Origin of the sequence: Nonomuraea sp. NPDC049309 (assembly GCF_043196965.1) — a bacterium.
GTDB lineage: Bacteria > Actinomycetota > Actinomycetes > Streptosporangiales > Streptosporangiaceae > Nonomuraea > Nonomuraea fastidiosa.
The window spans coordinates 628365-686035 of sequence record NZ_JBICSH010000002.1; the positions used below are offsets into that span (position 1 = coordinate 628365).

Annotated in this window: 43 protein-coding genes and 1 pseudogene (2 of these 44 cut by a window edge); 25 read left to right on the forward strand and 19 right to left on the reverse strand. The window is 69.0% G+C overall.

All coding sequences use genetic code 11. The features are described 5' to 3' along the window. Nucleotides 1-768 carry the 3' portion of a hypothetical protein gene (locus tag ACGFIM_RS16910; protein WP_393200976.1) on the forward strand. Its footprint begins 651 nt before the window's first position, so 768 of the gene's 1419 nt are visible here — the last part of the coding sequence; the start codon falls outside the window, past its left edge; the stop codon is at nt 766-768. A 70-nt stretch (nt 769-838) separates the two neighbouring features. On the opposite strand, the gene ACGFIM_RS16915 is transcribed toward ACGFIM_RS16910, so the two are convergent. From ACGFIM_RS16915 to ACGFIM_RS16935, 5 genes and pseudogenes are all read right to left on the reverse strand, one after another. Beyond that, nucleotides 839-1393 carry a PolC-type DNA polymerase III gene (locus ACGFIM_RS16915; protein WP_393200978.1) on the reverse strand — a complete coding sequence of 185 codons (555 nt, stop codon included), beginning with the start codon at nt 1391-1393 and terminating at the stop codon, nt 839-841. Then, nucleotides 1293-2278: pseudogene (locus ACGFIM_RS16920) on the reverse strand (IS5 family transposase). The gene ACGFIM_RS16915 and the pseudogene ACGFIM_RS16920 overlap by 101 nt, the downstream one beginning before the upstream one ends. Nucleotides 2279-2329: 51 nt before the next feature. Continuing rightward, nucleotides 2330-4843 carry a DEAD/DEAH box helicase gene (locus tag ACGFIM_RS16925; protein WP_393200980.1) on the reverse strand — a complete coding sequence of 838 codons (2514 nt, stop codon included), beginning with the start codon at nt 4841-4843 and terminating at the stop codon, nt 2330-2332. Beyond that, entirely contained in the window at nt 4815-6134 is a 1320-nt protein-coding gene (locus ACGFIM_RS16930; RefSeq protein WP_393200982.1) for an ATP-binding protein, read from the reverse strand. The genes ACGFIM_RS16925 and ACGFIM_RS16930 overlap by 29 nt, the downstream gene beginning before the upstream one ends. After that, nucleotides 6131-8197, reverse strand: a complete 2067-nt coding sequence (locus ACGFIM_RS16935) for a TerB N-terminal domain-containing protein (protein WP_393200984.1) — start codon at nt 8195-8197, stop codon at nt 6131-6133. Before ACGFIM_RS16935 ends, ACGFIM_RS16930 begins: the two co-directional genes overlap by 4 nt. A gap of 468 nt (nt 8198-8665) precedes the next feature. On the opposite strand from ACGFIM_RS16935, the gene ACGFIM_RS16940 reads away from it, so the two are divergent. The 3 genes from ACGFIM_RS16940 to ACGFIM_RS16950 all read left to right on the forward strand — a co-directional run bounded on the left by ACGFIM_RS16940 (nt 8666) and on the right by ACGFIM_RS16950 (nt 14703). Next, nucleotides 8666-10879: a DUF262 domain-containing protein gene (locus tag ACGFIM_RS16940; protein ID WP_393200986.1), complete on the forward strand. Its 2214-nt coding sequence runs from the start codon at nt 8666-8668 to the stop codon at nt 10877-10879. Nucleotides 10880-11623: 744 nt separating this feature from the next. After that, the gene (locus ACGFIM_RS16945; RefSeq protein ID WP_393200988.1) at nt 11624-13345 is read left to right on the forward strand and encodes a hypothetical protein; all 1722 of its coding nucleotides are present in this window, start codon (nt 11624-11626) and stop codon (nt 13343-13345) included. Nucleotides 13346-13419: 74 nt separating this feature from the next. Next, the gene (locus ACGFIM_RS16950) at nt 13420-14703 is read left to right on the forward strand and encodes a hypothetical protein (protein ID WP_393200990.1); all 1284 of its coding nucleotides are present in this window, start codon (nt 13420-13422) and stop codon (nt 14701-14703) included. A gap of 526 nt (nt 14704-15229) precedes the next feature. Here ACGFIM_RS16950 and ACGFIM_RS16955 read toward each other — a convergent pair. After that, nucleotides 15230-15910 (reverse strand): DUF2637 domain-containing protein, encoded by a 681-nt coding sequence (locus ACGFIM_RS16955; protein WP_393200992.1) that lies wholly within the window; start codon nt 15908-15910, stop codon nt 15230-15232. 43 nt (nt 15911-15953) lie between these two features. Continuing rightward, on the reverse strand, nt 15954-17297 hold the full coding sequence (locus tag ACGFIM_RS16960; protein WP_393200994.1) for a tyrosine-type recombinase/integrase: 1344 nt from the start codon (nt 17295-17297) through the stop codon (nt 15954-15956). Between the two features lie 1259 nt (nt 17298-18556). On the opposite strand from ACGFIM_RS16960, the gene ACGFIM_RS16965 reads away from it, so the two are divergent. Beyond that, the gene (locus ACGFIM_RS16965; RefSeq protein WP_393200996.1) at nt 18557-19684 is read left to right on the forward strand and encodes a hypothetical protein; all 1128 of its coding nucleotides are present in this window, start codon (nt 18557-18559) and stop codon (nt 19682-19684) included. A 345-nt stretch (nt 19685-20029) separates the two neighbouring features. On the opposite strand, the gene ACGFIM_RS16970 is transcribed toward ACGFIM_RS16965, so the two are convergent. Then, nucleotides 20030-20299, reverse strand: a complete 270-nt coding sequence (locus ACGFIM_RS16970; protein ID WP_393200998.1) for a hypothetical protein — start codon at nt 20297-20299, stop codon at nt 20030-20032. A gap of 418 nt (nt 20300-20717) precedes the next feature. On the opposite strand from ACGFIM_RS16970, the gene ACGFIM_RS16975 reads away from it, so the two are divergent. Next, on the forward strand, nt 20718-21131 hold the full coding sequence (locus tag ACGFIM_RS16975; RefSeq protein WP_393201000.1) for a hypothetical protein: 414 nt from the start codon (nt 20718-20720) through the stop codon (nt 21129-21131). Nucleotides 21132-21453: 322 nt separating this feature from the next. Continuing rightward, the gene (locus ACGFIM_RS16980) at nt 21454-21924 is read left to right on the forward strand and encodes a lamin tail domain-containing protein (RefSeq protein ID WP_393201002.1); all 471 of its coding nucleotides are present in this window, start codon (nt 21454-21456) and stop codon (nt 21922-21924) included. A gap of 69 nt (nt 21925-21993) precedes the next feature. On the opposite strand, the gene ACGFIM_RS16985 is transcribed toward ACGFIM_RS16980, so the two are convergent. From ACGFIM_RS16985 to ACGFIM_RS17000, 4 genes are all read right to left on the reverse strand, one after another. Next, a complete protein-coding gene (locus ACGFIM_RS16985; RefSeq protein ID WP_393201004.1) occupies nt 21994-22686 on the reverse strand; it encodes a hypothetical protein in 693 nt (230 codons plus the stop codon). A 93-nt stretch (nt 22687-22779) separates the two neighbouring features. Then, nucleotides 22780-23436, reverse strand: coding sequence for a response regulator (locus ACGFIM_RS16990; protein WP_393201006.1), 657 nt, complete (start codon nt 23434-23436; stop codon nt 22780-22782). Further along, nucleotides 23433-24680: a sensor histidine kinase gene (locus tag ACGFIM_RS16995; RefSeq protein ID WP_393201008.1), complete on the reverse strand. Its 1248-nt coding sequence runs from the start codon at nt 24678-24680 to the stop codon at nt 23433-23435. The genes ACGFIM_RS16990 and ACGFIM_RS16995 overlap by 4 nt, the downstream gene beginning before the upstream one ends. Before the next feature lie 16 nt (nt 24681-24696). Further along, on the reverse strand, nt 24697-28221 hold the full coding sequence (locus ACGFIM_RS17000; protein WP_393201010.1) for a protein kinase: 3525 nt from the start codon (nt 28219-28221) through the stop codon (nt 24697-24699). A 230-nt stretch (nt 28222-28451) separates the two neighbouring features. On the opposite strand from ACGFIM_RS17000, the gene ACGFIM_RS17005 reads away from it, so the two are divergent. Continuing rightward, nucleotides 28452-28997 carry a hypothetical protein gene (locus ACGFIM_RS17005; RefSeq protein ID WP_393201012.1) on the forward strand — a complete coding sequence of 182 codons (546 nt, stop codon included), beginning with the start codon at nt 28452-28454 and terminating at the stop codon, nt 28995-28997. Further along, a complete protein-coding gene (locus ACGFIM_RS17010; protein ID WP_393201014.1) occupies nt 28979-30496 on the forward strand; it encodes a protein kinase family protein in 1518 nt (505 codons plus the stop codon). Before ACGFIM_RS17005 ends, ACGFIM_RS17010 begins: the two co-directional genes overlap by 19 nt. Here ACGFIM_RS17010 and ACGFIM_RS17015 read toward each other — a convergent pair. Together ACGFIM_RS17015 and ACGFIM_RS17020 are read right to left on the reverse strand one after the other, a co-directional pair. Continuing rightward, nucleotides 30477-31076 (reverse strand): dihydrofolate reductase family protein, encoded by a 600-nt coding sequence (locus tag ACGFIM_RS17015; RefSeq protein ID WP_393201016.1) that lies wholly within the window; start codon nt 31074-31076, stop codon nt 30477-30479. The two genes, ACGFIM_RS17010 and ACGFIM_RS17015, sit on opposite strands and share 20 nt — an antisense overlap. Nucleotides 31077-31286: 210 nt before the next feature. Next, complete coding sequence (locus ACGFIM_RS17020; protein ID WP_393201018.1) at nt 31287-31649, reverse strand: hypothetical protein; 363 nt, start codon at nt 31647-31649, stop codon at nt 31287-31289. 161 nt (nt 31650-31810) lie between these two features. On the opposite strand from ACGFIM_RS17020, the gene ACGFIM_RS17025 reads away from it, so the two are divergent. Further along, on the forward strand, nt 31811-34813 hold the full coding sequence (locus ACGFIM_RS17025) for a GH92 family glycosyl hydrolase (RefSeq protein WP_393201020.1): 3003 nt from the start codon (nt 31811-31813) through the stop codon (nt 34811-34813). A gap of 19 nt (nt 34814-34832) precedes the next feature. Here the strand turns inward: ACGFIM_RS17025 and ACGFIM_RS17030 are convergent, their stop codons facing one another. Then, on the reverse strand, nt 34833-35921 hold the full coding sequence (locus ACGFIM_RS17030; RefSeq protein ID WP_393201022.1) for an ROK family protein: 1089 nt from the start codon (nt 35919-35921) through the stop codon (nt 34833-34835). Between the two features lie 112 nt (nt 35922-36033). On the opposite strand from ACGFIM_RS17030, the gene xylA reads away from it, so the two are divergent. From xylA to ACGFIM_RS17075, 9 genes are all read left to right on the forward strand, one after another. Beyond that, nucleotides 36034-37188 (forward strand): xylose isomerase, encoded by a 1155-nt coding sequence (gene xylA / locus ACGFIM_RS17035; protein ID WP_393201024.1) that lies wholly within the window; start codon nt 36034-36036, stop codon nt 37186-37188. Further along, nucleotides 37185-37928: a sugar phosphate isomerase/epimerase family protein gene (locus ACGFIM_RS17040; protein WP_393201026.1), complete on the forward strand. Its 744-nt coding sequence runs from the start codon at nt 37185-37187 to the stop codon at nt 37926-37928. The genes xylA and ACGFIM_RS17040 overlap by 4 nt, the downstream gene beginning before the upstream one ends. After that, the gene (locus ACGFIM_RS17045) at nt 37925-39025 is read left to right on the forward strand and encodes a Gfo/Idh/MocA family protein (RefSeq protein ID WP_393201028.1); all 1101 of its coding nucleotides are present in this window, start codon (nt 37925-37927) and stop codon (nt 39023-39025) included. The genes ACGFIM_RS17040 and ACGFIM_RS17045 overlap by 4 nt, the downstream gene beginning before the upstream one ends. A 102-nt stretch (nt 39026-39127) precedes the next feature. After that, a complete protein-coding gene (locus tag ACGFIM_RS17050) occupies nt 39128-40465 on the forward strand; it encodes a S8 family serine peptidase (protein ID WP_393201030.1) in 1338 nt (445 codons plus the stop codon). 1 nt (nt 40466) lies between these two features. Beyond that, nucleotides 40467-40688, forward strand: a complete 222-nt coding sequence (locus ACGFIM_RS17055) for a hypothetical protein (protein ID WP_393201032.1) — start codon at nt 40467-40469, stop codon at nt 40686-40688. Between the two features lie 47 nt (nt 40689-40735). Continuing rightward, complete coding sequence (lysS, locus tag ACGFIM_RS17060; protein WP_393201034.1) at nt 40736-42355, forward strand: lysine--tRNA ligase; 1620 nt, start codon at nt 40736-40738, stop codon at nt 42353-42355. Further along, nucleotides 42352-42573, forward strand: a complete 222-nt coding sequence (locus tag ACGFIM_RS17065; protein ID WP_393201036.1) for an AAA family ATPase — start codon at nt 42352-42354, stop codon at nt 42571-42573. The genes lysS and ACGFIM_RS17065 overlap by 4 nt, the downstream gene beginning before the upstream one ends. Before the next feature lie 359 nt (nt 42574-42932). After that, on the forward strand, nt 42933-43661 hold the full coding sequence (locus ACGFIM_RS17070) for a glycosyltransferase family 2 protein (RefSeq protein ID WP_393201038.1): 729 nt from the start codon (nt 42933-42935) through the stop codon (nt 43659-43661). Nucleotides 43662-43680: 19 nt separating this feature from the next. Continuing rightward, nucleotides 43681-44643, forward strand: coding sequence for a ketopantoate reductase family protein (locus ACGFIM_RS17075; RefSeq protein WP_393201040.1), 963 nt, complete (start codon nt 43681-43683; stop codon nt 44641-44643). Here the strand turns inward: ACGFIM_RS17075 and ACGFIM_RS17080 are convergent. Further along, the gene (locus ACGFIM_RS17080) at nt 44618-45019 is read right to left on the reverse strand and encodes a DUF6886 family protein (RefSeq protein ID WP_393201042.1); all 402 of its coding nucleotides are present in this window, start codon (nt 45017-45019) and stop codon (nt 44618-44620) included. The genes ACGFIM_RS17075 and ACGFIM_RS17080 overlap by 26 nt on opposite strands. 63 nt (nt 45020-45082) lie before the next feature. Here ACGFIM_RS17080 and ACGFIM_RS17085 point away from each other — a divergent pair, with 63 nt between their 5' ends. Both ACGFIM_RS17085 and ACGFIM_RS17090 read left to right on the forward strand, forming a co-directional pair. Then, the gene (locus ACGFIM_RS17085) at nt 45083-45439 is read left to right on the forward strand and encodes a hypothetical protein (protein WP_393201044.1); all 357 of its coding nucleotides are present in this window, start codon (nt 45083-45085) and stop codon (nt 45437-45439) included. 133 nt (nt 45440-45572) lie between these two features. Then, nucleotides 45573-47477 (forward strand): nitrate- and nitrite sensing domain-containing protein, encoded by a 1905-nt coding sequence (locus tag ACGFIM_RS17090; RefSeq protein ID WP_393201046.1) that lies wholly within the window; start codon nt 45573-45575, stop codon nt 47475-47477. A gap of 27 nt (nt 47478-47504) precedes the next feature. On the opposite strand, the gene ACGFIM_RS17095 is transcribed toward ACGFIM_RS17090, so the two are convergent. Further along, entirely contained in the window at nt 47505-48248 is a 744-nt protein-coding gene (locus ACGFIM_RS17095; RefSeq protein ID WP_393201048.1) for an MBL fold metallo-hydrolase, read from the reverse strand. A 9-nt stretch (nt 48249-48257) separates the two neighbouring features. Next, the gene (locus ACGFIM_RS17100; protein ID WP_393201050.1) at nt 48258-48401 is read right to left on the reverse strand and encodes a hypothetical protein; all 144 of its coding nucleotides are present in this window, start codon (nt 48399-48401) and stop codon (nt 48258-48260) included. 466 nt (nt 48402-48867) lie between these two features. Here ACGFIM_RS17100 and rho point away from each other — a divergent pair, with 466 nt between their 5' ends. From rho to ACGFIM_RS17115, 3 genes are all read left to right on the forward strand, one after another. After that, nucleotides 48868-49992, forward strand: coding sequence for a transcription termination factor Rho (rho, locus tag ACGFIM_RS17105; protein WP_393201052.1), 1125 nt, complete (start codon nt 48868-48870; stop codon nt 49990-49992). Between the two features lie 37 nt (nt 49993-50029). After that, complete coding sequence (locus ACGFIM_RS17110; protein ID WP_393201054.1) at nt 50030-51067, forward strand: putative RNA methyltransferase; 1038 nt, start codon at nt 50030-50032, stop codon at nt 51065-51067. A gap of 144 nt (nt 51068-51211) precedes the next feature. Further along, nucleotides 51212-52978 (forward strand): S9 family peptidase, encoded by a 1767-nt coding sequence (locus ACGFIM_RS17115; protein ID WP_393201056.1) that lies wholly within the window; start codon nt 51212-51214, stop codon nt 52976-52978. A 127-nt stretch (nt 52979-53105) separates the two neighbouring features. Here the strand turns inward: ACGFIM_RS17115 and ACGFIM_RS17120 are convergent, their stop codons facing one another. Beyond that, complete coding sequence (locus tag ACGFIM_RS17120) at nt 53106-54653, reverse strand: PP2C family protein-serine/threonine phosphatase (RefSeq protein WP_393201058.1); 1548 nt, start codon at nt 54651-54653, stop codon at nt 53106-53108. Between the two features lie 120 nt (nt 54654-54773). Between ACGFIM_RS17120 and ACGFIM_RS17125 the strand changes: the two genes are divergently transcribed. Further along, a protein-coding gene (locus ACGFIM_RS17125; protein WP_393201060.1) for a HAMP domain-containing protein crosses the window boundary here: on the forward strand, nt 54774-57671 show its 5' portion. Its footprint extends 1308 nt past the window's final position; the window shows 2898 of its 4206 coding nt (coding positions 1-2898); the start codon lies at nt 54774-54776; its stop codon lies off the right edge, out of view.

The window sequence follows — 57671 nt, forward strand, 5'->3', positions numbered from 1 at the left end:
GGGCGAAGAGACCTCTCCGGACGCCTGACGGACGAGGACGTGGCATTCCTCATCGACAATCTGACCGCCGACGATCCGCAGTTCTGGCGACGAATCGGACGCACGATCAACCTTGATCAGCTTTCCCGCTTGGCACTGAGCGATCCGTCGGCCAACCTACAACGACTGGTGGCGGCCAATGCCGACAGGCTCACTGGCAAAGCCATGCGCCTATTGCACGAACCTCCCAGAGTCGATGAGGCCGACATCACCCAGGTACCACGATGGTTGATCTCCCGCGGTTGCCTCATCCTCCGTGGCGAGGACTGGAGCCTGTACATCGCCGCCAACACCGTTGACCAGCTACCGAGAGCCGAACAGCGGCAGGGCATAGCCGTGTCCCGCCTCCGCGAGCGCAGCCTCCACCAGCCGGTCCACATCGGGCAGCTCGAGCTGAGTTCTGGAGACCGCGTCATCACCTATGCCTCGCGAGGCATGGAGAACGTCATCAACGACGAGCGGCTCATAGAGCTTGCCGAGAGCCCTGACGTCCTCATCCATCGGGCTACGCTGGTGCTCCCCAGCGGGAGGCGAATCATCTGTGATTTCTCGAGCCTGACCGCCTTCGGCCAGACCAGCGCAACATTCCCCATCGAAGAATTGGTCGGCTCCGCGCTTCCGGTCCTCAAAGACATCGACGACGCCGAGACGCAAACCGCCATCCGCGCGCTTGCCTCCGCTCCTGCCCCTCCTGACACAGAGCAGCTAACCTTCGACTTCGATGTCTGATCATCTCAATGGCCTGGCAGCGGTTAAGGGGAGATCCAAGCTGGAAGCCGTTTGGCCGAGCGGGCTGAGGTCACCCTGGCATTGCGCGACGTCGGACACTGCCTGAGGCAGGTGCAGGGCACCACGGTTGGGCTGGAAGCTGTCCAGAGACGCCGACTTCGTCTAACCACTGCAGCCCTTGTGCCGTGGCGCGGGCCAGATAGATCTGTAGCAGCTTGGCGCAGGTACGGGCGTCGCTTTCGGCTCGGTGCGCCGTGCCGTTGTCGATTCCTTCGGCAGCGGCACAGTCGGCGAGGCGATGGGAGGGCAGCGACGGCCCGAAGCTGCGCGACAGGTCCAGGGTGCACAGGGTCATCAGGTTGTCGGGGGCGAACCCCGCACGGGCGAATTCGGCGCTGAGCACTTCGCTGTCATAGCGGATGTTGTGGGCAACGATCACCGCGTCGGCGAGCATGGCTGCCACATCTCCGACGATCTGCGGGAAGTGTGGTGCCGCTGCTAGGGCCTGTACGGACTTCGGATCTTCAGATCGGTTGAAGACTCCGGATCCACAAGACGGCTCCGCGTAAATGAAGGCCGGCCAGGTAGCTTCTGGGCGTCTTGTCGAAACGGAAGGCCAGCCCACGCCACTCCTTGATCCGATTGATGCAGCGTTCCGCCGTGTTGCGCTCCTTGTAGAGATCGGGATCATGACTGACCGGGCGGCCTCCACGAGAGCCGCGCTTCTTGCGGTTAGCCGCCTGGTCAGCTTTCTCTGGGATGACCGCCTTGATGCCGCGCCGGCGCAGGTAGACGCGGTTGCCGCGAGAGGAGTACGCCTTGTCGGCGGCCACCGCACCCGGGCGGGTGCGCGGGCGGCCGACGGCCAGGCGGACCTTGATGCGCTCCAGGACGGCGCGAAACTGCGGGCTGTCTCCCGCCTGGCCTGGTGTCAAGACGAAGGACAGGGGACGGCATCGCCGCTCGGCGGACAGGTGCACCTTGCTGGTCAGCCCGCCCCGCGAGCGGCCCAGCGCGGCGGCCTTCAGCCGGATCCTGCGCCGCAGCCGTACCCGTCGGCGTCCGGCGTGGTTCAGGTCTTCGCCAGAGTCGCCGTCGAGGGTGTTTTGCCCCTTTGGCGCAGCCCCTTTTCCTGCTCGACGGCCTCTTCCAGCGCCTGAGCAAGCTCACCGTCCAGGACCATCCCCGCGGCGTGATGGTGGGCGCGAGCCGTGGTGGAGTCCACGCTGACCAGGTCGAGGTCGACCTGCCCCCGGGCCGCGGCCTCGGCGATCATCGCCTGCATCAGCTGCTCGAAGACTCCCATCATCGCCCACGACCGGAATCGGTCGTAGACCGTGGACCAGGGCCCGTACTCGGCGGGCAGATCCCGCCACGGACTGCCGGTGCGAAACCGCCACATCACCGCGTTGAACTGCTTCCGCAGGTCCGGGATCGGGCCTCGCTCACCCAGCGGCAGGTGAGGCTCGATCAACGACCACTCCTCGTCGGTGAGGTCTCCACGCGCCATGGCGATGGCCTACCAGGAACAGAGGCCAAGCGCAGGCGAATCCCTCTGATCTCAACTCCGTACAGGCCCTAGATCGCCTTCGGTCAGGCCGTGGATATGTGTGGGGCCCGGCCCAGTTCCAGGGTTCACCATGGTGGAGTAGGCGAGATCTTCGCTGCCGTCGGGGTGCAGGCGGATGATCGCGATTTCGGCGATGCGAGCCTTGCGCGCGTCGAGGGAGGTGGTCTCGATGTCCAGGACGGCGAAGGGCAACGTGCCCAGGCGGTGTCGATGGGGCGGTGTTGCGACGTTCGTCGGCGTGTCCACGCTGGCGGGTCTTGCGCAACCGGTCACGGCTGCGAGAGCGGTGATGGATTGCTGAGTCTCCGTGACGTCGAGCCGGCGGGCGTAGGAGCGGGTGAGCAATTCCTCGCCGATGACGTCGTCGTACTTGTCGATTCGCTTGTCGCTGACCAGCGCCGCCAGGTCCTTGGCGTCAGGGATGCCATCCGAGGCGAGTTTCGTCAGCAGGCCGGCGGCTACTTGTGGTGAGGTGTCACTGATCAGCAGCGCGAGTCCGTAGCGGACAACGTCGACGCCATGGGTGTGCAGGGCCAGGGCGAGGGTGGTCATGATGACGTCGCCGCGGAAGGGGAAGAGCAGGGTGTCGTTGCCGTAACCGACGAGCGGGTTGTCATGCAGACCTAGCCGACGGTAGGCGGCGCGGCCCTCAGCGAGCAGGACCTGTCCGGTTGCGTCGAGGTAGGGCGGGATCGTGATCTCTTCGTAGATGCGGCGCATGGTGGTGCGGATGCGGTCGTGGACAAGTGGTCCGGTGCCGGTGAAGCGGGGCGGCCGGCCTCCAGAGGCGCGGGCGACCTCGATGAGCTTGGCGTGGGTATCGATGGTCAGGATGCGCCAGCGGCGGCCGGCGAAGATGAGCAGGCTGCCCTCGGGGAGCGGCTGTTCGATGGGCAGGCTGCCGAGTGTCCGGCCCTCAGTGACGATCCGATATTCGGTGGGGGCGGCGAAGGCGGTGTAGAAGGTGTAGTGGTTGACCAACCGCTCCCCCACCTCGGCGTGCAGCAGCAGGCCGTCGCTTTCCTGCCGAATGAGCTGCGCGGTCCCGAGGTCGCGGAGCAGCATGGCGAAAGTCGGGGCGTCCACGGCACGGAAGGGGCCTTGCGCGCACAGCGTTCGGTAGGCGTCGGCCGGGGTGATGCCGCCGTGCTGGGCGATGAGAGACAGGAGCTGCTGGACCAGGGTGGACAGGTGCATGGCCTCAGCCGCCGGGGGCTCGTACCAGCGTCGCAGGAGCAGTTCGATGGTGGCGATGGCCTGTACCAGCTGGGCGCGCAGTTCGTCGGCCGGATGGATGGTCGGGGTGGCTTCGGGCTCGCTGACGTACAGGCGCAGGATGGCCGGCCCGCCGCGCCGCCCAGAGCGACCAAGACGTTGTCGTAATGCCGCGACGCTGGGTGGTGCGCCGATCTGCGCGATGGAGTGGACAGCGCCGATGTCGATGCCCATCTCCAGGGTGGAGGTGCAAATGGCGGTGGTCGGCCGGGTGCGGTCTTTGAGCCGGGTCTCGGTGTGTTCGCGGATATCTTTCGACAGGTTGCCGTGGTGGGGGACGAACTCGTTCGGTACGTGGGCGCTTTCGCAGCGTCGGTTGAGCAGGTCGGTGTAGTCCTCAACGGCGGCGCGAGAGTTGGCGAAGACGAGGTTGTGGGAGCCGCGCAGCGTGGCGAACAGATGGTCGGCGATCGCGAGCCGGTCTCCGGTGGCGACGTCTTCTGCGCTGACCTCCTCGCCCAGGGCTTCGTGGGCGGCGCGGGCGCGGGGGTCGAGCGTTGGAGCGGTCTGGACGTAGCCGCGTATCTGCAGGCGAAGCTCTTGCGCATCGCTATTGGAGATGATCACGGTGACGTCGTCGCGGGCTCCTGGGCGCAGAAAGTCGGCGGCTTTGCCCATGTCTCCGAGTGTCGCTGACAGGCCGATGCGGGGGACACGGCGGCGGGCCGCGAGGTCGAGGCGGTGCATCAGTGACTGCAGTTGGGCTCCGCGTTCGGTGCCGATGAAGGAGTGCAGCTCGTCGATGACGAGGTAGCGGGCGGATGACATGAGGTCGCGGACCTTCCAGCCGCGCAGGACGAACATGGCCTCCAGCGACTCCGGGGTGATCAGCAGGATGCCTCGGGGATGGTCCAGCAACTTACTCTTGGACGAGGTGGCGACGTCGCCGTGCCAACGGGAGACCGTGATGCCCAGGTGGTCGCACAGCTGATCGAGCCGGCTGTACTGGTCGTTGATGAGGGCCTTGAGCGGGCTGATGTAGATGGCAGCGAACCCGGCGGTCTCCGGCTGCTCGGTCAGTGACGAGCAGATCGGCAGGAAGGCGGCTTCGGTCTTGCCCGACGCTGTGGCTGCCGCGATGAGCACGTCGCGGTCGCCGGACAGGATCGGCGCGACGGCGACCTCCTGAGCCTCGCGCAGTTCCCGCCAGTTCTGCTGCCAGATCCACTGCTGGACCTTGGGATGGAGCCGTTCGAAAGCATCAGAGCCGGAAGGAGGCGAGGTTGTCATCGCCGGGTCCTTCCGCCGAGTCCTCATCGAGCGGCGACAGGTCGGGATTGTGCTCCGGCGTCAGCTCCACCGAGGGCAGGATTTGGCGCCAGTCCACGCCGGGGTTCTGTTCGAGCACGGCCAGCAGGTCGCAGAACGCCTTGATGGTAGTGCGCGGTGTGCGGAAGTATGCCTCGCCGACACGGTTCGCGCAGTGGTGCATGAACGCCGCCAGCGCGTCGTCAGCCAGCAGGTAGCGGGAGGTGTCGCCACCAGCCTGGACGTGGCGCAGCTTGGCCAGCAGGACGTACAGGTCTTCCTGGGTGAGGGCGGCCAGGCGCAGGACAGGGCCGGAGTAGTCGACGAGGCCGCCGGTGGCAAAAGTGTTCTCGGACAGACGTGATTGCAGGGCCGGGTAACTGAACAGCCCACGGCGGGTGTCGGCGAGGAATTCCGGGGTGCCGCCGAAGACGAAGCCGAGATGGGCGGCAGTGCCTTGAAGGGTGTCGTTCAGGATGCGCAGGATCTGCTCGTAGTTGGAGTTGCGCGCCTGAGTGGAGGCGAGCTTGTAGAGGTTGACCATCTCGTCCAAGCACACCAAGAGCCCGTCGTAGCCGGCCAGCCGGACGAAGCTGCTCATCAGTTTCAGGTGGTCGTGGACGGTGGCGTCGTCGATGATCGTGCGCACTCCGAGCGCCGAACGGGCCTCGGTCTTGGTGGAGTACTCTGCGCGGAGCCAGCGTACGGCTGCGGATTTGAGCTGTTCGTCCCCAGAGTCGTGGCCACGCCAGTAGGCGGCTACGACTTCGGCGAAGTCGTAGCCGCCGGTCATCTCGCTCAGGTATGCCAGCCTGTTCCGGATGACCTGCGACGGATCGACTCCGGTCTGTTGGGCTTCGGCCAGGGCCGTTGAGACGAAACGCTCCACGACGCTGCTGAGTGCTCCCCCGTCCGGCTTCGCCCGAGTGGCCAGATTGCGCATGAGCTCGGCGTAGAGGCCGCGAGCCTGGCCACCGCTCGAGTGCAGGCGCCGGTCCGGGTTGAGGTCCGCGTGCACCGTGACCAGTTTCTTCTCCATCGCGATCGAACGCACCAGATGCAGGAAGAAGGTCTTGCCCGCGCCGAAGTCGCCGATGACGAACCGCACGGCAGATCCGCCGTCGGCGATGCGGTCGATGTCGCTCACCAGCGCCTTCACCTCTGGCTCACGTCCTACCTGGATGTGGCGCTGCCCGATGCGCGGCACCACACCGGCGCGCAGGGACTGCAGGAGGGCGTCACGCTCTCGGGGGCGGATCGCGGTCGGTATCACGTCAGTATCTCTCCCAGCAGGTTCCGGTCGATTCGGATGGGGTCGTCCCCATCCAGCAGCGGCTCGCCCACCAGCTCGTAGGCGGTCTCGTTGATCCGATCCAGTGCGCCGTCAGGCAGGAGCTTCCAGCGCGCCGCCACCTGCTCGAACTGTGCACGCGAGATCTGCTCTGCGGTGGCCAGCTCGCGAACCAGCCCGGAGTGCTGCCCGTCCAGCCCAGCGACAGGCGCGGCGGCGGGTAACGGTGTGGCCGCGGGCGGGGTCTCCTCCTCGGCGAAGATCGAGCCCAACAGCGCACCGACGCGCGCGGTCTCGGCCAGCTTGGCTGCGATCGCCGCCTCATCCAGTTGGATGATCGGTGCGGCGGTCCGCCGTGGGATGGCGTATCCCGGCTCTGGCTGGGCCGGGCGGACGACGATCGGTTCGGTCGCCGGCGCAGGCATGTTCGTGGTTGGTATGAGTGTGGGATCGAGCTCCAGCAATCGATAGATCTTGGTGAGGGTCTTCACCTCTGCCGGCGAGATGCGGCCGTCGGCTGCGGCCACGGCAGTGAGGAACTCCGCCACATAGGAGCGTTGGGCCGCGTCGATGCCCCCGATGCGCCTGGTGAGTCCGGCGAGCTTGACCGGGGTGACAGTGAGCCAGCGCAGATGCGCGTGCAGGCGCCGCCGTTCCTCGGCGGTCAGGTGCAGCGCCCGCTCCAGATGATCGCTCAGGTGGCGCTGCTCGGTCTCGTCGAAGTTTCCGTCGGCGGTGCTGACCGCTGCTGCGAGGTGGAGTAGCAACGTGGCGGCCTGGTAGGCGTCGGAGGCCGCCGCCGTGGGGCCTTCCGGCGCCGCGAACAACACCATGGATCCCGAGGTGAGCACCGCGCCGCCCAAGCGCGGGTCGGGCTCGATGCCGACACCCGCTCTGCCCAGCACCTGAGCCAGGGCGATGACGTCCTTCTTGGTTGGCTTGGCGTCCTGGGGCGAGGAGATGAAAGCGGAGAACTCACCCACTGGGACGACGGCAACATCGTGCGCGCCCAGCCGATGGCGCGCCCATGCGATGGCCTGTCCAGCGCTGCCGCTGGACAGGTTCACCAGTTCGGCCGGCAGCAACGCCTGAGCCTGGACGGAGGCCTGCCCGTCCGGAACGCGACCGAGGTAGCGGCTGTATGCCTCCAGATCCGAGGTGCACTCGTCGGCCAGCGCGATCAGTTTTCGAGTCGGCGCGGCGAGCCCCAGCACGTCGGGGATGCCGGGCAGAGTCAGCTCGGCAACCCCGCGGAAGCCGGCGCTGGCAGGCCGGTAATCCAGCGTGACCTCCTTACGCCCAGGCCGTACGCCAAGTCCGTGGCCGTGACGCGCGGCGTACCTTTGCAGGAAGAGCGCGTCGAATTCGGCCGCGCAGCGTGTGGCAGGGGTACGCGGGTGGTAGTCCGGATGTGAGCGGATCCAGGTCAGCGCCCACTGACCAGGGATAGGTGCTCCTTGTGCCGCGAAGGCGCCAAGGCCGGCTCGCAAGCGCAGCGGGGGCGGGTAGTCGCGCGTGGGGACAGGGGCCGGGCCTGATCCGGGCGCGCCGGTGGTGAGGAGGTCCAACACTTGCTCGAACTGTCCGGCATAGCGCCTGAAAGCCTTGTGACCTCCGTAGATGTCCAGCAGACGGCGTACCTCGTGGTGGATGATCGGCAGCTCGAACGCTGCGGTGGAACGGTCCCGCTGCAGGTCGTGCAGCACTCGGCGTTCCAGCCCGTAGAAGTAGAGGAACACGTAACCGATCGGCGCCTGCGGGAAGCGCCGCCCATCCGCGAGCCATGCCAGATAGGCGGCCCTGGACTGCGGCGGAATGTCGCCGTATGACGGCCAATAGTCCAGCCCTTGCCCGCCCCAGTCCGGTTGACGCAGGTCAACAGGCAGTGCGGGGTTGATAAGCGCCGGATCTGCCATGTATCCCGACGCGGCGGCTAATTCGGGGCCTACATAGAGCAGGCCGCCGACGATGTTGTAGCCCGCGATGGTGATGCTCGTCCTTGGGGGTAGCCACGGATCCGCGGGAGCGTAAGAACGTGCCTGCAACGCAGGAGCGGCAGGAGCGTGCATCGCGTGGCGGCCGCGCCGAACAGGAGACGAGTCATGAGCATGTGCCGCTGGCGGAGCCGTCACGGGCGGTGGGCTGGGGTCGCGTCTGAAACGGTCCAAGAAACTCACTGATCACCCCTGCTCCATCCTGCCGGTGCAGCACTCATGCCACCCGACACGCCCACCGCAATCCCACCTCGAAGGCACTTTAGCCCCTTCCATTTCCTTACATAGCGCGGCCGGGACGGCCCGTTATCGATCCGACGTCCCAAACGCAGCACATATATAGGTTTTGGCCTGTCCGATATCACGGAGGATGACAGTGCGCTCCACCCAACCCACTCGGCGACCGCCCCCACCGTCCAGTAACCGCGACGAATCTCGGCACCCCGTCGCCAAGGGCGCTCTGCGATTGTTGAATGGAATTTCCGCGAGCGCTTACACATCAGAGCGAGGGTGACGACGTTGACGTCCACGGACATCTCGGTCAGCAATCTGTCACTGAAGCAACTATTCGAGGAGTCCTTCTACACGATCGACTACTACCAGCGCGAATACGCCTGGAGCGAGGAGGAGGTACGGACACTCCTCACCGATCTACGTGAGGCTTTCTTCGAGTGGGCCGATGCTCGCGAGTTCCGCAGGAAGCCCCACCTGGCACCTCAGTACTTCCTCGGTCCCTTCGTCTACTACGAACAGGGACACGATCTACGCTCCCTGGTTGACGGGCAGCAGCGCTTCACGACCTTGCACTTGATCTTCTTACAGCTGCACACCATCGGCAGACAGCAACACGAACGAGCCATCACGGAGATGCTCGGACCAGTCATCCGACGCTATGACAGCTACCGACCGCGCTACCGCATCGACATCGAGGAACGTGCCAGGGTGCTCGACGCGCTCTTCGAGGAGCGGCCTTACGAGCCCTCCCAGGCTGACTCCCTCTCCGTACGCAACCTCTGGCGACGTAGCCAGGACGTCGAGATCCTGCTCCAAGAGATTCCTTCGGAGTACTACACCCGTTTTGTGAACTGGTTGCTCAACCGCGTCATGCTTGCCGGCATCCGCGCGCCCGACAGCGGCAACGCCTTCCGCATCTTCGAATCGATGAACGACCGAGGCGCGCGGCTTACCCCCATCGATCTCGTCAAGAGCTATCTGCTGGCCAACGTCGGTGAAGACGAGACCAAGCTCAACGAGGGCTGGCGCCGGATGCTGGCTGAGCTGACGACAACACGAGACGATCCCATCGCTCCAGCCCGTTTCGTCAAGGCCGCATTGCAGGGCAGGTACGCACGCCTGGATGACGGGATCGACGACATGGGCGAGATCGACAGGGCGCTCAATCTCTGGGTACGCAGAAACGAGGCCCACCTAGGCCTCACCGAGCCAGAACGATTCCACGCCTTCGTCGACACGCTTCTCGGACTGGCCACGCTCCACCGAACCTTCCTGCACGCCAGCCGTACCCTTCAACCGGATCTGCAGGAAATCTTCTTCAACGACAAAAACGGCCTCCACGCGCAGATGATCGCTATTCTTGCCGCAATTCGTCCTGGTGAGCCTCTGGTGGTGGCCAAGGACAAAGCCCGCCGCATCGCGGCCTACATCGACCGCTGGTACGTTCTGCGCATCCTGAACGACCTCCCCGTACAGGCGCCTGACGTCATGGGTTGCGTGCGCGACCTCCTCCCCGGGTTGCGAAAATGCCAGACCGCCAGCGATGTCAGCCAGGTCCTGGCCGAGCAAATCGCGAGAGAAGAATACGAAGCTATCGTTCTGGATGGGTTCGGGCTCCGTGGAACGAACCGTCACCAGATCAAATACCTGCTGGCTCGGCTTACCGCCTACGCACAGGAGGGTTGCGGTCGCCGCGGCGACGTCGCCGAATATCTGAGCGACAACCGGCCTTACCAGATCGAGCACCTCTTCGCCAACAAACCCGACCGGCACAGCGCGGAGGTGTCCGACCCTGTCCGCTTCCGCTCGCTGCGTAACCAGTTCGGCGGGCTCGTGCTGTTGCCCGACCGAGACAATGCGAGCTTGGGCGCCATGCCCTTTGATGACAAGGTCAAGAGATACGGGAGACAGGACGTGCTTGTCGGCGTACTCGATCGCGACTACCACTCCAACTTCCCCCGCCTGCACGAATTCGCCAAATCCCACGACCTCGCCCAACTCCTGCGACCGTTCAAGCCCGGGGCGTCCATGGAAGAGGTGATCAAGGTCAGGCAAGAGCTGTATCTACGGCTCTGCTCACACATCTGGTCACTAGAGAAGCTCGGCATCGAGCAGAAGTATCTTCCCGACTATAAGGACCCCTTCAATACGTCATCCGCTATCCAAGCGCCACGTCCACAACGGCCGCGTAGGCGACTGAACACCCATCTTGCCGGCATGGTCGCCGCAGGAATCATCCGGCCTGGTACCCCCATAGTTCTCACCCACAAGGGCGTCGATTATGAGGCTGAAATCGACTCGGCGGGATATGTGACGCTGAAAAGCACCGGCGTCACCTACACCAAGGTGGACGACGCAGCTAATATCATCCGTAACACCAAGAGCAGCAACGGCATGCGGCTCTGGAAGGTGACTGACCTTGAGGGAAACACGGTCTCTTTGCGGGAACTGCGCGAGCGATCGATCGCGTCCGGCGCATTAAGCAGCCGCCGCAATTGAAGAGGAGGAGTGGTTGCCCCCGTTGTTCTATCCCACCAGCGTGACGCGCTTGCGTGCTGCACAGGGCCGAGGCGTCGTTGCCGAACCAGGCCGCGATCTCATGCGAGGTCTCGAATAGCAACGGGCCGGCCAGCCGGTTGAGCTGCAAGGCATAGGCCATGGGCACCATCGCCTCGCGGATGCCGCCGGTGAAAGCGACCCGGTCCAGCGGGTGGCCGGTGTCGCCCGCGCGACGCGGGCGACACAACGGCGGCCTGCATGACGGCTCCTTCGGCACCCAAGGGTGAGTGTGCGTCGTCGCGATCCCCCGCTGACCACCTGACGCTGTCGAGTCCGTCCGCGCCGTAGGGCCGGAGGGGAGCTCGCGGACTTGGAGTTCGGCGTCATCGTCTGGTACTGCGTCACTTCCGCGCCCGAGCTCACCCGACCCGTTGGCTGAGGCGCCACCGATCATACTGGTGATGTACCTCACGGGAGAGCTGGCCACTTACCGAGCTCCCGGCATCAATGCCACGTCATCGTCACCCATCTCATTTCGAGGTGCCCCTAATTGTCGGGGGCCGGGCGTAACATGGCCCGTCTGGTGGCGGTATCCGACTCGCAGCTCTGTTGAGATCAGCGGGCATGCGAACGGCGACGCGGCTGAGGTGTCGGCTGCAGTAGAGAGCCGACACCTGGGACCCTTCGGGATGCAGATCTCTCCCGTGTTTGGAACTGTTCCGAACGACCTCAGGGAAGGCGGCTATGGCGATCGAGTGGAAGTTCCTGGAGCAGAAGCGATTCGACCGGATAGTGGAATCCATTGTCCACCGCATGTACTCCGACACTGCCACGGTTGAGGTCGTGGATGGACGGGGCGGCGATGGGGGCCGCGACATCGTGGTCACTCAGGGATCCCGCGTCCGGATCTTCCAACTCAAGTTCTTCCCCGAAGGCTTCCCTAAGGAGAACCGCACCAGGCGACGCCAGATCAAAGACTCCTTCGCGCGCGCAATGGAGCACAGCCCCTACGAGTGGACGCTGGTCGTTCCATGCAATCTCACGCCCAACGAGAAGGAGTTCATCGACGAGCTGAAGATCGGTCATGACGTTCGAGTCTCCGTGATGGGCCGCGTGGAGCTCGACGCAAAGATGATCGACCTTCCGGATCTCGAGGCCCACTACCAGCGCGATCCCCTCATCGAGAATGTCAAGATCCTGAACCAGGAGAGGGCTTTCCTACTTGGCGGCCCCAGCGACTTGGACCACCGTGTCCTTGATCTCGGCAAGGTCGTGGACCAGTGCGATGAGGATTGGACGTTCGACTTCTCTAGGCAGGGTGACCAAGTCTTTCGCACCCTTCGTGCCAAGCATCCGCGCGCACATGAGAGAAGCCCCATCCAGCTCACTGTGGAGCACTCCCTGGGGGAGGACTCGGCGCTCAGCCAACAGATACGACGGACCTTCGGGTATGGGACCGATGAGAAGGTCGTGTTGCCAGCGGAGATTGTTGAGCGGCTGACCATCACGGGTCCCGAATGGCTGAGTGAGACGGTGGAACACGTTCACGTAGAGCTGCTCCCGAGTTCGCTGGCAAGCGACCAAGACGTTCGTCTGGAGCTGAGGGTCCTCGACGACACCGGCCGCCGGTTGGCCTCACACCACGCGAAGGTTCAACACGGCAACGCTGGCTATGAGGGGCGCTGTCTCAAGGCCACCTTCTACAACGTGGCCGAATTGATCTTCATGTTTCCCTATGACAAGGAGCGGCCAGCCACTCTCTCGTACGCATACAAGGTGGATGAAGCCAACCCGGCGGACCTGCTCCGCGCGATGCGGCTCATCAAACAGCTACACAAGACGTGCACGGGAGAGATCTACCTGAATGGTCAGCGCCTGGGGGTGGCAAGTTTCACCGCGAAGGATCACTCCTCGGATGTTCGCGCCCACCTGGATGAGGTTCGTCGGTGCGAGCAACTGGCTGAGGATCTGGATATCGTCCAACGCCACTGCGACAGCTTCTTTCCGGTGCCTGTCCAATTGTCCGGCGTCGAGCGGGCCGTTCTACGCATGGTGAGACTGCTGGTCGAAGGCAAGTGCGCCGTTCATCCGATGGCACGGTGCTTGACGGCCACTCTCACGGGTTCGGAGAGCAATGAACTCCGCCTCATCCTTTCGGGGAACCCTCAGAGCATCCGGTTGGATCTATCCGAGTGCACCATGGAGATTGCTGGTCACGAACTCGAGATCGGCGATGTGATGTTGTTCCACACACGTGTGATCGCCGTCAATGCCGACCAAGTAACGCAGGCGCTCGACGCCGGGTCGGCCAAGGGTTGCGTCGTCAAGCTTCAGCCGGAGGGCGAAGAGCACTTCCACGCTTTCATGCCAGCCAGATGGCCTAGTGACTCGATGCCGGTCGTCCCCACGCCATGGGGTCTCCCTGAACTTGCCGAACCCACAGCCCGAAGAGTCTCGGCTGCTTGAGCCGACGATCCAGCTCCCGTCCGCAGCCTCTGCCGGCCCACTGCCATGATCGACGAAAGGAGAGGCGGTTCAGGATGATCACTCCCGCAATGCCGTCCGAGGACAGCGACCAGCCGAGGATCACAGCGGTTACACGACGCGATCTCTTCGATCATCTTCGTGGCGCGACTGAGCCGTGGTATGGACGCCTGGACGAGATCGCCTTCCTGGATGGCCTCTACGATCTGGACACGTTGCCTTCCAGCGATCCTCGGTACACCTCAGCTCGAGGCGACATCATCCAGCACCGGTTCAACAACTTCGACTGGGAGGATGATTGGATCTTCGAGGATCCCCGGCTGCAGCTCCTCAATGGTCCGGACGAGGTTCTCCTGGCGTTTCTGGCACGTCTAGTCCATCCCGAGGTGCAGTCCGATGTCGATCGAGCCGCACGCCAGGTCGATGAGTTGAATCGACTCCTGGCGCCGGATGGATGGGCTCTGCGGGCTCGCCAATTCTTGTCCGGCCGGCCTATCTATGAGCCGATCGCGACTGGCAAGGCTGCAGGCCCAGTCATTCCCCTGCCACTTCGGGACGACGACGCCAGCAAGCTGGACTTCGTACTCGGTCGGATCCACTACCTTCTCGGTGAAGACGGCCACGGGCTTGCTCGCGATCTTTTGCGAGAGGCGACCCTCACCCTTCGCCGAGATGGCGGTATCTACCACCCGACCCCTGGCGACAACTGGACATCCGATACATACGAGGCGGTTCTTACCGTAGCTCCCTCGCTTGCCACCGAATTCACCCCCGCAGTGATTGAGCCGATATGGCAGCACCTGGGTGCAGTACTCAAGCAGCTAGAGCGTGAAGACGTCATGTCGCTGGTAATCGAGGCGGCTCCTCTCCCGCTCCCACCCGTTGCGCAGAACTGGCGGCAACTGGCCACCACCCCAGCTCCCAGCAATCAGGCACGACGCGAGAGAGGAATCAACGAGGGCTACCCCACCATGGACGGGATGGTCTTCGCCAGCAGGGCCGAGCTCGTTGTCTATCAGGTCCTGACTGAAATCCAGCGTGACAGCCAGCCAAGGCAGTCCATCGCTATCCTGCCGCTCCCTTCCGCCAAGCTTCGGGATACGAGAGTCCGTAGCCCCGACTTCGTGGTCATCGGCAACAGCCGTGCGGTCATCATCGAAGTCGACGGGCCACATCACTACGGCGTCACTCGCAAAGCCGACGACGAAGATCGCGATCGGCATTGGATGCGCTGTGGCACCCCCACGATCCGTATCGCACACCACCACACTGACGACCCGATCACCTTGAAGGAACGCCTCAGGGAGGACCTCCACCGGACTCTGATCCCATCGCGCTGAACCGTCCCCGTAACGGGACGGTTCTCCAGTGAAGCGTCGCAGCCATGCCATGGGGCACTTGGGCAGCGAAGGCCTCAGGATGTTGTGCCGCTCCGACGGTCCGCAGCCGAACTCATTGCCCTCCCTGCACAAGGTGTCGGCGTATGGCGGAAGGAGACGACCGCCGCGACCACGGCCAGGAACGAGACACCGGCGATCATCGTGCGCGGGATGCCGCGCACCGCACAAATCTCCACCTCCGCCACTCACCCCTGCCCAACTGGGAGAACCAGGGTGGTGGAGGCTGTGAAGGGTATGTACGTATCGAGTGTGTCCCCTCTCGGACACAACTCGCATGCACATGAGGCCCTGCTACTGGAAGCAGTAAGTAAGGCGTTCGCGATGAGGAGGGATAGGTACCCCGGAAGTCACGTGCACCAACGCTGCCCTTCCACGATCGACGCACCAGTCGACTGGGTTAGCACCGTCGTCGCTCCCCAAGCAGCGCCTGTTCTGGTCCTGGTGCCTCGTGATATGGACGCAACCTTCATGCAGTAGTGGAGTGATCGTACTCGCCGAACTTCCCCTCAAGGCCTATTCGTTTGACCCAGCGGCCCCACCGGGCACTCCGCGCGAACTGCTCAGCGATGACCTTGCCCGATGGGAGTTCTCCGTCGGGCAGGCGATTTGCCAAGGCCCAGTGCCAGGCGGTTTGACGGAGATCACCCGTCTGCCGACCGTGAGACCCCGTCTCTTCGAAGGCCTCCGGGGCATCAGTGCCGAAAGGTTCCCGAGTCTCGGTCGCGTCGTCCCGCACGACGGCGACTTCTCCGGCAGGTGCTTGGCGGATCTGGGCCATCAAGAGCTCGTAGCTGCCGATCAACGCAGCGCTCGGCCAGGCCGCGATGAGGCGGCCGATCAGGCTGGGCTCGGCAACGGCGATGTTCGCCCCCAGGCTCGCCAGACTGCCGATCAACAGCATGATCCATGCCAGAAACCCGCCGCGGGAGCCGTACCGGTTGGCCAGGAGGATGGACATCGAGGCGACAACGATGGTGCCGTCGACCGCGAGCGGGATGAGCACCGCCGCCAGCTGATCCTCACCGTGGCGGAGGCAGAGTTCATGCATGTGGCGGAAGGAGACCACGGCCGCTATCAGCGCCAGGGACCCGACGCCAGCGACTGTTGTGCGTTGGATGCGAAGCACTGCCCGGTTACTGTGCGTCATGCCGCTCACCCCCTTCGGATCCGGATTTATTGAGCTGCTCCATTCACCTCGCCGACCGGTTCCGGATCTTCGAGAACGCGTCCAGCGCGGTCTCGTCCGCGTCGTCCAACGTATGCAGGTACTTCTCCGTAGTGGCAATGGATGCATGGCCAAGCCGCTCCTTGACCACTTGGAGGTCTGCGCCGCCGGCCAGCAGCCATGACGCATGGGCATGACGAAGGTCGTGGATACGGACGTGGATGCCGAGTTCCGCTTCCTTCAGCGCCGGCTTCCATACCTGTCGACGGAACCAGTCGCTCGGGATATGGCCGTCGGTGTCGCGCTGTCGAGGTTGGCGGGGGTCGTCCTTGCCCTCCTCGACTCGGCGTTTCGCTCTGTACAGGGCGAATGCGGCGCGGCAATGCTCACACCGGCACTTGCCGGCGTTGTAGGCGGACAACGTCCCGTGCTTGTACGTCTTGCCTTTCTCGTTCGGCTTGGTCCTGCCCAGAGTGTCCACGTCGGGAAGTGCCTTGGTGCGCGAACGGGTCTGCGGAACTTGCTTCCAGGTGAAGAACAGGTCATCGCGCTCCAGTTCGGCGTTCCTGACGTGCTCCTCAAGTTTGTCGACCATTTGCCGACTCAGCTTGAACCGACGGAACTCCTTGTCCTTCGGGTACTCCTTGACGATGAAGCGACCGCCGGTCGGGTGGAACTTCGGGTTGACCTCCACCACGGCGCGGCTCACGGTCAGGATCCGGGTTCTCGTGTTCAGGTCCTTCACTCGGAGCTCGGACAACTCTCCCCACCGGAGCCCGGTCTCGATCGCGGTCTCGACGAGCAACTGGGTGTCGTTGTCGGGCAGAGCTTGATAGAGCACATCGAACTGCTCAGGCGTGATCACGGTCCGGGGCTTCACGGCGACGGTCGGCGTTCTCACACCCCGGCACGGGTGGATGTACGTCACCTGGTCGTTGAGCGCGGTCGTGAAAATGACGCTGAGCAGAACCTTGGCGTATTTGATGGTCGGTGCCTTGACGCCGTCGTCCTTCAACTTGGCGACCCACGCTCTGACGTGCTCCGGAAGGATGTCGACCATTCGCATCGGTCCGAAGGTCGCCAGGATGTGCCTGTTCAGCGTGTACGTGTAGCTCTGCATGGTCGAGGGCTCCACCTGGTGGTTGGGGAGCCAGGTGTTCCTCACGTACTCGTCGAAGGTCTGTTTGCCCCGGCTGGGGTGGCCGATCTTCCCCTGGTCCATCCGGGCTTCGGCCTGCTGCCAGGCCTTGTCCGCCGCCCGCTTGGAGGAGTACGTGCCTGCGGAGACGACGTTCCCCCGTATGTCCTTGTAGCAGGCGGTGTAGCGAACTCGACCGCGCGAGTCGATCCGCTTGAACGAGTAGCCCAAGTTACCTCCTTGATCATCCGTTAGCGTCGCGTTAGTGGACCCTGCATCACGACCTGGCACTCGACAGAACCACGTAACACTCCGATCATGCCTCCTACCTGGGATTCTATACAGAAAGCTATTGCTTGTACACGCTGCGTTGAACGGTCGATCTCGGTTCGGGACGAAGAGGTCGTGGGTTCAAATCCCGCCACCCCGACCGGTATAGGTGCAGGTAGAGGGCCTGGTTCTCATCACGGGGGCCGGGCCTTTCTGCTTTGGTGCGCCACACGTGCGCCAGATTTCGGAAAATCGGCTCCAGTCGCGCGCCACGTCCGCACTCCGGACCCCGGCCACGGCTACCCATGGTTACGCTCCGCCACCGCCCGCGGGGCGGCAGAAGACTCGCCGCGCCGCCGCCAGACACCCATGATCTTGTCGTGGGCATCCGGCGCCAGATGCGCGTACCGACGGCGAGAGCTTCCCGCACAGCCGGGCCGCCTCCACCGCCGGGTTCCCATACCGCTGGCGGAAGTTGTTGTCGTTCAGCGGGCCGCCCTTCGCGGCGGGGAACATCAGCCCCGGGCACGGACCCGATCCCGGCGTCTTCTGCCCGTCCGGCGTCACCTTGGGGCACGTGCACCTCCCCCACACCCACCGGCCTTCCATGAGCTGCTTCATCGCGGCCGGCGTGTGCGGCGGAACCGGGACGGCACGGTGCGACTTCTTCGACTTCGGGCAGCCGCGCAGCCCGTACCGGGTCAACTCCGGCCGGCCGCGTGGCGCGTCCGTCGACCTGGTAGACCCCGGCGCGCTTGAGTTCCGACGTGTAGGGGAACGCCAGGGCCAGCCACCCACACCAGGGCGCCGTTGTCGTCGGTTTCGGTGTGCACGGTCCATGCCGGGTAGGTGTTGCGGAGCACGTCTAGTTGGCGTGCTCTGAGGTCCCGCTCGGCGAGCGCGCGGGCGTGTTCCTGGGCGCGTTCGTAGAGCGTCCGCTGGTCGGTGACCCGCGTGGTGTCGCGGTAGGGGTCGTCGAAGCGGTATGGGTCGTCGAATGCGTCGTCCCAACGCACGCTCCTATGACAGCTTCGCGTGGTACGGCTGCGAAGAGGACACTGGAGGCGGACGAGGACATCCCCCGTGTCCGGCCACGTCCGGAGGTGCGCGCGATGAGCAATGTTCCAGGTTGGGCGAGTCGGCTACGCACCGCGCGGACTCGGCGCGGCTGGTCGCAGCGTGATCTGGCCGTGCAGTTGTCGGCGGTTTCGGACAGGCCGATGCCGTCGTACGAGAGCATGGTCCGCCGGATTCGCGACCACGAGAGCGGCAGGCACCGGCCGGACGACGAGTACGCCGAGCTGTACTGCCGCTTGTACGGGCTCAGCGAGCGCGCCTTGTTCGGCGGCGAGGACGAGGATGTCGAGCTCGGCGACGAGATCGACGCCATGGAGCTGGCGCGCAGGGCAGCAGCTAGCGACGTCGGCCGGGAGACGTTGGAGCGGCTAGAGCTGGCCGTGGACGACCTGGCGTCCGCATACCCGCGCACGCCTCCGGCGCAGCTTCTCGGCCGCGTACGGCGGCACCTGGAGTACGTGGCGCGTCTCCTCGACGGCCGCAAGACGCTCGCTGAGCATCGCCGTCTGCTGGTGGCCGGCGGGTGGCTTTCGCTGTTGGGCGCCACCTGCCACATCGACTTGAAGCAGTATCCGGCGGCGGCGGCCCGGCTGCGTACGGCCGCGTCTTTGGCCGAGCACGCCGAGCATCCGGAGATCCGGGCGTGGTGCCTGGAGACGGAGGCGTGGCAGGCGCTGACGGAGGGCGAATACCGCCAGGCGATGGTGCTGTCTCAGGCCGCGCAGGACGTGGCCCCGCGCTCGAGCTCGGCGTACATACAGGCGACCGGGCAGGAGGGGCGGGCGTGGGCGCGCATGGGGCGTGGCCCGGAGACGCGGGCGGCGCTCAACAGGGTGCATCAGATCGTGTCGCCCATGCCGATGCCGGACCGGCCGGAGCATCACTTCCGGTACGACCCGGCTAAGAGCGAGGCGTACACGGCGACCACGCTGTCTTGGATCGGTGATCCGGCCGCGGTGTCGTACGCGCGCGCGGTGCTTGAGCGGCTGGAGTCGCGGGAGGATGGCGGGCCGCGGCCTCGGCGGGCGGCGTCGGCGCGGCTGGATTTGGCGTTGGCGCTGCTGTCCACGGACGAGCCTGGCGAGGCGGGGCATGTGGCGCTGCAGGCCGTGATGAGCGGCCTGCTAGTGCCGTCGAACTACTGGCGGGCGGTCGAGGTCATCAGTGGGGTGGAGCGGCGGGGCGTGCCGGAGGTGGGCGAGCTGCGGGAGGCGTACCGGGAGCTGTACGGGGCGCCGGCGCAGCGGGAGCTGCCCCAGTTGGGGGCGTGAGGGGGCTGGGCCGGAACCGCCACGGCAGCAGCCACGAGCGGAGGACGCCCCGGCCGCCGCACCGCATGCACTTCGTGAGCGGGATGCGGGCGGCGGCGAGGTACAGCGCGATGGCGATGGCGGCGGCGATGAGGAGGGCGGTCGAAGGGTCCATCGGAGGTCATCTCCCGGGGGCTAGATCGGAGTTAAGGAGTTAGCTTCGTAATTTGCGTTGAGCCGCTCGGAAAGGCCGGGGTTAACTGTCCCGACCTGCGGAAACGGGCCGAAGTCAGGTGAGTCACGCCGCCCGCCCCGAGGGCTGTGGAAGCCCTCGGGGGCGCGGTTTCAAGGGGGTCGGCGGTTAACTTAACCCGGCTCTCCGACGTCCTCACGGCAGGCGATCGCCTCGCGGACGAGGTCCGGAGACACCGGGTAGCGGTTACCGGTCGAGGGCACCTTGACGCCCAGCTTTTTGAGTTCTTCGCGGAGCTGCTTACCGGTCAGGCTCTTGTACGGCCGCCAGTTCGGGGCGAGCCGGGCGAGCAGGGCGGGCAGGTCGTTGCAGGGGACGGTCTGGTCTCCGATGGCTTCGGAGATGTCGGCGAGCAGGTCACGCTGCTGCTCGGCAGCCTCCACCCGCGTCGAGGTGACGCCGGCCTTCGCGCGCAGCGCCAGCGCACGCTCGACGACCGGGGGACCTGCGCGGCTGCCACGTAGAAGCTGCGCAGCAGGCCGGGCTTGGGCTGGAAGCCGCGCGCCATGCAGGTGCCGATGTCGCGGGCCCCTCCTCGGTCGTGGGCACCAGGCCGACCGCGGAGATGCCCGCGTTGTACGAGCCGGTGCCGAGGATGGCGTCGTTGGACTGCTGGTCGCCGATCGCGAAGCACGCCTTGTTGCTGGTGACGGCCATGACGCGGCGGGGCAGGCTCGTCGACGACGGCTCCGGCGTGGCGAACATCAGGGTGATGCCCTACTTCCGGGCGGCAGCGAGGAGGTACGCCGCGGCGTACAGGGCGGACCTGACGGCGTACCAGGTGGCGACCAGGGGGCGCCGATGGTCAGCGCGATCGGCCATCCGAGGATGCGCCACCAGGCGGTGACGCGGACGGCTGCCGCGATCTGGGCGGGGCTTCGGTCGCCTTCTCGGCCACCGGCACGGCCGCCGGGGCAGACCCGGTTCGAACGCGAGGACATCCACGACCGGACGAAATTCCGGGGCTGGTTCCGCCTGGATGCGGGCCTCTTCGTCGAGGAGCAGCAAGAGGTCCGGGACTGTCCGGCCGTGATGGACTTATTACGGGTGGACGGCAAAGCCATAGCGCAGGGCACGATCACAGCGGGCAGCGGAGACCACGAAATCACCGGCGCTCCGCCGCGCGACGCCCGATTCGTACAGTTAGCCGCGCGGCGTACCAACTCCTTGCCCTGCCACACCACCCTTCAGTGGATCTACGCGGGCCTGGACTGACGGCGAGTCGTCCCAGACTTTCACTTGAGTCGAGCACGGCGGTGGTTTCGATCTCGACGTCGGGATGGGCAGCGATCCGTGCACGGGCGTGATCCTCGGGCGTGAAGACGATCTTCCAGATTTCCAGGGGGCATGGTCGCCGGATCACCTGGGTGGATGGCAGCCGATCAACCCGACGTTTTCCGGCCGCTCCTCCGTGTGCTCCTCGACTCGGAGTCAGGACGCGTATGGGACATCAAACCGATACGGAACGGTCCATTCCTTTCCCATCGACATCATTAGGATCGTTCCACTTCAACTCTCACTCCCCAGGAGGCGTCCCGTGAGTGTTCGATCTCTGCTGACCGCCGCCCTGTTATCCGCGTCCGTCGTCGCCGTCGCGCAGCCGGCGTACGCCGCCGCTCCCCCGGTCAAGATCACGAAGATCTACTACGACTCGCCCGGTTCCCCGGACAACGGCGGCAACGCCAGCCTGAACGGCGAGTACGTCCAGATCAGGAACATGACGAAGAAGGCCGTCAACCTCGCGGGCTGGACGATCCGCGACGCGACCCGGCGACGGGACCACATCTACACGTTCGGCAAGTTCGTCCTGAAGCCCGGCAAGACGGTCACCCTGCGTACCGGCAGGGGCAAGAACACCAGCACCACCCTTTACTGGGGCAGGAGCGGCGGCAGGCTCGCCTACATCTGGAACCAGGTCAGCGACACCGCCTACCTGCGGAACCCGGCAGGGAAGCTGATCGACTCCTGCTCGTACAACTCGTCGCGGCAGGCCTACAAGATCTGCTGAGCCTCGGCTCGCTGAAGAAGCCGGCCGCCGTTCTGGAGGGGGACGGCGGCCTGGCGTGTCTGGTCCCGGTCAGCGCGCCCGGGCGATGGCCCGTACGGCCATCATGAGGAAGATCGGGCCTATGAGCAGCGCCGAGGTGACCGCGACGAGCATCGGCGGGAGGAAGAGCGAGCCCGCCGCGCAGGCGGCGCCGATGATCATCAGCGCCAGGCCGCCTTCGCGGTGCGACCGCTGCCAGGCCGTGATCAGCCTGCCAATCGGGCCGTCCGGCGCGGCGTGTGACGAGCCGAGCGCGGGCAGCGCGCGGCCCAGGACGATCAGTACGACCCCGACCACCACCCCCAACACCCGCTCCACCGGGATGTCGTATCCGGCCTCCTTGCCCAGCATCACGGCCTGGAGCGTGACGAACAGCAGGGGCAGGACGACGAAGAGCATGTTCATGGCCCGCGCCTGCACGTGCGGCTGGGTGACGAGCCAGGAAGGGAAGTGACGGGCCAGCCTGCGCTGGACGGCCAGCCCCACGGGCGTGAGCACGGCGACGACGAGCAGCAGGGCGGGCAGGGAGCCGGCCATGACGAGCCGCGGAACCGCGACGCCCGCGCGGTCGTCGGTGGCCTGGCGGGTGACGATCTGCTCGGGCAGGGAGTCCCACAGCGCCCAGGCGATCGCGATCATGGCGAGGAGACCGGCGGCGGAGGCGATGACGCCGGCCCACGGCGGGCGCGCCGCACGGAGGCCGGCGGGCTCGTGGTGCTGCATGGCAGCACCGTAGATCGCGGGGTCGAGGCGCGGCATCCACCGCGCGACATGAACGGGTCATGTCCGGACGTATGACCGGAGTCATGCCGCGCGCTATCGGTGACGGGCGACCCAGACCGCGAGCTGGGTGCGGTCGCGCAGGCCGAGCTTGCGCAGGCAGCTTGAGATGTGGTTCTTGACGGTGCCCTCGGTGATGTGCAGGCGGCGCGCGATCTCCCTGTTCGTGGCGCCCGAGCCGACCAGCAGGGCGATCTCGTACTCGCGGCCGGTCAGCCCGCAGGGCGGCTCGTCGGGGGCGGATTCCGTACGGGGGACGGCGCCCTCGCGTACGGCCGCGACCAGGCGTTCCGTAGCGGCACCGCCGAGCACGGTCTCGCCGCGCGCCACCCGCCTGATCGCCGACACCAGCTCGTCGGGCGGGGTGTCCTTGAGCAGGTGGCCCTTGGCCCCCGCCCGCAGACCGCCGAAGATGTAGTCGTCATCGTCGAACGTCGTCAGGATCACCGGCGCGATCCCCGGATACTCGGTACGCAGCCGCGCGACCAGCTCGACCCCGTCCATGACGGGCATGCGGGCGTCCACGAGCGCCACGTGCGGATGATCGGCGGGCGGGGTGCGCGACAGCAGCGCGAGCGCGTCCGCGCCGTTCTGGGCGGACCCGGCCACCTCGATGCCCGGCTCGATCTCCAGCAGCTTGCGCAGGCCCTCCCGCATCAGGACCTGGTCGTCCACCAGCAGTACCCGGATCACGTCGGCGTGCTCCCCTCCGCGGTCGCTTGCACCGGCACCACCGCCTGGAGGGTGAAGCCCGCGCCCGGCTCGCTGCGCACGTCCAGGGTGCCGCCGATCGCCTCCAGGCGTTCGCGCAGGCCGCGCAGCCCGAAGCCGTTCTCCGTCGTCTCCGGTACGGCTCCCTCGCCGTCGTCGGTGACCGTCACCCGCACCCGCTCGGGCGTGCCGTCGAGAGCGACCGCGAGGTGCCCCGCCTTGGCGTGGCGCAGCGCGTTGGTCAGGCCCTCCTGGATGACGCGGTAGCAGACGAGCACGCGCTCCTCGTCCAGGTTCGGCCAGGCTCCGGTCACCGTGAACGCCACGTCGGAGCCGTACGAGCGGGCGAGGGCGCGCAGGGCCTCGACCCCTGTACGGCCCTCCATGCGCAGCGGCCTGAGCGCCCGCACCCAGCGGCGGGTCTCGGCCAGGGCCTCCAGGGTCAGCTCCTTGACCTGGCGCACCTCGTCCCATGCGGCCTCGGGGCGCGCGGTGCGGAAGCGCTCGGCGTTCGCGAGGCCCATGTTGATCACCGTCAGGTAGTGGCCGACCGAGTCGTGCATGTCCCTGGCCATGCGGGCGCGCTCCTCGGCGATGGCGAGGTCACGCGTACGGGCGGCGTAGCGCCGCAGCTCGGCGTGCGCCTCCTCCAGGTCGGCCAGGAGCCGCCTGGTCTCCTCGGCTCGGCGCTGGGACTCGATCATCGCGGCCACCACGACCATGATGATCAGGCCGAGGAGCAGCACCAGCACTCCGTCGATCACGCTCGCGAGCACCGGCCGCTGGGGATGGAACAGGCCGAGCACGACACCTGACAGCGCGGCCGTCGCCACGTACGCGATGCTGCCGCGCCGCCCGAACACGGTCAGCGCGTTGCCCACCGCCACGCTGACGATGAGCGGGGCCACGGCGCCGCCGGCGGGAAGGAGCAGCAGGCTCGCGGCCAGGAACGTCACGGCGACCGCCCTGCGCGGCGGCGACGGCCGCGGCCGCCACGGCAGCAGCGGCCAGAGCACGCAGATCAGGGGCAGCGCACCGGCCCCGGCCAGCAGGGACGCCTTCGCCAGCGGCCAGGTGAACTCCTCCAGCCTCCAGAGCACGCCCGCGACCGATACGGCGCTGATGAACGCCGAGCCCCAGAAGAACACGCCGAGCACCAAGGGCGGGCGGTCATCGGTGAAGCCCGCCCACCGGCTCATCTCCTCTGAGGACCTGGCGCCCACCACAAAGCGAGCCTAACCGTCAGCAGGTCCGGCGGAAGGGGACCTCTGGGATGTGGCGGGACCATTCGGCCTCGGTCAGGCCGCCGCCCGCCCGCGCGCACACCGCCGCCGTCACCTCGGCCTCGTCGAGCCGCAGCGTACGGATGGAGCTGTCGGCACCGACCGTGGTGATCTGCTTGCCGCCCGGGGAGAAGGAGAGCGCGAGCGCCTCCCATCGGTGCCGTTCCATGGACTGCCCGATGGGGCGGTGATCCTTGGCGTCCCACAGGCGGAGGGTGGCGTCGGCGCTCACTGTGGCGATCAGCGTGCCGTCCGGGGAGAAGGCGGCCTGGTGTGCCGGTTCCTTATGACCGGCGAGGGGCGGGTTCACCGGCGTGCGGCGTTCCATGTCCCAGACCCAGACGCGGGCGTCCACCTCGGGACCGATCTGGAACTCGCAGTAGCACTGGTTCTCGCCGCGCACGACGAGCTGCCTGCCGCCGCGGCTGAACGCCAGCGGTTCGCTGCTGTGCTCCCGCGCCAGCGGATCGCCCGGTTGCCGCGAAGAGACGGTCGTGGTGGCCGCGTCGCCGCCGGTGCCGACCTCCCACAGGCGGATCTGGTTGGGAGCACCGAGCGCCACGGTGTGACCGTTGGGATGCCAGACGGCGACGGTCGGTTCGAAATCCCCGGTTCGGATCCCGCTGAGGACGCGGAGCGTCGTGGCGTCGAGGATCGCCGCGCGCGCATCGCTGGTGGAGACGGCCAGGCGCTTCCCATCCGGGCTGAACGCCACGGACAGCACCTCTCCAGGATTGTCCGGGTCCTCCTGCTTGAAGCTCGCCGCGCGCACCTCCTTGGCCTTGGCCACGTCGATCAGCGACACCGTGAGCCGGTCGCGGGCCGTGGCGAGCATCGTGCCGTCCGGTGAGAAAGCGAGCGGTGGCCGGGTGACCCTGGTGTAGTTCCTCGTGCTCCACTGTGCGTTCCACCGGCCTTCGACGTCACCGCCGCGCTGCTGTCGGGTGGCGGTATCGAAGAAGCGGATCGCCTGCTCGGTCAAGGTCGCCAGCGTGCGGCCGTCGGGGCTGAAGACCGCGCCGTCGATGAGGTCGTCCGGCTCTCCCTTCGCGGTACGCAGCCGCGACGGATGAGTGAACCACCCGACGTCGAGCATGCGCACGGAGCCGTCGTACGCGCCCACCATGAGAGTGTCGCCGCCGTCGCGGAACGCCAGGTGCTCGGGCGCGAAGCCGGGAAAGGCGTACTGCCGCAGCGCCCTCATCTTGGTGACGTCCCAGAGCTGCACCGCCCATGACGAGGCGGTGGCGAGCACCGTCCCGGATTCGTCGAAGGCGACCAGGTGCAGGCCGGTGCCGCCGGTCGTGCCCATGCTCTCGTGCAGACGGCCCACCTTGGGCGGCGTGTCGCCGGTGACGCTCGCGATCACGGTCTTGTCGCTATCGGCCACGGCGACGAGCGTCCCCGCCTTGTTCAGGGCAACCGGCTCGGGATTGAAGGACCCGCTCACGCGCTGCTTGGACAGGTCGATGACGGCGATGTCCTCGCGGGTGGCGCCCACCCGGGTGACCCGCACTTTGCTGTCTTTGATCATCGCCTCCAGGTGCGGTGACCGCACCGGGGTCAGGCTCGGCAGCTCGTACGTACGGCCGTCGCCGTCCATGAGGTAGCGGCCCTGCCAGCCGAGGCTCACGGACGTGGCGGGCGGGTCGAGCCGTTCACCGGTCTTGGCGTTCCATACCTGGGTCTCGCCCTTGTCGAAGGGCTTCAGCACCAGGATGCCGCCGTCGGCGCTCAGCTGGACCCTGTAGTCGTCGAGTTTCACTCCGGGGATGCGGAACGTCCGCTTGAGCGTCCCCTTCACGGTGTCCCAGATCTGCACCTCCTGACCGAGGAGCACCGCCTCGGTGCCGCCGTCGCCGCTGAAGGCGTGCACGTCCACGCTCGGCGGGCTGAACACCTTCGTCTCGACCTGGGTCGCGGAGGCGAGCAGCGCCGAGCGGGTCTCGACGCTCGAGGCCATCGCGTGCGCGGCCACGCTCAGCTTCATCGCGGTGGCCGGGTCGGACTGGCGCAGGTCGTTGGCGCGGGTGGCGACGTTGAGTGCGACGGCCTCGTCACGCCGCCTGTCGGCCTCGATGCGGCGTTCCTCGGCGATGGCCCGCTGGGTCTGCGCCACCCCGGCGAGGGCCAATGAGATCGCCAGCAGCGTGGCGAGCGTGACGACGGTGGCGCGCCGTCGCCTGGTGCGCCGGCCCGCCGCTCGGATGCTCGCGTCGAGGTAGTGCTGCTCGCGGCTGTTCAGTGTCAGGTACGGGTGCGGCTCGGCGGCCCAGCGGGTGGCCGCGTCGAGTGAGGAGCCGCCGAGCAGGTCGCCGTCCTTGTGGCCGTTGGCCTCCCATTCGCGGGCGGCCTCGCTGATGCGCAGGTGGACGGCGTGTCCTGGCCGCTCGGCGGCGAGCCAGCCGCGCAGCCGCGGCCAGCCGTGGACCAGGGCCGCGCTCGCCGGGCGCACCGATCCGCCCTCGCGGACGAGCAGGCCGCGCTCGACCAGCCTGCCGAGTGCCGGTATCGGGCCCAGGTCGGCGAGGTCCACCGTGCGCGGCTCGCCGTCGGCGCCGTACAGGCGCAGCATGGCGAGGGGCAGCGCGGCCTGCTCGTCCTCGCTGAGCGACAGGTAGAGGTCTTCGGCGATCTCTCCGAGTTCAGGGGTGCGCCGGTCCAGCCCGGCGGGCGGCTCGACCACGCCTGCGGTGCCGACGCCGACCAGCGACAGCAGCAGGTCGGGTGCGGACGGCCGCTCGTCCGGGTCTTTGGACAGCGCCTTGGCCACCAGCGGGCGCAGCGAGTCGGGCACGCCGTCGAGGTCGGGCTCGGTGGTCAGGGCCTGGTGGATGGTCGCCGCCGGGTGCTCCCGCTGGAACGGCACCCGCCCGGTCGCCGCGAACACCATGATCATGCCCCAGGCGTAGACGTCGGCGGCCGGACGCGGGTTCTCGCCGCGGAACAGCTCCGGGGCCATGTACGCGGGCGTCCCCGCCAGGCCGTTGGTCATCGTGGACGACGCCTCGAGGACGCGCGCGATGCCGAAGTCGATGACGCGCGGGCCGTCCGGCGCGAGCAGCACGTTCTCGGGCTTCAGGTCGCGGTGCACGACGCCGGCGCCGTGGATGGCGGCCATGGCGGTGGCGATGCCGATGGCGAGCCGGTGCAGCGCGTCCCCCTCGTACGGGCCCGCCTGCGCCACGGCCGCGCGCAGGCTGGGGCCGTCCACGAACTCGCTCACGATGTACGGCCGCTCGCCGTCGAGGTCGACCTCGAGGATCTTGGCGGTCGAGAAGGACGACACCCGCCGTGCCGCCGCCACCTCTTTCGCGGGCGGGCGGCGGATTCCTCCCGGATGCAGCACCTTGATCGCGACCCGCACGCCCGCCGGGTCGTACGCCTCGTACACGACCCCCTGGCCGCCCGCGCCGACGCGGCGGGCCAGCGCGTACGCACCGATGTGGGTCGGATCGTCGTGGGCGAGCGGCGTCAGACTCATGCGGTCTCCCGGGCAAGCGTGATCATCTCGTCTGACGCGGCCGCACCGCCGTTGGTTCGGAAACCCCGATGCCGCCGGGGTTTCGGGCTTGCCGAGAGGGCTCGCGAGCGTCCCCGATTCACCGTTAGGGTTCATCCGCGACAAGCCGATCACAGACGGTCGCGAGGAGGGACGTGGCAGCAGTCGGACATGTGGCGGCGGCGGAAGCGGCTCCCTCCATCCTCCCCTTCGTGATCATCACCGTCGCGGTGGTCGTCATCGCCGGGCTCGTTGTGGCGCTGATCGTGGTACTCCGGCGGCAGAGGACGTCCTCCGCGCGGGTGCGGGCGCCGGCGGTGTCCCCGTCGCAGGCGGCGACGGTGGCCGAGACCGCCGTGTCCCCGGACGCCCGCGCGCCACAGCAGGTCGGCCCCTACCGGGTGGTGCGCAAGCTGGGCGGCGGCGGCATGGGAGAGGTCTATCTCGGGCGCTCGCCCGGCGGGCGGGACGTCGCGCTGAAGGTGGTGCGCCCCGAGCTGGCCGACGATCCCGACTTCCGGCGGCGTTTCGCGACCGAGATCACCGCGGCGCGCCGCGTCGGCGGCTTCCACACCGCCCAGGTCGTGGACGCCGACCCCGACGGCGACCCGCCGTGGCTGGCCACCGCGTACGTGCCCGGTTCCACCCTGCACGAGGCGGTACGCGAGCGCGGCCCGCTCCCCCTGCCCGAGGTCGCGGCGCTCGGCGCACCTCCACCGTCCTCGGCACCGCCGCGTACATGTCCCCGGAACAGGTGACGGCCCTGCCCGTGGGGCCGGCTGCCGACGTGTTCTCGCTGGGCTGCGTGCTGGCGTACGCGGCGACCGGGCGCAGCCCGTTCGGCGAGGGCCCGCCGTGGGCGATCACCCATCGCATCGTGTACGAGCGGCCCGACCTGTCCGGCGTCCCCGGCCCGCTGGTGAAGCTCATCGCCTCCTGCCTGGAGAAGGACCCGGACGCCCGGCCGAGCCTCGACCACATCCTGGACGTCTGCCGCCCGCTCAGCCCGAAGACGAAACCTCCGGAAGTCCCGGCCCCGGTGAACCCGGCGGCCTCGACGACCCCGGTTCCCCCGCCGAACCCGGCAAACCAGGTGAATCACGCGGACCGGGGCGGGACCGGCGACAGCCCGGGGCGGACCCTTCGCGTGACCTTCGTCGAGCCCCCGAGCCCTACTGCGAAGCGCGGCAGGAGACCGCTGTTCGCGCTGGGCGCCGTCCTCGCGGCCGGCGTGCTCGTCGCCGCCACGCTGATCGCGCTCAATACCGGGACGAGCCCCGCGCTCGCCCTCGACGGGCACGGGGAGAGCGTGAACGGTGTCGCGTTCAGTCCCGACGGGAAGCTGGTGGCCACGGCCTCCGGCGATCGCCTCGACCTCTGGAACGCGCAGACCGGAGCGCACCTCCACACCCTGGAAGGCCGCTCGGGCCTGGCGGTCGCCTTCGCGCCCGACGGCCGGCTGCTCGCCGGTCCGTGCCCGTACGGCATCTGCCTGTACGACGTGCGCAGCGGCCGGCGAGTGCGGACCATGCCAGGGCACCCGGAGGCGATCGAGGACCTGGCGTTCAGCCGCGACGGCAGGCTGCTGGCCAGCGCGAGCGGGGACAGGATTGTCCGGCTGTGGGACCCCGCCACGGGCGAGCACCTGAAGACGCTGACCGGGCACCTCGGCAACGTGCACGCGGTGGCGTTCACCCCCGCCGGGGACGCCCTGGTGACCGCCGGTGACGTGACGGTCCGCCGGTGGAACGTGGTGCCAGGCACCATGATGACCGAACTCTATCCGAAGGCGAACGAGGAGATGTACGGCGCCGCCTTCTCCCCCGACGGCGCCACGTACGCGGCCGGTGCGGCATCCGGCGACGCGTTCATCTGGGACGCCGAGACGAACGGGCTCCGCTTCACCCTGCGCGGGCACGCCGCCACCGTCAACGACGTCGCCTACAGCCCGGACGGTTCGATGCTCGCCACGGCGGGCGACGACGACTTCGTCCGCTTGTGGAGCACGCGCACCGGAGACCTCCTGGCCGAGATCGAGGTCTCCGCGCTGCCCACGCACTCGGTCGCGTTCTCCCCCGACGGCACGATGCTCATACCGGCGGCCAGGACGAGACCGCCCGCCTGTGGCGCCTCGACGAGGTACTTTGATCATCCGGGCCTTCGACGTCCGGTGCCTTTCGCCGGGTCGTTCCGGCGGCAAGCGCGCTGCGTGAGACGTCTCAGGCTGGTCGCCTGCGCTACGACATGCGCTTCTTGACGTCGTCGTACCCGACGGTGCCGGGCGAGGGAGCGGGGGCGTACAGGAGGTTCAGCACGCCGGTCGTGAACGTCTCCGACGACACCAGCCGCAGCGGCACCGGCTCGCCTTCGTCGAACAGCCGCTCCCCCTTCCGCACGGCGATGGGGTGGACCATCAGGTGCAGCTCGTCGAGCAGTCCGGCGGCGAGGAGCTGGCGGACGACGGAGACGGAGCCGCTCATCCCGATGGGCCCGCCCGGCTCGTTCTTCAGCGCGGTGACGGCCTCGATGAGGTCGCCCTGCAGCAGCTCGCTGTTGCGCCAGGTGAACTCCAGCCGCTGCCGGGACACGACGATCTTGCGGGCGTCGCCGAGCACCTTGGCGAAGGAGGCGTCCACCTCGCCTGCCTCCTCGCGCGCCGGCCAGGCGCCGGCGAAGCTGTCGTACGTCTTGCGTCCCAGCAGCAGCGTGTCCGCCTTGCTCAGCCCCGCGTAGATGGCCGCGCCCATCTCCTCGTTGAAGTACGGGAAGTGCCACTGGTCGGGCGCCTCCACGACACCGTCGAGCGAGATGAAGAGCTGCGCAGTGATCTTCCGCATATCGGCCTCCCTCAGGAAGTTCCCGGTGTGTGCCGATATGGACTTCACGGGCCGCCGAAACTCATCGGTGCGCGGGGGCACGATGTCGCGCCGGCCCGCCGCCTGCCCTGATCCGGCGGGCGGCGGGCCGGCGGCGCGGAACCTCACGGCCGGCGGTGCGGGGACCCTGCCGGTCACCAGACGACGGTGCGGACGGAGGTGAGCTCAGCGCTACTTGTCGCCGTCCGGCTTGCCGTCCTCCGGCTCAGCGCCGTCCGATTTCCCGTCCTCCGGCTTACCGCCGTCCGTCTTCTTCCCGTCCGTCTTCCCGGCGTCCGTCTTCCCGGCGGACGGGGTGGCGGTGGGTGAGGCTGTGGCCGTGGGAGTGGCCGTCGCGGAGGGTGCCGTGCCGGCCGCGGGTGAGGGGCCGTCGGCCGTGATGTACGCCAGCACGCCGATCGCCACGAACACCACCGACAGTACGGCGGCGGAGCCGTAACCGATCTTCCGCCTGAGACGGCGGCGCTGCTCGCGCCGCTTCGCTTCCTCGCGCCGCATCGCGGCCCGCCTGCGCTTCGCCTTTCTCTCTGACATGGGCTGCTCCCGAGGTACGGTCTCGGCCGTCACCATAGAAGGCACCGTGTAATGCGGATCTAAGACTCGGAAGATGCCAGATGACGCCCCGAAGTTGAAGATTTCTCCGGTCTTACAGGGGCGTTCACTGTCTGGTTAAGGTGGAGCAGTGTGATCACGAGGTGTTCTCTCCCCGTTCGTGGCTCGCCACGGCGTTAGCAGGTGCCGTCCTGGCCACCGGGCTCGCCGTACCGGCCGACGCAGCAAGCACCCCCTCCAAGCCTCCGAAGGTCACCGACCCCGCCGCGTACGTCGATCCGCTGATCGGCTCGGCCGGCGGCGGCAACACCTACCCCGGGGCCGTCGTGCCGTTCGGAATGATCTCGTGGAGCCCGACCAACACGGCGGGCGACCAGACGAACGCCGCCGGCTCCAACGGCTACTCCTACGACACACCGCGCGTGCGCGGGTTCGCGCTGACGCACGTCAACGGCGCGGGCTGCCACCCCGGAGCGGCGGGCGACGTGCCGATCATGCCGTTCGCGGGCGAGGTGACCTCGTCGCCGACGGCCGACACGACGGACGCGGTGTACGCGAGCTCGTTCGACCACGCCCATGAGAAGGCCGTGCCGGGCCGGTACACGGTGACGCTCGACTCGGGCGTGAAGACCGACCTCGCGGTCACCACGCGGGCCGGGGTCGGCGAGTTCACGTTCCCGAAGGGCTCGCCCGCGAACCTGCTGTTCCGGGTGTCGAACTCGCTGAACGGCAGCGAGGACGCCGAGATCACGATCGACCCGAAGGCGCGTACGGTGACCGGCTCGGTCCTGACCGGCGCCTTCTGCGGCCGCCGTGCCAACGGCGGCGAGAACAACCGCAAGAGCTACTACCGCCTGCACTTCGTGGCCACGTTCGACCGCGCGTTCTCCGGCCAGGGCACGTGGGTGAACGGCGAGCTGCGCAAGGGCGCGAAGACCGCCTCGGGCGGCGAGGGCTACGCGACGGGAGCCGACCGTGCGGGCCGTGGCTCCGGCGGATACGTCACCTTCGACACCTCGTCGGACGCGGACGTGCGGATGCGGATCGGCATCTCGTACACGAGCCTCGACGCGGCCCGCCGCAACCTGGAGACGGAGATCTCAAGCCACGACGGCGTGGACGCGGTGGCCGTGAAGGCCCGCAGGGCGTGGAACGACGCGCTGCGCTCGATCCAGGTGTCGGGCGGCACGCCCGACCTGCTGACCACGTTCTACACCGCGATGTACCACGTCTACCAGCAGCCCAACGTCACCAGCGACGTGGGCGGCACCTACCTGGGCAGCGACGGGAAGGTGCACCGGCTGAGCAAGGGCCAGAAGGTCCAGTACGGCAACTTCTCCGGCTGGGACCAGTACCGCGCGCACACCCAGCTCCTCGCCCTGCTCGAACCGCAGGTGGCCGGCGACTACGCCCAGTCGCTGTACAACCTGGCCAGGCAGAACGGCGGCGTCTGGGACCGCTGGGTGCACGTCAACGGCCCGACGCACGTCATGACCGGCGACCCGTCGGCGCCCGCGCTTGCCGGGTTCTACGCGCTCGGCGTGCGCAACTTCGACGTGCGGGGCGCGTTCGACTCGCTGTACAGGCAGGCGACGGTGCCGCACGAGTCGGGACTGTCGGACAGGGGCTGCCCGGGACAGTGCGAGGGCCAGCGGCCGAACCTGGCCGAGTACCTGCGCCTGCACTACGCGCCGCAGGACACCTGCCACTGCTGGGGCGGCGCGGCGGAGACGCTGGAGGACGCGACCGCCGACTTCGCGCTCGCCGACTGGGCCGCCCGGCTCGGCCGTCGCAAGGAGCGCGACGTGCTGCTGCCCAGGGCGAGCTGGTGGCGCAACACGTTCAACCCGTCGGCCGGGGCCGAGGGCGGCTACCAGCAGGCGCGCAAGGCCGACGGGAGCTGGGCGTGGCCGTTCTCGCCGACCTCGGAGTCCGGGTTCGCGCAGGGCACGAGCGCGACGTACACGTGGATGGTGCAGCACGACGTGTCGGGCCTGGCCGCCGCGATGGGCGGCAGGCAGGCGGCGGCCGCGCGGCTGGACGCCTTCTTCCACAAGCCCGACGGCTCGTGGGCGACGGGCGGCGACGGCTTCCGCTACGACCCGACCAACGAGCCGGGCATCCACGTGCCGTGGCTGTACAACGCGCTCGGGCAGCCGTGGAAGACCCAGGAGACCGTGCGGGCGATGGCCTCGCTGGTCTACAAGACGGGGCCGAGCGGCCTGCCGGGCAACGACGACCTCGGCACGATGTCGGCCTGGTACGTCTTCGCCGCGCTCGGCATGTACCCGCAGACGCCGAGCCGGGCGGAGATGCTGCTGTCCAGCCCGATGTTCCCGAAGGCGCGCATCGAGCGCGGCGACGGCACCACGATCACGGTGAACGCGCCGCAGGCCGGCCCTGACGCGATCTACGTGCAGAGCGTCAGGCTGAACGGCAGGCCGCACACCACGTCGTGGCTGCCGGAGTCGCTGCCGCTCAAGGGCGGCGAGGTGACGGTGAACGTGGGCACGGCGCCGAACAAGGAGTGGGCGACCGCCGAGTCCGACCTGCCCGTCGATCACGTGACGCCGGCGCGGGAGCCGATCCCGAACCTGCCCGAGAAGTGCGAGCCGGTCGGCGACGGATGCGCGCAGCGGCTGCAGTACGACGTGGACGGCGTCGCCACCACCGACGCGCGCCATGAGGGCAACCTGGACGGCAAGGGCTGGAGTTTCCCCGCCGAGCAGCTTCCCGAGCCCGGCGTGCGCGACGGCTTCCTCATCCCCGAGACCACGGGGACGGCGGGCAACTTCCACAGCCTGCGCGGGCAGCGCACCTACCTGACGCCCGGCCGCTACCAGGCGCTCGACCTGCTGGTCACGGCGGTCAACGGGGACCGGCAGACGGAGCTGACGATCGCCTACGCGGACGGCACCACCTCCACGGCCCCGCTGCGGGTGACGGACTGGGCCGCCTCGTCGGCGCACTTCGGCGAGGAGCCGGCGCTGACCGCCGACACCCGTTACAACGTCAATGGCACGGCCGACGGCCGCAAGGTGACGATCTGGCGGGTCTCGGTGCCGGTGGACGCCTCGCGCGAGGCGGTCTCGTTCACCAGCACGGCGGTGCCGGATCTGAAGGTGTTCGCGCTCACCGCACGATAGGGATCACGAGGGCGGCCGGTCACAGGCCGAGCAGCTTGGCGGGCTCGGCGATGATCTGCTGGATGACCAGCCCGGCCGCCCCCAGCACGGCGGCGTCGGAGCCGGTGGACGAGACGGCGAGCGCGGGAGGGCCGCCGCGCATCTGCCCGAGCCTGGTCTTCAATCCGGCGGAGACCGGCTCCGACAGCCAGGGGAACAGCGGCGCGAAGATGCCGCCGAGCACGATCGTGCCGGGGTCGAGCAGGTGCACGGCGGAGGTGAGCGCGACGCCGAGCGCGTGGCCCGCCCGCCGGCACGCCTCCAGGGCCGGCTCGTCGCCGGATTCCAGCGCGCGCACCAGCTCGGTCACCGAGCCGAGGTCGCCGAGCAGCGCGTCCTGGCCCGCGTACACCTCCAGGCAGCCGCGCCCGCCGCAGCGGCAGCCGGGCCCGTCGGGCACGACCACGACGTGGCCGAGCTCGCCGGCCAGCCCGTACGTGCCGCGGAACACGCCGCCCTGCACGACGAGGCCCGCGCCGATGCCGATCTCGCCGGAGACGTAGAGGAAGTCGCTGTCGCGCGGGCCGAACCACAGCTCGCCGAGCGCCGCCAGGTTGGCCTCGTTGTCGATCTCCAGGGGCACGTCCACCAGGTCGGCCACGCGGACGTCGCGCCAGCCGAGGTGCGGGGCGCTGCGCAGCGTGCCGCCTTCGACCAGGCCGGGCACGGCCAGGGCCGCCCCGATGACGCGCAGCCCTTCCGCGGCGGCCTCGGCGGTGATCTCCTTGGCCAGGACGCGCAGGCGTTCGAGGATGGCGGCGGGGTCGGAGTTGCGGTTGTCGGCGGGGATGAGGTGCCGCACCCGGACGGTACGGGTGAGGTCGACGACGCAGGCGGCGAGGTAGTCGATGTTGATCTCCAGCCCGAGCGCGGCCACCCGGTGCCCGCTGAGGCTGACCGCCACGCCGGGGCGCCCGCGCTCGCCCGCGCGCACGGCGCCGGTCTCGGTCACCGCGCCGGCCTCCAGGAGGTCGGCGACCAGGCTGGATACGGTGGTCTTGGTGAGCCCGGTCCTCTCGGCCAGCGCCGCGCGGGTGTGAGGTCCTGATCGGTGAATGGTCGCCAGCACTACGGCCAGGTTACGGGCACGCATGGAATCGTGCCTGACGCCTCTTGACGACACGGTGCCCACCTCCTCAGGATAAGTACAGATTATGGACTAATAGTTACAGGGGCCCGAAATGACCGATTCCTTCACGCCGACTCCCGAGGACCGCTTCACCTTCGGCCTGTGGACCGTGGGCTGGCAGGCCCGCGACCCGTTCGGCGACGCCTCCCGCCCGCCGCTCGACCCGGTGGAGACCGTCCACCGCCTCTCCGAGCTCGGCGCGTACGGCGTCACGTTCCACGACGACGACCTGCTCGCCGTCGAGCCCGACCGCGAGAAGGCCATCGCCGCCTTCAAGAAGGCGCTCGACGAGACCGGCATGAAGGTGCCGATGGCCACCACCAACCTGTTCACCCACCCGGTGTTCAAGGACGGCGCGTTCACCAGCAACGACCGCGACGTCCGCCGCTACGCGCTGCGCAAGGTCATGCGCAACCTCGACCTCGCCGCCTCGCTCGGCGCGAAGACGTACGTGTGCTGGGGCGGCCGCGAGGGCGCCGAGTCCGACGCCGCCAAGGACGTCAAGGCCGCGCTGGAGCGCTACAAGGAGGGCCTGGACGTCCTGTGCCAGTACGTCATCGACAAGGGCTACGACATCCGCTTCGCCATCGAGCCGAAGCCGAACGAGCCGCGCGGCGACATCCTCCTGCCCACGATCGGCCACGCCCTGGCGCTGATCAACGAGCTGGAGCACCCGGAGATGGTGGGCCTCAACCCGGAGGTCGGCCACGAGCAGATGGCCGGGCTCAACTTCGTCCACGGCATCGCCCAGGCGCTGTGGCACGGCAAGCTCTTCCACATCGACCTCAACGGCCAGCACGGCCCCAAGTACGACCAGGACCTCATCTTCGGCCACGGCGACCTGAAGAGCGCGTTCTTCCTGGTGGACCTGCTGGAGAACGGCGGCTACGACGGCCCGCGCCACTTCGACTACAAGCCGCTGCGCACCGAGGACAAGCAGGACGTGTGGGACTCCGCCGCGGCGAACATGCGCACGTACCTGATCCTCAAGGAGAAGTCGCGCGCCTTCCGCGCCGACCCCGAGGTGCAGGAGGCGCTCAAGGCCTCGCGCGTGGACGAGCTGGGCAAGCCCACGCTCGCCGAGGGCGAGACCTGGCAGGACCTCGCCAAGGACGACTTCGACGTGGATGAGGCGGCCGCCCGCGGCTTCCACTTCACCCGGCTCAACCAGCTCGCCCTCGAGCACCTGCTCGGGGTGCGTGGATGAGCGGGCCGCTCAGCGTCCAGCTCTACACCGTCCGCGAGGCGCTGGCCGAGGACCGCGACGCCACGCTGCGCCGCGTCGCCGAGGCCGGCTACCGCGCCGTCGAGCCCTTCGACCCGCTGAACGACCCGAAGGGCTTCCGCACGGTCGCCGACGACCTGGGGCTGAGCGTGTCGGGCACGCACGCGATCGCGCTGCTGCAGCGCGAGCCCGCTGAAGTGTTCGACGCGGCCGCCACGATCGGCACCGACAAGGTGATCGTCCCGGCCGGGATCGCGCAGGAGGAGTTCACCTCCCGCGACGGCCTCGGCCGGGCCGCCGACCTGCTCAACGGCCTGGCCGAGCAGGCGGCCCGGCACGGCGTACGGCTCGGCTACCACAACCACTGGTGGGAGCTCGAGCCGAAGGTGGACGGCAGGCACGCCATCGAGGCGCTCGCCGACCTGCTCGCGCCCGAGGTGTTCCTGGAGATCGACACCTACTGGGCGGCCGTGGGCGGCGCCGACGTGCCCGCCCTGCTCGGCCGCCTGGCCGGCCGGGTGGAGGCACTGCACGTCAAGGACGGCCCCGTGGTCAAGGGCGAGCCGCACACCGCGGTCGGCGCGGGCGCCATGCCGGTGCCGGCGATCCTGGCGGCCGCCCCCGACGCCCGGCGCGTGGTCGAGCTCGACGAGTGCGCGACGGACATCTTCGATGCCCTCGCGCAAAGCCACACGTACCTCACCTCATTGGAGGGCTCGTGAGCGATGGCCCCGTCGGCGTCGCCATCGTCGGCGCCGGTGTGATCAGCGGCCAGTACCTGCGTAACCTCACCTCGTTCCCCGACGTGCGCGTGCTCGCCGTCGCCGACATCGACACGGCCAGGGCCGCGTCCGTGGCCCGCGAGCACGGCGTGGAGGTGTCCGGCACGCTCGCCGACGCCCTCGCCGTGCCCGGGGTGGAGATCGTCGTCAACCTCACCGTCCCGTCCGCGCACGCGGCCGTCGCGCTGGAGAGCCTGCGCGCCGGCAAGCACGTGTACGGCGAGAAGCCGATGGCGATGACCCCCGGCGAGGCCGCCAAGGTCATGTCGGAGGCGGAGAACCGCGGGCTGCGGGTGGGCGGCGCGCCCGACACGTTCCTCGGCGCGGGCCTGCAGTCGGCGCTGCGGGCCATCGCGTCGGGCACGATCGGCAGGCCGGTGGCGGTCACCGCGGCCACACAGAGCCTCGGGCCGGAGTCGTGGCACCCCAACCCGGAGTTCTTCTACCAGCCGGGCGGCGGCCCGCTGTTCGACCTCGGTCCCTACTACCTGACGGCGCTGGTCGCGCTGCTCGGCCCCGCCGTCCGGGTGGCGGCGGGCACGCGCAGGGCCCGCGACCAGCGGGTGGTCGGCTCGGGGCCGAAGGCGGGCACGCTCTTCCCCGTGGACGTGCCCACCCACGTCAACGCCCTGCTGGACTTCCCCGGCACGGCGACGGCGTCGGCCACGTTCAGCTTCGACTCACCGATCAGCAAGACGATGATCGAGGTGATCGGCACCGAGGGCGCGCTCTCGCTGCCCGATCCCAACACGTTCGAGGGGCCGCTGCTGGTGCGCCGGCCGGGCGATGCCGACTGGCGCGAGCTGCCGGTCACCGGCACGACGGCGGGGCGGGGCATCGGCGTGCTCGACATGGCGCGGTCGATCCGTGCGGGAGTGCCGCACCGCGCCTCCGGCGAGCTGACCTACCACGTGCTCGAGCTGATGTCGGCGATCACGGAGTCGGGCGAGCGGTCCGAGTTCCGCGACATCGACTCCGCTCCCGAGGCTCCGGCGCCGCTGCCGGAGGACTGGGATCCGTACGCGGCCACCCTGTGACGAGCGCGTGTGACCGGGCCCGGCGGCGGGTCCGGTCCCACGGGTGTCTCCGGTGATTACCATGGGTAATCATGCGGTAACCGAACGCTCAAGGGGATGCCCATGCGTGTCATGATCCAGCTCCGGCCGGCCGCCGACGTCGTCGCGTCGGTGATGGACACCGGAGCGAGCAGCGCGGCGGCCGACGTCGCGGGCGACCTGCCGGGGGTCGCCATCGACGAGGCGTTCGAGCCCGTCGCCGTGCCCCGCCCCGTCTCGCTCTCGCCCCACCAGCGCATGCAGTTCTCGATGACGCCGGAAGACGCCTCGGTGCTCGTCAGGGGCGAGATCTCCGACGGCGACCTGGCGACCCGCTCCGCGCTGCTGACCTCCTCCGTACGCGAGGTCGCCGGCGTCTTCGCCGACCCGCACATCCAGCCGCACCCCGTCTGCGGCGGCGACGGCCCCGTGGGCGACTGGCGGGAGGTCAGGGGGCTGCTGCACGCCGAGGAGCTGTGGGAGGCGGGCCACGACGGCGAGGGCGTCACGGTCGCGATCGTCGACGGCGGGGTCGACGCCGACCACGTCGCCGCCCGCATCGGCCACGAGGTGACGCTCGACGCCCAGCGGAGCTGGAGCCCGCCCGGCGTGCCCGCGCGGCCCGGTCGCCACCCGGTCGGCCACGGCACGATGTGCGCGTTCGACGTGCTGCTCGCCGCGCCCAAGGCGACGCTGCTCGACATCCCCGTGCTGCTCAGCAGGCGCGAGGGCGGCTCGCTCGCCGACGGCCTGCTGTCGGACGCGCTGGCCGCATACGCCCACCTCGACCGCGTGCTGCGGGCCATGCCGGCCGAGTCCAGGGCGCTGGTGGTGAGCAACAGCTGGGGGCTGTTCTCGCCCGACATGGACTTCCCGCCAGGCCATCCCGGCAACTACTCCGACAACCCTGCGCACCCCTTCAACGTGATCGTGGGCAGCCTGGCGGAGGCGGGCGCCGACATCCTGTTCTCGGCGGGAAACTGCGGCCGCGAGTGCCCCGACGGGCGCTGCGGCTACCCCGACAGGACCATCGTGGGCGCCAACTCGCACCCCGCCGTGCTGTCCGTCGGCGGCGTCGACACGCGGGGCGAGCGGGTCGGCTACTCCTCGCAGGGGCCCGGCAGGCTGTCGGAGCGCAAACCCGACCTGTGCGCCTACACGCACTTCGCGGGGTCGGATGCGGTCGGCCCCGCCGACACCGGCACCTCCGCGGCCTGCCCGGTCGCGGCCGGCGTGGTGGCCGCCGTCAGGACGCGCCGCTCGGCGACCGAGCTGTCGCCCGCCCAGCTCCGTACGCTGCTCCACCGCACCGCCGACGACCGCAGCACGGTCGGCTTCGACTACGACTACGGCTTCGGCGTCATCGACCCGCCCGGCGTGCTCGCCGCGCTCGCCCGGCAGAACCGCACCGTCGCGGCCTGACATGGCGATGATCCAGGTACGCCTGCCGCCCGATGCCACCCTGGGCGACGCGCTGCGCCTGCTCGGCCTGTCCGACGACGACGCCGACGCCGACTTCGGGCTCGTGCCCGTCGCCCCCGGCCGCCACGTCCTGCGGGTCACCGACGAGGCGGCGCGACGGGTCAGCCACGAGCTCGCCGAGGTCTTCGCCGACCCCCGCATCGAGCCCCACGACCCCCTATGAGCCGAATCGCGTTGGCTTACGGCTCGCGGAGCCGCGACAATGCTGCGATGGCTGACAGTAGGGAGACCGACTGGGTCTCCAGGTTCGCGGACGAGGTGATCTCCGAGGCGGAGCGGCGCGCGCCCGGCCGGCCGATCGTCTGCGCCTCAGGGCTGAGCCCGTCGGGCCCGATCCACCTGGGCAACCTGCGCGAGATCATGACGCCCCACCTGGTCGCCGACGAGATCAGGCGGCGCGGTCACGAGGTCGTCCACCTGCTGTCGTGGGACGACTACGACCGCTTCCGCAGGGTGCCCGCCGGCATCGACCCGTCATGGGCCGAGCACATCGGCAAGCCGCTGACCGCGGTGCCCGCCCCGCCCGGCAGCCCCTACGCCACCTGGGCCGAGCACTTCAAGGCGCCCTTCGTGGAGGCGCTGGCCGAGCTGGGCGTCGAGGTCCACGCCATCAGCCAGACCGAGCAGTACACGTCGGGGGCCTACCGCGAGCAGATCCTGCTGGCGGTGCGCGAGCGGGCGAAGATCGACGCCGTGCTCTCCCGCTACCGCACCAAGCAGCAGGGCGAGCCGGCCCGGGAGGGCGAGTACTTCCCGTACAAGCCGTACTGCGAGCTGTGCGGGCGCGACCTCACCACGGTCACCGCCTACGACGACGAGACCACCGAGCTCGCCTACACCTGCGAGTGCGGCTTCGGCGAGACCGTGCGGCTGGCCGAGCACGACAAGGGCAAGCTGGTGTGGAAGGTCGACTGGCCGATGCGCTGGGCCCACGAGGGGGTGATCTTCGAGCCGTCGGGCGTCGATCACCACTCGCCGGGTTCGGCGTGGGTCGTGGGCGGTCAGATCGTGCGCGAGGTGTTCGGCGGCGAGCAGCCGATCGGGCCGATGTACGCGTTCGTCGGCATCACCGGCATGGCCAAGATGAGCAGTTCGAAGGGCGACGTGCCGACGCCGTCCGACGCGCTGCGCATCATGGAGGCGCCGGTGCTGCGCTGGCTGTACGCCCGCCGCAAGCCCGCCCAGTCGTTCAAGATCGCCTTCGACCACGAGATCCAGCGGCTGTACGACGAGTGGGACGCGCTCGGCCGCAAGGTCGAAAGCGGCCAGGCGCAGCCCGCCGAGCTGGCCGCCTACACCAGGGCCGTGTCCACCGCCGCGGGCCCGCTGCCGGCGACGCCCCACCCGGTGGCCTACCGCACGCTCGCCTCGGTGCTCGACATCACCACCGGCCACGCCGAGCAGACCCTGCGCATCCTGCGCGACCTCGACGGCGTGCGGTCGCTCGACGAGGTGCGGCCCCGGCTCGACAGGGCGCAGCGCTGGGTGGCCGAATACCTGCCCGCCGACCAGCGCACGCGGGTGCGCGAGTCGCCCGACCACGAGCTGCTCGGCTCGCTCAGTGACGGCGAGCGCGAGGCGCTGCGGCTGCTCGCCGACGGCCTCGACAACTGGACGCTCGACGGTCTGACCGAGCTCGTGTACGGCGTGCCGAAGATCCAGGCGGGCCTGCCGCCGGACGCGAAGGCCACGCCCGAGCTCAAGGCGGCGCAGCGGGAATTCTTCGCGCTGCTGTACAAGCTGCTGGTCGGCCGCGACACGGGCCCCCGGCTGCCCACGCTGCTCATGGCGGTGGGCGCCGATCAGGTGCGCAAGCTGGTCGGGCGGTGAAGGGCGTCGTCGTCATCACCGGCGTCTCGGCCGCGGGCAAGTCCACGGTGGCGCAGGGCCTGGCCGAGCGGCTGCCGCGCGCGGCGCACGTACGGGGCGACGTGTTCCGCCGGATGGTGGCCGGCGGGCGTGCGGAGATGACGCCGAAGGCGGGTGCCGAGGCGGTGCGCCGGCTTCATCTGCGTTATCGGCTCGCCGCCGTCACGGCCGATACATAGTGCGATGCCGGATTTACGGCAATCGTTCAAGATGTCATTCTTGGGCGCAATCCACGGCCATTTGTGGAAATGATACGATCGCGGCCGATTTATGTGATCGTATTGACCCCGGATCACGCGCCCGCGCCAAGACCGGCTACGGCGGCGGATGGACGATCGCCCAGCTAGACGCCGCACTCAGGGAGGAGACGCCGCGTATCGGCCTGTGGCTCGACACCTCGCGGCAAACGCCCGGCGAGACCATTGACGAGATCATTTCCAAGGCCAGAGAAGCACAAATAGCGGACCCGCCGGGATAATCGCCACCTCTGCAAGAAATCATCAAGCGGCTTGCATGTGCACGGGGAAACCTTTGTGGCATGAACAAGCCGCCTTTCGCCGCGAGCGTCAGTGTCATCGTCCCCGCGATGAACGAGGCCGAGAACCTTCCTCACGTCTTCGCCACGCTGCCCGACTGGATCGACGAGGTCATCCTCGTCGACGGCAACTCGACCGACGACACCGTCGCCGTCGCGCGCAGGCTGCGCCCAGACCTCCGGGTCGTCACCCAGAGCGGGCGCGGCAAGGGCAACGCCCTCATCGAGGGCTTCCAGGCCGCCCGCGGCGACATCATCGTCATGATCGACGCGGACGGCTCGACCGACGGCAGGGAGATCCGCTCCTTCGTCGCCACCCTCATCAACGGCGCCGACTTCGCCAAGGGCTCCAGGTACGCCCCTGGTGGCGGCTCGGACGACCTCAGCCCGATCCGCTCGCTCGGCAACAGGTTCCTCACCGCGATCACCAACCTGCTCTACGGCACCCGCTACACCGACCTCTGCTACGGCTACAACGCCTTCTGGCGGCGCCACCTGGAGGTGCTCGACCTCGACTGCGACGGCTTCGAGATCGAGACGCTGATGAACGTCCGCGCCGCCCAGGCCGGCCTGGTCATCCGCGAGGTCCCGAGCCGCGAGCGCTCCCGCATCCACGGCACCAGCAACCTGCACGCCGTGCGCGACGGCTGGCGGGTGCTGCGGACCATCTGGCGCGAGCGGTCGCGCGGGGCCGCCGTCACCGGCAGGACCCAGGTGGCACTGGCGAAATGAGGAGTGACATCCTCGAACAATGCGCTACATAGTGATCGGAGCAGGAGCGGTCGGGGGCACGATCGGGGCCCGCCTGTTCCAAGGTGGGCACGAGGTCGTCCTCATCGCGCGCGGAGCACACTACGAGGCTCTCAAGCGTGACGGCCTGCGCCTGATCACCCCCGACTCCGCCGAGACCCTGCCCATCCCCGCCGCCGACGGCCCGATCCCCACCCGCGACGGCGACGTGCTCATCGTCGCCACCAAGACGCAGGACACGATCGCCGCGCTGGCCCCGTGGTCGCCCGACCTGCCCGTGGTGTGCGCCCAGAACGGCGTGGCCAACGAGCGCATCGCGCTGCGGCGCTTCGAGCGCGTCTACGGCATGTGCGTCTGGCTGCCGGCCCAGATCCCCGCACCGGGCACCGTGGCGGCGCACGGGCACCCGTACTCGGGGATGCTGCACGTCGGCCGCTATCCCCAGGGTGTGGACGACCTCGCCGAGCAGATCGCCGCCGACCTCGGCAAGCACGGCCTGGTCGGGCGCACCTCGCCGGACGTGATGCGCTGGAAGTACGGCAAGCTGCTCGGCAACCTGGCCAACGCCGTGGAGGCGCTGGTCGGCCACGTGCCCGGCATGTCGGACCTCGCCGAGCTGGCCAGGGCCGAGGCGCGCACCGTGCTCGACCGGGCCGGCATCGCCTACAACACGCCCGAGGAGGAGGCCGAGGTCCGCGGCCACAAGGTGGACGCCAAGCAGATCGAGGGCGTCGAGCGCGCCGGCGGGTCGTCCTGGCAGAGCCTGGCCAGGGGCAGCGGCTCGATCGAGTCCGACTACCTCAACGGCGAGATCGTGCTCATCGGCCGCATGCACGGCGTGCCGACGCCGGTCAACGAGACGCTGCGGCGCGAGGCCAACAGGGTCGCCCGCGAGCGGCTCGCCCCCGGCTCGATGACCCCTGACCAGGTGCGCGCGCTCATCGACGCGCGTTCCGCAGCCTGATCCCGCTGAGCTCCAGGGTGCCGGCGATCACCTCGTCCCAGAACGGCCAGAGCCGGTCCAGCACCCTGAGCTGGATGCCCGCCTCCTCGTGCAGCGCCGGCAGGTCGCCCACCGGCTCCGGCGGGCCGAGCGGCGTCACCGGGACCGTGGAGACCATGGCCGTCGGCGGGTCGCCGATGGGTTGGATGGTGCCGGCGGGCAGCCGGTAGGCGTACAGGCGGACGTTCATCATCGGCTTGAGCCGGCCGTACTCGATGGCGTGCACGCGCGGCCCGCAGCCGGCTGGTCGGCGCCACGCGCGGCGCGAAGTGCTCGATCGTCGGGTCTTCCGAGCAGTGCGGAACCTCCCCAGGCGCGGGCCTCGTGAGCGCATCATCGCGCATATCCCGCCGATCGCCGGGCAGTGGAGAGCCTCTCTTTCCGACAAGGGGTGAGTCAGATGATCGTGCTGGGACTGCTCATGATCCTGCTCGCCGGTGCCGCCTTCGCCCTGGTGCTCTTCGAGCAGAGCTCCAGGTACGTCCTGTTCGGCCAGGCCGTCGAGCTCGGGTACGTCGAGATGTTCCTCGCGGGGGCCGCCGCCGCGGCGCTGCTGCTGGTGGGCCTCTGGCTGATGGGCGCGGGTTCGCGCAGGACGGCCAGGCAGCGGCGCCGGCTGCGCAGCGCGCGGGCCGAGGCCTCCGGCCGGGTGGCCCGGCTGGAGGACGAGAAGCGCGAGCTGGAACGGCGGCTCGAGCGCGAGCGCGCGAGCGACGGCGACCACCTGGTGGCCGGCCGTGCCGAAGAGCGCGGCTGACCGGGCGGCTCCGGGGAGCCGGGCGGCGGCCGCGTACGGTCCGGCCGGCGAAAGAACGCCACAGACGCCCGGAAATCCCCGCAAAGGGGGGGTGTAATCTGCGAGGCGGTCTCATCATGCACCCGGAGGTCGCATGCCCCCCACGCGTGGCCGCCCCATCACCGTCAAGCTGCTCGTCCTCCTGCTCGTTCCGCTGCTGTCCCTGGTGGGTTTGTGGGCCTTCGCGGCCGGCCTGACCGGTGGCGACGGCCTGCGCCTGCTGGAGGCCAACGAGCTGGCGGAGCACCTGACAAGCCCGTCCACGCAGGTCACCGTCGCGCTGCAGGATGAGCGGCTGGCCTCCGTCGAGTTCATGATGGGCCGGCGCAAGGCCGCCGAGGTGAAGAAGGAGCGCGGCAAGACCGACGAGGCGATCAAGCGCTTCCGCGCGTCGGCGGGCCGCGCCCGCAACCTGTCGCCGGAGATGACCACCCAGCTCCAGGCGCTGAACGTCAAGCTCGACCAGCTTCCCGAGATCCGCCGCCAGGTGGACGTCAACGTCGTCGAGCCCATCGACGTCATCGACGACTACAACCAGATCGCCGACGCCTCGTTCCGCCTGTACGACGCCATGATCATGGTGCCGGAGCAGTCGCTCTACCAGCAGGCGCGAGCGATGATCACCATGGGCGAGGCCACCGAGGTGCTCTCCAGGCAGCGCGCGGTCATCGCGGCCGTGCTGGCCCGCGGCCGCCTCGACGGGCGCGAGCGGGAGGCCTTCACCGGCATGGTGGCCACCAGGCGGCTGCTGTTCGCGCAGGCGATGTCGTACCTGGACGGCGGGCTGCGCGGGCCGTACGAGCGGCTGTCGGGCTCGCCCGTCTACAAGGAGTGGACGACGGCCGAGGACGCGGTCAAGGACCAGTCGCCGAATGACGGCCTGCCCGCGGCTGCGGCCACCTGGCCCATCGACGGCGAGAACCTCTGGAACGCGGTGCAGCGCAACCAGACCGAGACCACGCGGGCGCTGGCCGAGCGGGTGCGGCCGACTGCGGTCGGCATGCTCGTCAAGATCGGCGTGGCGGCCGGCGCCGGCCTCATCGCGGTCGCCGCCTCGATCCTGCTCTCGCTGCGCTTCCGCAATCGGCTGGTACGCGAGCTCGCCCGCCTGCGCGACGCCGCCACCGAGCTGGCCGAGGTACGGCTGGCCGGGCTGGTCAAGCGGCTGCGCACGAACACCGAGCCGCCCACGTCCGCCGAGATCGCGCCGCTTGAGGTCGAGGCGACCACCACGGAGATTCACGACATCGTCAAGGCGTTCAACGAGGTGCAGGCCACGGCCGTGGAGGCGGCGGTGGACCAGGCGCGGCTGCGGCACGGCGTCAGCCAGGTCTTCGTGAACCTGGCCAGGCGCAACCAGTCGCTGCTGCACCGCCAGCTCATGCAGCTCGACAGCATGGAGCGGGAGACGGAGGCGCCGGAGATGCTGGCCGACCTGTTCAAGCTCGACCACCTCACCACCCGCATGCGCCGCCACGCGGAGAGCCTGATCATCCTGTCCGACCAGGCGCCGGGCCGCGCCTGGCGCAAGCCGGTGCCGGTGCTCGACGTGCTGCGCGCGGCCATCGCCGAGGTGGAGGAGTACGAGCGGGTCGAGGTGCTCTCGCCGCCGCCCGTCTTCCTGGTCGGCTCGGCGGTGACCGACGTCGTCCACCTGATGGCGGAGCTGATCGAGAACGCCACCCTCTTCTCCCCGCCGAAGACCCGGGTGGACGTGCGCGCCGCGCTCAGCCCGCACGGCATGGTCGTCGAGGTGGAGGACCGCGGTCTCGGGCTGCCCCGCACCGAGCTCGACGAGCTGAACGACCGGCTGGCCAACACGCCCGAGTTCGACCTGGCGCAGAGCGACCGGCTCGGCCTGTTCGTGGTCTCCAGGCTGGCGGCCAGGCACGGCATCAAGGTGGTGCTGGTGTCCTCGCCGTACGGCGGGCTGACCGCCAGGGTCGCGCTGCCGTCGTCGCTGCTCGCCGACCAGCCCGCGCTGGCCGGGCACGCCTGATCGGCGACGTTCGTCGAGCGGCCGGGGTCAGAGCCGGTGGAACGGCTCGCTGAAGTGCGCGGTGGCGAGGATCGCGCGCTCGGCCCGCAGCTCGGCGAGCATCTCGGCGCGGGTGCGTGCGGCGGTCTCCTGGTCCTCGTCGTAGAGGTAGCGGATGGCCGGGTCGGCGAGCTGCACGGGGTGGAGTACCAGGTCGCCGGTCATGGCCAGCTCTCCCGCGCGGGCGATCTGGTGCCCGGGGGTGTGGCCGGGCGTGGCGTGCACGTGGATGCCGGGCGCGACCTCGGCGTCGCCGTCGACGACGTGGAGCTGCGCCTTGAGCGGGGTGACGATCTCGTCGAGCATCCGGCCGCGGGCGGCGTCGAGCTCGGCCCGCTGGAGGACGTGGCGTGCGTTCTCGAACACCGGCCTGCCGTCGCTGACCGTGCCCGAGGCGTGGTCGCCGTGCAGGTGAGTGAGGATGACCGTGTCGATCTCGCCGGGCGTGACGCCCGCGGCGGCCAGCTCGCCGTGCAGCATGCCGGGAACCGGGGCCCAGCTCGACACCGGGGAGTCCGCGGCGCCGATGCCGGTGTCGACCAGGGTCAGCCGGCCCGCGGCGTCGCGGATCAGATAGCAGTGGAAGTGGAGGACCCAGGGCTCGTCCGGCAGCCCGGAGCCGGGGAACAGCTCGGCCGGCGGGCGGGCGATGGACGGCCCCATGGGTCCTACGGCGTCGCAGAGGGGTGTCACCTCGACGCCGGAGGTGGTGCTGATCGGAGGGTGTGGCACCCGACCAGCCTAGGCGGCGACGGGCTCCCGCGGAACGTACTCGTTCTCGATGTCGGCGGCGTAGACGGCGCGGCGGCAGTGCGCGCAGCGGTAGATGATCGGGCCCTCGTCGAGCTCGTGGTGGCACCGCGGGCAGCGGCTGACGGTCTTCATGGGTGCTCTCCTGAGGAGTCTTTCTTCCTATGTCTTACGGAACCCTCATCGGGTTGCAGGGTCCCTGCATGCCGCTTGACACGATGGCGGCACGCCGATGGGGCCCCGATACGGGCCCGATGTGGGTTCTGTCTCGTTGAGAAACACCTGCTGCGGTCAAATTCCTCGCGAGCCGGTGTCGCATAGAACATTGTCACCCTCAAGACACTCGCGCGCGTGCGAAGACACGAGAACAGCCCGGGAATAGCCCATCAGGGCTAGGCGTTGTATGGGGCAGATCGTGTGGTATGTTCCGACTGAGCGTTGAGCTTCAGCTCCGCTCACGTCTCATATCGGGCTCCGCCCTTCTGTTTCGGGCCGTTTGTTTCCTTCTGCCCGTTTTCCGTACGGCGCGTTGCCCTGCTTCTCACTCATCACCTGCCGATCGCCTTCGCACGATCAGGCGCATCTCCCTCAAGGGGCTCACATGCTCGACACCTCTGCGCACACCATTCCCGCGCAGCGCACGCCCACCTCCCAGGTCCGCTCCGTGAAGCGCGGCCTGCTGGACGTGCGCGACAAGTCCGCCTTCATCCGGGTGGGCCACCTGCCGGGACCCGGCGACGTCCGCGTCCCGCCCGAAAAGATCCGCCAGTACGGCCTGCGCCCCGGCGACCACGTCACCGCCCGCTTCGCGGGCAACAAGCTCATCGCCGTCGACGCCGTCAACGGGCTGTCCGACTGGCGTGACCGGCCGGACTTCGCCGCGCTCACCCCCGTGCACCCCACAGAGCGGCTGCACATCGAGACCGAGTCGCTCAGCACCCGCGTCATCGACCTGTTCGCCCCCATCGGCAAGGGGCAGCGCGGCCTCATCGTGGCCCCGCCCAAGGCCGGCAAGACCATGGTCATGCAGGCGCTGGCCGCCGGCATCAGCCGCAACCACCCCGAAGTCCACCTCATGGTGCTGCTCGTCGGCGAGCGGCCCGAGGAGGTCACCGACATGCGCGCCCGCATCGACGGCGAGGTGTACGCATCCACCTTCGACCACCCCGACCGCGACCACACCGCACTCGCCGAGCTGGTCATCGAGCGGGCCAAGCGGCTCGTCGAGTCCGGCCGCGACGTGGTGGTGCTGCTGGATTCGCTGACGCGGCTGGGGCGGGCGTACAACAACGTGGCGCCCGGCGGCGGGCGCGTGCTGACGGGCGGCATCGACGCCCGCGCGCTGTATCCGCCGAAGCGCTTCTTCGGTGCCGCGCGCAACGTCGAGGGCGGCGGCTCGCTCACCATCCTCGCCACCGCGCTCGTGGACACGGGCTCGCGGATGGACAACAACCTGTACGAGGAGTTCAAGGGCACCGGCAACATGGAGGTGCACCTGACCCGCGAGCTGGCGGAGCGGCGGCTGTTCCCCGCCGTGGACCTCGACGCCTCCGGCACCCGCCGCGAGGAGATCCTGCTGCACGAGCAGGAGCGGCGGATCGTCTGGCGGTTGCGCCGCTCACTGTCGGCGATGGAGCCGGCGCGCAAGATGGAGGTGCTGGCCGAGCGGCTGCGCTCGACGCCGTCCAACGCCGCCTTCCTCATGGAGGCCGCCGCTGCGGCCTGATCGGGCACCCCACCTGCGCGTGCACCAGAATGGCCGCATGCTGGCCGACATCGTCGAACACCTCATCTGTCCCGTCTGCGGGGTCGATCGCCAGGCCGGGCTGCGGCTCGACGCCGGCGCCCTGCGCTGCGCCGCCGGGCACTCCTTCGACGTGGCGCGGCAGGGATACGTCAGCCTGCTGGTCGGCTCGCGGCCGCCGGGCACCGCCGACACCGCCGCCATGGTGGCGGCAAGGGCCGCGTTCCTCGGCGAAGGCCACTACGAACCGCTTGCGAATGCGCTCGCCGAGGCCGTCCTGACCTGCATAGATGCAGCAGAACATGAGTCCTCTACCGAAACGAATGACGGCGCGGGGTTGAGGGCGTACCGTGGGGCGGGAGTGGAGGCCGGCGACGGCCCGGTACGAGCTTCCGGGCGGCAGCCGGACACCGTCGGCGACCGTGGCGCGGTGGGCAGGATCTCGCCGGTGGTCGTCGACGCGGGCACGGGCACCGGGCACTATCTGGCGGCCGTGCTGAATGCGATGAACGATGGCATCGGGATGGCGTTCGATGTGTCGAAGCACGCTGTACGCCGGGCGGCGCGGGTGCATCCCAGGGCAGGGGCGTTCGTGGCCGACGTGTGGCGCCCGCTTCCGATCAGGAGCGGGGTGGCCGATGTGGTGATCGACGTGTTCGCGCCCAGGAACGGGCCCGAATTCCGGCGCATCCTGCGTCCCGGCGGCGCTGCCGTGGTCGTCACTCCGGCGCCGCATCACCTGAGTCCGCTGGTCGGGGAGCTGGGGCTGCTCTCGGTGGACGAGGAGAAGGAGCGCAGGGTGGCACGCAGCCTCGACGGTTTCGTGGAGATCGACCGGCGCTCGATCGATTTCGAGATGGAGCTGGGGCATGGGGACATCACCCAGGTCGTCGGTATGGGACCGAATGCATGGCATAACGACCCGGCCACGCTCGATGAGCGAATTGCCGCATTTGTGGCAAGAAATGTCGCCGCAGGAAAACACGGTGTAGTTACCCGTGCGGCATTCCATCTGTCCATCTTCGAACCGGCACCCCGTTCAAGCGCCGTTTCTTGACGGGCAGGTGCGACCGGTGTTACTGATGGGGCATTTAGTCCGAAATTCCCCCACATTCTCGAAGAATTTCCCCGGCGCAGGCGCAATACTGGACGACATCCCACGCCCCGGAGCGCGGGACATCTATGGGAGGGGGCGCACCGGATGAAGGCGGAGGAACGCTGGCAGGCCAGGTTCCGTGCGTCGCGCATGACGCTGCCGTCCTGGGCGCGACAGGCCCCCAACCGCTCCATCTACCGCTCCAACGCCACCGGCAAGTGGGAGGTCTACGCCTGGGACCGCGTCACCGGCTCCGTCCGTCAGGTCACCGACCAGCCCAAGGGCACCAGGTACGCGGCCATCGACCCCACCGGCCAGTGGATCTACTGGTTCGCCGACACCGACGGCGACGAGCTCGGCGGATGGTGGCGCCAGCCGTTCACCGGCGGTGCGAGCGAGCCCATCGCGACCGACCTGGAGCCGGGACAGCCCAGCGGCATCGGCCTGTCCATCACCGGCTCCGCCGCCATCAGCCTGGCCGGCGGCGACAAGTTCCGCGTGCACCTCGTACGCCCCGGCGAGCCCACCGAGACGCTGTACGAGCACACCGAGGCCGCCTGGGTCGCCGCCATGTCGCTCGACGGCTCGCTCATCGCCGTCAACCACGGCGAGTACGGCGACTTCCGCCACCCGGCCCTGCGCGTGGTCCGCCCCAACGGCCGCACGGTCGGCGAACTGTACGACGGCCCGCGCAAGGGCGTGACCGGCCTGAGCTTCGCGCCCGTCGCCGGCGACCGCCGCCTCCTCGCCCTGCACGAGCGCCGGCAGCGCAGCGAGCCGCTGGTGTGGGACCCGGTGACCGGCGAGCAGCGCGAGATCTGGCTGCGCGACTCCGGCGACCTCGCCGCCGAGTGGTACGACGACGGCCGCGGCCTGCTCATCCTGCGCGACCACCGCGCCCGCACGTACCTGCACCGCTACGACCTCAGGGGCGGCGGCCTGACCCCCATCGAGACCCCGCACGGCGTGATCGAGGAGGCCGCGCCGCGGCCCGGCGGCCAGGTCGAGTACCTGTGGTCCAGCGCGTCGCGCCCGCCGGTCATCCGCTCGACCAGCGGCCAGGTCGTGCTCAACTCGCTCGGTCCGCCCGCGCCGCCGAGCGTGCCGGTCGAGGACATCGACGTCGAGGGCGAAGGCGGGCGCATCCACGCGCTGGTCTCGCGGCCGGAGGTCGGCACCGCCCCCTACCCGGCGGTGTTCCTGCTGCACGGCGGACCGACCGACCACGACCGCGACGAGTTCTCGCCGGAGGTCGCGGCCTGGGTGGACGCCGGGTTCGCGGTCGTGCGGGTCAACTACCGCGGCTCCACCGGCTACGGCTCGGCCTGGCGGGACGCGCTGCACGGCGACGTGGGCCACATCGAGCTGGCCGACGTGCGGGCCGTGCGCGAGCAGGTGGTCGAGCGCGGCATCGTGGACGGCTCGCGTACGGTGCTCGCCGGCACCGCGTGGGGCGGCTACCTCACGCTGCTGGGCCTCGGCACCCAGCCCGACCTGTGGGCCTGCGGCATCGCCGCGGTGCCGATCGCCTGCCACCAGACGTCGTACGAGGACGAGGCCGAGAGCCTGCGCGTCTTCCACCGGGCGCTGCTCGGCGGCTCACCCGACGAACAGCCCGAGCGGTACGCGGCCAGCTCGCCGATCACGTACGTCGACCGGATCAAGGCCCCGCTGCTGATCCTGGCCGGCGAGAACGACACCCGCTGCCCGCTGCGGCAGATCGAGAAGTACGTGGCGCGGCTGGCCGAGCACGGCGTCGAGCACGAGGTCTACACCTACGACGCGATCCGCGGCTCGCTGGTGGTCTCCGAGCGCATCGCGCAGACGGCCGTCCAGCTCGACTTCGCGCGCAAGCACGCGGGTCCGGCCTGAGCGCGCTTTCTTACCAGGGGCTTGACCTTCGGTCATCCGGCGTGTCAGCATCACGGCACCCCGTACTCAGCCCGGAAAGAACGTACGTGAGCAGCGACAACACGAGCCCGCCATGATCGGACGAGACCTAGCGGGCGCGCAGCACCACGATCGCGAGGTCGTCGGCGCTGGGCTCGGAGGCGAACTCGGCCGCGCCCCTGCGGATGCGTTCGGCCACCGCCCTGGCCGACAGGCCCACGCACTCGGCCAGCATCTTGGCCAGCCCGCCGTCGTCGTCGAGCAGCCGCCCGCCGGAGCGGCGCTCGGTCACCCCGTCGGTGACGGCGAGCAGCACGTCTCCGGGGTCGAGCCGGACGGTGTCGGCCTCGAACGTCACCTCGTGGAAGACCCCGAGCAGCGACTGCGGGGTGGTGACCGCCTCGACCTTGCCGCTCGGCTTGAGCCGCAGCGCCTCGGGGTGACCCGCCGAGACCAGCCGCACCTCCAGGCCGCCTTCGGGCATCGGCGTGATGTCGCCGTGCAGCAGGGTGAGGAACCTCGCCCGCTCGCCCTCCTCCAGGATCGCCTGGTTGAGCCGGCCCAGCACGGCGGCCACGCCATAGCCCTCCCTGGCCAGCAGCCGCAGCGTGTGGCGGGCCAGGCCGGTGACGGCGGCGGCCTCGGGGCCGGTGCCGCACACATCGCCGATCGCGAAGCGCCAGGAGTCGTCGCCCGCCTTGAACAGGTCGTAGAAGTCGCCGCCGACCTCGTTGGCCTCGCCGGCGGGCTCGTAGATGACGCCGTAGTCGAGGCCCGGCACCTCCGGCTCGTTGGGCGGCAGGAGGCTGCGCTGCAGCGCCCGGTTGGCGGCGGCCTGCTGGGCGTAGAGCCTGGCGTTGTCCATCGCCAGCGCCGCACGCCTGCCGATGTCGTCGGCGAACTGGATGACCTCGTCGGGGAAGCGGTCGGAGCGGCCCAGGCACATCATGCCGAGCGTGCGGCCGCGGGCGATCAGCGGCACCGCGAGCACCTGCCACTCGGCCAGGTGAAGGGTGGAGGTGACCTGCGTGTCGGCCGCGGCGGCGACGTCCATCTCGCCGAGCTGCTCGCGCAGGCCGTCGATGCGCGCCTCGTCGGCGTGCCAGAGGTAGACCAGGCGCGGCGGCGCGCTGGGGTCGGAGGTGTAGACGGCGCACCAGCTCGCCAGGCGCGGCACCACGACCTGGGCGATGATGGCCGGCACCATGTCGGGGTCGAGCGTGCCCGCGAGCAGGTCGCTCGCGTCGGCGAGGAAGCCCAGCCAGTGGGGGCCTCGGCTGCTCTCCTCCGTCCATTCGGCGGCCACGGTGTCCGGGGAGCCAGGTAGCGTGAGTCTGGCCCAATGGACACGGGAGTCGCCCGAAAAGGTGACCCCCCACTCCTCGACGTGCACGGAAGGAGCCTTGAGATCGCCTTGGGAGAGGTTTCGCTGCCGCAGCTCGACCTGGACTGCGTCCCCGAAATGCTTCCAGATCACCTCGAACGGCTCGTTCGCGGCCTGTGCGGTGAGATCTCCGGCGACCTGCTCGGCGGTGTGGAGCATGCCGCCGGTGGCCCACGCGGTCATCACTTCGCGCGTGAACCTCATCGCAGCCGTCACTGCGGACTCGCCCGGCGCGAACGTCGCAGCGAGCACCGCATGGGGAGAAGCAGTCATCCTCACGTCCCTACCACACTTCCCGCTGACTTGGGGTAAATCCAAGGACAGGACTACGAGCTACTCATCGTGACAGACTTGAATCACTCGCTGGAGCCAGCCGCGAGTGAAGGAGGCCCCATGACCACGGCCAAAGTTGCGCCAAGTCCAAAGGAGAGGACGTACACCGAGTCGGATCTCGTACCCATCCTGGAGACTCTCTACTCTTGGCGTGACGGCGACTTCCGGCGTCGGGTTCCTCATGCGCCTCCCGGCATCCTCAGCGAAGTGCGGATGGTGCTCAACGACATCGCCGACCGTCGCGAGCACCTGGCCAAAGAGCTCACGCGCGTACGTAAAGAAGTGGTCAAGGAAGGTCGCTTCAGCGAGCGCCTGACGCCGGGCCCCGGCGTCGGCGCGTGGGCCGAGAGCGTCGAGTCCGTCAACCAGCTCATCGACGCCCTGGTCAGCCCGGTGAGCGGCGCCGCCGACGTCATCGACGCGGTCGCCAAGGGTGATCTGTCCCGGCGCATCGACCTCGACAGGTCGGCGCGCGGCGAGGTGCGCAGGCTCGGCAAGGCCATCAACGGCATGGTGGACCAGCTCGCGCTGTTCAACAGCGAGGTCCTGCGGGTCGCCCGCGAGGCCGGCACCGAGGGCCGGCTGGGCGGCAGCGCCAACCTGCGCGGCATGTCCGGAAGCTGGCGCGACCTGACCGAGGCGGTCAACACGATGTCCTCGCGCGTGGCGGCGCAGGTGCGCGACATCGCCGTGGTGACCACCGCCGTGGCGAAGGGCGACCTGAGCCGCAAGGTGACGGTCGACGCCGTGGGCGAGATGTTCGAGCTGAAGAACACCGTCAACACGATGGTGGACCAGCTCTCCGGCTTCGCCGACGAGGTCACCCGCGTCGCCCGCGAGGTCGGCACCGAAGGCCAGCTGGGCGGCCAGGCCCGCGTCACCGGCGTGTCGGGCGTTTGGAAGGACCTCACCGACAACGTCAACTCCATGGCCAACAACCTCACCTCCCAGGTGCGCAGCATCGCGACGGTGGCGACGGCCGTGGCCAAGGGCGACCTGTCGAAGAAGATCACCGTCGACGCGCAGGGCGAGATCCTGCAGCTCAAGGACACCCTCAACACGATGGTGGACCAGCTGTCGTCCTTCGCCGACGAGGTCACCCGCGTCGCCCGCGAGGTCGGCACCGAGGGCAAGCTGGGCGGCCGCGCCGAGGTCAAGGGCGTCTCGGGCGTCTGGAAGGACCTCACCGACAACGTCAACTCCATGGCGGCCAACCTGACGTACCAGGTGCGCAACATCGCGCAGGTCACCACCGCGGTCGCCAATGGCGACCTCACCCGCAAGATCGACGTGGACGCCCAGGGCGAGATCCTGGAGCTGAAGTCCACGATGAACACGATGGTCGAGCAGCTGTCCTCGTTCGCCTCGGAGGTGACCCGCGTCGCCCGCGAGGTCGGCACCGAGGGACAGCTCGGCGGCCAGGCGCAGGTGAGAGGCGTGTCCGGGGTCTGGAAGGACCTCACCGACAACGTCAACTCCATGGCCAACAACCTCACCTCCCAGGTGCGGCAGATCGCGGCCGTGTCCTCCGCGGTGGCGCAGGGCAACCTGTCGAAGAAGATCACCGTGGACGCGCAGGGCGAGATGCTCCAGCTGAAGGACACCCTCAACACGATGGTGGACCAGCTGTCGTCCTTCGCCGACGAGGTCACCCGCGTCGCCCGCGAAGTGGGCACCGAGGGACAGCTCGGCGGCCAGGCGCGGGTGAAGGGCGTGTCGGGCGTCTGGAAGGACCTCACCGACAACGTCAACTCGATGGCCAACAACCTGACGTACCAGGTGCGCAACATCGCCGAGGTGACCACCGCGGTCGCCAACGGCGACCTCACCCGCAAGATCGACGTGGACGCGCAGGGCGAGATCCTCGCGCTCAAGACCACCGTCAACCGGATGGTCGACCAGCTCTCGTCGTTCGCCTCCGAGGTCACCCGCGTCGCCCGCGAGGTCGGCACCGAAGGTCAGCTCGGCGGCCAGGCCCGCGTCGAAGGCGTCGAGGGCACGTGGAAGCGGCTCACCGAGAGCGTCAACGAGCTGGCGAGCAGCCTCACCACGCAGATCCGCGCCATCGCCACCGTGACCAGCGCCGTCGCCCGCGGCGACCTCACCCGCTCCATCTCCATCGAGGCGCAGGGCGAGCTGGCCGAGCTGAAGGACAACATCAACTCCATGGTGGCCAGCCTGCGCGAGACCACGCAGGCCAACCAGGAGCAGGACTGGCTGAAGTCCAACCTGGCCCGCATCTCCCGGCTCATGCAGGGCCACCGCGACCTGCTCGAAGTGGCCAAGCTCACGATGAGCGAGCTGACCCCGCTGGTCTCGGCCCGCTACGGCGCCTTCTACAGCATCGACCCCGACGCCGACAACGAGCTGATCCTCATCGGCGGCTACGGCGTACGTCCCGACCGGGGCCCGCGCCGGCGCTTCGCCATCGGGGAGGGCATCGTCGGCCAGGCCGCCGCCGAGGGCCGCCACATCGTGCTCGACGACGTGCCGCCCGAGTTCATCACCATCGACAGCGGACTCAGCCGCTCAACGCCCGCCCAGATCGTGGTGCTGCCGATCCTGTTCGAAAACCGCGTGCTCGGCGTGCTGGAGCTGGCCTCGTTCACGCCGTTCGGCGAGGTGCATCTCGACTTCCTCACGCAGCTCGTCGAGACCATCGGCGTCACGATGAACACCATCATCGCCAACTCCCGCACCGAGGACCTGCTGAAGGAGTCGCAGCGGCTCACCCGCGAGCTGCAGGAGCGCTCCGACGAGCTGCAGCGCCAGCAGGAGGAGCTGCGCAGGTCCAACGCCGAGCTGGAGGACAAGGCGGCGCTGCTCGCCAAGCAGAACCGCGCCATCGAGATCCAGAACTTCCAGATCGAGCAGGCCCGCCGCACGCTGGAGGAGCGCGCCGAGCAGCTCGCGGTGTCCTCGCGCTACAAGTCCGAGTTCCTCGCGAACATGTCGCAC

Coding starts and splice junctions, on each gene's coding strand:
- ACGFIM_RS17115 (WP_393201056.1), top strand. CDS start 51,212: ATGAAGGCGGAGGAACGCTGGCAGGCCAGGTTCCGTGCGTCGCGCATG.
- ACGFIM_RS17075 (WP_393201040.1), top strand. CDS start 43,681: ATGCGCTACATAGTGATCGGAGCAGGAGCGGTCGGGGGCACGATCGGG.
- ACGFIM_RS17010 (WP_393201014.1), top strand. CDS start 28,979: ATGTCCCCGGAACAGGTGACGGCCCTGCCCGTGGGGCCGGCTGCCGAC.
- ACGFIM_RS17090 (WP_393201046.1), top strand. CDS start 45,573: ATGCCCCCCACGCGTGGCCGCCCCATCACCGTCAAGCTGCTCGTCCTC.
- xylA (WP_393201024.1), top strand. CDS start 36,034: ATGACCGATTCCTTCACGCCGACTCCCGAGGACCGCTTCACCTTCGGC.
- ACGFIM_RS17000 (WP_393201010.1), bottom strand. CDS start 28,221: ATGAGTCTGACGCCGCTCGCCCACGACGATCCGACCCACATCGGTGCG.
- ACGFIM_RS17020 (WP_393201018.1), bottom strand. CDS start 31,649: ATGTCAGAGAGAAAGGCGAAGCGCAGGCGGGCCGCGATGCGGCGCGAG.
- ACGFIM_RS17120 (WP_393201058.1), bottom strand. CDS start 54,653: ATGACTGCTTCTCCCCATGCGGTGCTCGCTGCGACGTTCGCGCCGGGC.
- rho (WP_393201052.1), top strand. CDS start 48,868: ATGCTCGACACCTCTGCGCACACCATTCCCGCGCAGCGCACGCCCACC.
- ACGFIM_RS16965 (WP_393200996.1), top strand. CDS start 18,557: ATGCCGTCGTACGAGAGCATGGTCCGCCGGATTCGCGACCACGAGAGC.
- ACGFIM_RS17015 (WP_393201016.1), bottom strand. CDS start 31,076: ATGCGGAAGATCACTGCGCAGCTCTTCATCTCGCTCGACGGTGTCGTG.
- ACGFIM_RS17040 (WP_393201026.1), top strand. CDS start 37,185: ATGAGCGGGCCGCTCAGCGTCCAGCTCTACACCGTCCGCGAGGCGCTG.
- ACGFIM_RS17080 (WP_393201042.1), bottom strand. CDS start 45,019: ATGATGCGCTCACGAGGCCCGCGCCTGGGGAGGTTCCGCACTGCTCGG.
- ACGFIM_RS16985 (WP_393201004.1), bottom strand. CDS start 22,686: ATGCAGCACCACGAGCCCGCCGGCCTCCGTGCGGCGCGCCCGCCGTGG.
- ACGFIM_RS16925 (WP_393200980.1), bottom strand. CDS start 4,843: ATGACAACCTCGCCTCCTTCCGGCTCTGATGCTTTCGAACGGCTCCAT.
- ACGFIM_RS16955 (WP_393200992.1), bottom strand. CDS start 15,910: ATGACGCACAGTAACCGGGCAGTGCTTCGCATCCAACGCACAACAGTC.
- ACGFIM_RS17100 (WP_393201050.1), bottom strand. CDS start 48,401: ATGAAGACCGTCAGCCGCTGCCCGCGGTGCCACCACGAGCTCGACGAG.
- ACGFIM_RS16950 (WP_393200990.1), top strand. CDS start 13,420: ATGATCACTCCCGCAATGCCGTCCGAGGACAGCGACCAGCCGAGGATC.
- lysS (WP_393201034.1), top strand. CDS start 40,736: ATGGCTGACAGTAGGGAGACCGACTGGGTCTCCAGGTTCGCGGACGAG.
- ACGFIM_RS17110 (WP_393201054.1), top strand. CDS start 50,030: ATGCTGGCCGACATCGTCGAACACCTCATCTGTCCCGTCTGCGGGGTC.
- ACGFIM_RS17070 (WP_393201038.1), top strand. CDS start 42,933: ATGAACAAGCCGCCTTTCGCCGCGAGCGTCAGTGTCATCGTCCCCGCG.
- ACGFIM_RS17055 (WP_393201032.1), top strand. CDS start 40,467: ATGGCGATGATCCAGGTACGCCTGCCGCCCGATGCCACCCTGGGCGAC.
- ACGFIM_RS16975 (WP_393201000.1), top strand. CDS start 20,718: ATGGTCAGCGCGATCGGCCATCCGAGGATGCGCCACCAGGCGGTGACG.
- ACGFIM_RS17050 (WP_393201030.1), top strand. CDS start 39,128: ATGCGTGTCATGATCCAGCTCCGGCCGGCCGCCGACGTCGTCGCGTCG.
- ACGFIM_RS16945 (WP_393200988.1), top strand. CDS start 11,624: ATGGCGATCGAGTGGAAGTTCCTGGAGCAGAAGCGATTCGACCGGATA.
- ACGFIM_RS17085 (WP_393201044.1), top strand. CDS start 45,083: ATGATCGTGCTGGGACTGCTCATGATCCTGCTCGCCGGTGCCGCCTTC.